At 38.7% G+C, this 42,949-nt stretch carries 39 protein-coding genes and 1 pseudogene; 28 read left to right on the top strand and 12 right to left on the bottom strand.

What is annotated here, in order from left to right; all coding sequences use genetic code 11:
* Nucleotides 1-533 (bottom strand): annotated as a pseudogene (locus BTO22_RS08535) (sodium-dependent transporter); the annotation flags it as partial.
* A 356-nt stretch (nucleotides 534-889) separates the two neighbouring features.
* A complete protein-coding gene (locus tag BTO22_RS08530; RefSeq protein ID WP_105055119.1) occupies nucleotides 890-1,471 on the bottom strand; it encodes an outer membrane beta-barrel protein in 582 nt (193 codons plus the stop codon).
* Between the two features lie 160 nt (nucleotides 1,472-1,631).
* Here BTO22_RS08530 and cydH point away from each other — a divergent pair, with 160 nt between their 5' ends.
* The gene (gene cydH / locus BTO22_RS08525) at nucleotides 1,632-1,721 is read left to right on the top strand and encodes a cytochrome bd-I oxidase subunit CydH (protein ID WP_105055118.1); all 90 of its coding nucleotides are present in this window, start codon (nucleotides 1,632-1,634) and stop codon (nucleotides 1,719-1,721) included.
* A 61-nt stretch (nucleotides 1,722-1,782) separates the two neighbouring features.
* Here the strand turns inward: cydH and BTO22_RS08520 are convergent, their stop codons facing one another.
* The gene (locus BTO22_RS08520; protein WP_105055117.1) at nucleotides 1,783-2,553 is read right to left on the bottom strand and encodes a phosphoribosylglycinamide formyltransferase; all 771 of its coding nucleotides are present in this window, start codon (nucleotides 2,551-2,553) and stop codon (nucleotides 1,783-1,785) included.
* 357 nt (nucleotides 2,554-2,910) lie between these two features.
* Between BTO22_RS08520 and tyrS the strand changes: the two genes are divergently transcribed.
* On the top strand, nucleotides 2,911-4,191 hold the full coding sequence (gene tyrS / locus BTO22_RS08515) for a tyrosine--tRNA ligase (protein WP_061002902.1): 1,281 nt from the start codon (nucleotides 2,911-2,913) through the stop codon (nucleotides 4,189-4,191).
* A 104-nt stretch (nucleotides 4,192-4,295) separates the two neighbouring features.
* Here the strand turns inward: tyrS and BTO22_RS08510 are convergent, their stop codons facing one another.
* Nucleotides 4,296-6,695, bottom strand: coding sequence for a YgiQ family radical SAM protein (locus BTO22_RS08510; RefSeq protein ID WP_105055116.1), 2,400 nt, complete (start codon nucleotides 6,693-6,695; stop codon nucleotides 4,296-4,298).
* A gap of 395 nt (nucleotides 6,696-7,090) precedes the next feature.
* Nucleotides 7,091-8,458 (bottom strand): anaerobic C4-dicarboxylate transporter DcuC, encoded by a 1,368-nt coding sequence (gene dcuC / locus BTO22_RS08505; RefSeq protein ID WP_105055115.1) that lies wholly within the window; start codon nucleotides 8,456-8,458, stop codon nucleotides 7,091-7,093.
* Nucleotides 8,459-8,782: 324 nt separating this feature from the next.
* Here dcuC and BTO22_RS08500 point away from each other — a divergent pair, with 324 nt between their 5' ends.
* Complete coding sequence (locus BTO22_RS08500) at nucleotides 8,783-9,490, top strand: hypothetical protein (protein ID WP_061002897.1); 708 nt, start codon at nucleotides 8,783-8,785, stop codon at nucleotides 9,488-9,490.
* Nucleotides 9,491-9,557: 67 nt separating this feature from the next.
* Entirely contained in the window at nucleotides 9,558-9,752 is a 195-nt protein-coding gene (locus tag BTO22_RS08495) for a DUF4250 domain-containing protein (protein ID WP_060991439.1), read from the top strand.
* 36 nt (nucleotides 9,753-9,788) lie between these two features.
* Here the strand turns inward: BTO22_RS08495 and BTO22_RS08490 are convergent, their stop codons facing one another.
* Nucleotides 9,789-10,700 carry a LysR substrate-binding domain-containing protein gene (locus tag BTO22_RS08490; RefSeq protein WP_105055114.1) on the bottom strand — a complete coding sequence of 304 codons (912 nt, stop codon included), beginning with the start codon at nucleotides 10,698-10,700 and terminating at the stop codon, nucleotides 9,789-9,791.
* A gap of 220 nt (nucleotides 10,701-10,920) precedes the next feature.
* Here BTO22_RS08490 and metE point away from each other — a divergent pair, with 220 nt between their 5' ends.
* Complete coding sequence (gene metE, locus BTO22_RS08485) at nucleotides 10,921-13,245, top strand: 5-methyltetrahydropteroyltriglutamate--homocysteine S-methyltransferase (RefSeq protein ID WP_105055113.1); 2,325 nt, start codon at nucleotides 10,921-10,923, stop codon at nucleotides 13,243-13,245.
* A gap of 94 nt (nucleotides 13,246-13,339) precedes the next feature.
* Here metE and BTO22_RS08480 read toward each other — a convergent pair whose 3' ends face one another.
* Nucleotides 13,340-13,498, bottom strand: a complete 159-nt coding sequence (locus tag BTO22_RS08480; protein WP_105055112.1) for a YqaE/Pmp3 family membrane protein — start codon at nucleotides 13,496-13,498, stop codon at nucleotides 13,340-13,342.
* Nucleotides 13,499-13,765: 267 nt separating this feature from the next.
* Between BTO22_RS08480 and BTO22_RS08475 the strand changes: the two genes are divergently transcribed.
* From BTO22_RS08475 to BTO22_RS08430, 10 genes are all read left to right on the top strand, one after another.
* Complete coding sequence (locus tag BTO22_RS08475) at nucleotides 13,766-14,680, top strand: hypothetical protein (RefSeq protein WP_105055111.1); 915 nt, start codon at nucleotides 13,766-13,768, stop codon at nucleotides 14,678-14,680.
* A gap of 1 nt (nucleotide 14,681) precedes the next feature.
* Nucleotides 14,682-15,830 carry a beta-ketoacyl-ACP synthase III gene (locus tag BTO22_RS08470; protein WP_105055110.1) on the top strand — a complete coding sequence of 383 codons (1,149 nt, stop codon included), beginning with the start codon at nucleotides 14,682-14,684 and terminating at the stop codon, nucleotides 15,828-15,830.
* Complete coding sequence (locus BTO22_RS08465) at nucleotides 15,830-16,246, top strand: hypothetical protein (RefSeq protein ID WP_105055109.1); 417 nt, start codon at nucleotides 15,830-15,832, stop codon at nucleotides 16,244-16,246. Before BTO22_RS08470 ends, BTO22_RS08465 begins: the two co-directional genes overlap by 1 nt.
* Before the next feature lie 9 nt (nucleotides 16,247-16,255).
* Complete coding sequence (locus tag BTO22_RS08460) at nucleotides 16,256-17,272, top strand: BtrH N-terminal domain-containing protein (RefSeq protein WP_105055108.1); 1,017 nt, start codon at nucleotides 16,256-16,258, stop codon at nucleotides 17,270-17,272.
* The gene (locus BTO22_RS08455; RefSeq protein WP_105055107.1) at nucleotides 17,272-18,195 is read left to right on the top strand and encodes an ABC transporter ATP-binding protein; all 924 of its coding nucleotides are present in this window, start codon (nucleotides 17,272-17,274) and stop codon (nucleotides 18,193-18,195) included. Before BTO22_RS08460 ends, BTO22_RS08455 begins: the two co-directional genes overlap by 1 nt.
* Nucleotides 18,188-19,351, top strand: a complete 1,164-nt coding sequence (locus tag BTO22_RS08450; protein ID WP_105055106.1) for an ABC transporter permease — start codon at nucleotides 18,188-18,190, stop codon at nucleotides 19,349-19,351. Before BTO22_RS08455 ends, BTO22_RS08450 begins: the two co-directional genes overlap by 8 nt.
* Nucleotides 19,351-19,620: an acyl carrier protein gene (locus BTO22_RS08445; RefSeq protein WP_045102501.1), complete on the top strand. Its 270-nt coding sequence runs from the start codon at nucleotides 19,351-19,353 to the stop codon at nucleotides 19,618-19,620. Before BTO22_RS08450 ends, BTO22_RS08445 begins: the two co-directional genes overlap by 1 nt.
* 5 nt (nucleotides 19,621-19,625) lie before the next feature.
* Complete coding sequence (locus BTO22_RS08440) at nucleotides 19,626-20,768, top strand: beta-ketoacyl synthase N-terminal-like domain-containing protein (protein ID WP_105055105.1); 1,143 nt, start codon at nucleotides 19,626-19,628, stop codon at nucleotides 20,766-20,768.
* Nucleotides 20,765-21,619, top strand: coding sequence for a hypothetical protein (locus BTO22_RS08435; protein ID WP_105055104.1), 855 nt, complete (start codon nucleotides 20,765-20,767; stop codon nucleotides 21,617-21,619). The genes BTO22_RS08440 and BTO22_RS08435 overlap by 4 nt, the downstream gene beginning before the upstream one ends.
* 132 nt (nucleotides 21,620-21,751) lie before the next feature.
* Nucleotides 21,752-22,549 carry an alpha/beta fold hydrolase gene (locus tag BTO22_RS08430; RefSeq protein WP_105055103.1) on the top strand — a complete coding sequence of 266 codons (798 nt, stop codon included), beginning with the start codon at nucleotides 21,752-21,754 and terminating at the stop codon, nucleotides 22,547-22,549.
* 61 nt (nucleotides 22,550-22,610) lie between these two features.
* Here BTO22_RS08430 and purU read toward each other — a convergent pair whose 3' ends face one another.
* Entirely contained in the window at nucleotides 22,611-23,444 is an 834-nt protein-coding gene (purU, locus tag BTO22_RS08425) for a formyltetrahydrofolate deformylase (protein WP_105055102.1), read from the bottom strand.
* 247 nt (nucleotides 23,445-23,691) lie between these two features.
* On the opposite strand from purU, the gene BTO22_RS08420 reads away from it, so the two are divergent.
* From BTO22_RS08420 to rnd, 7 genes are all read left to right on the top strand, one after another.
* Nucleotides 23,692-25,653, top strand: coding sequence for an ATP-dependent DNA helicase (locus tag BTO22_RS08420; protein ID WP_105055101.1), 1,962 nt, complete (start codon nucleotides 23,692-23,694; stop codon nucleotides 25,651-25,653).
* A gap of 7 nt (nucleotides 25,654-25,660) precedes the next feature.
* The gene (gene tsaB, locus BTO22_RS08415) at nucleotides 25,661-26,362 is read left to right on the top strand and encodes a tRNA (adenosine(37)-N6)-threonylcarbamoyltransferase complex dimerization subunit type 1 TsaB (RefSeq protein ID WP_105055100.1); all 702 of its coding nucleotides are present in this window, start codon (nucleotides 25,661-25,663) and stop codon (nucleotides 26,360-26,362) included.
* Between the two features lie 57 nt (nucleotides 26,363-26,419).
* Nucleotides 26,420-26,734: a chromosome partitioning protein ParA gene (locus tag BTO22_RS08410; RefSeq protein WP_105055099.1), complete on the top strand. Its 315-nt coding sequence runs from the start codon at nucleotides 26,420-26,422 to the stop codon at nucleotides 26,732-26,734.
* Nucleotides 26,735-26,754: 20 nt separating this feature from the next.
* Nucleotides 26,755-27,303, top strand: a complete 549-nt coding sequence (locus BTO22_RS08405; RefSeq protein ID WP_105055098.1) for a Slp family lipoprotein — start codon at nucleotides 26,755-26,757, stop codon at nucleotides 27,301-27,303.
* 5 nt (nucleotides 27,304-27,308) lie between these two features.
* Nucleotides 27,309-28,178: an alpha/beta fold hydrolase gene (locus BTO22_RS08400; RefSeq protein ID WP_105055097.1), complete on the top strand. Its 870-nt coding sequence runs from the start codon at nucleotides 27,309-27,311 to the stop codon at nucleotides 28,176-28,178.
* Nucleotides 28,179-28,360: 182 nt separating this feature from the next.
* A complete protein-coding gene (fadD, locus tag BTO22_RS08395; protein WP_105055096.1) occupies nucleotides 28,361-30,043 on the top strand; it encodes a long-chain-fatty-acid--CoA ligase FadD in 1,683 nt (560 codons plus the stop codon).
* A gap of 141 nt (nucleotides 30,044-30,184) precedes the next feature.
* Nucleotides 30,185-31,306, top strand: a complete 1,122-nt coding sequence (rnd, locus tag BTO22_RS08390) for a ribonuclease D (RefSeq protein ID WP_105055095.1) — start codon at nucleotides 30,185-30,187, stop codon at nucleotides 31,304-31,306.
* 76 nt (nucleotides 31,307-31,382) lie between these two features.
* Here the strand turns inward: rnd and minE are convergent, their stop codons facing one another.
* The 3 genes from minE to minC are packed head-to-tail and all read right to left on the bottom strand — an operon-like array spanning nucleotide 31,383 to nucleotide 33,148.
* Nucleotides 31,383-31,643 carry a cell division topological specificity factor MinE gene (gene minE, locus BTO22_RS08385; RefSeq protein ID WP_060991419.1) on the bottom strand — a complete coding sequence of 87 codons (261 nt, stop codon included), beginning with the start codon at nucleotides 31,641-31,643 and terminating at the stop codon, nucleotides 31,383-31,385.
* Nucleotides 31,644-31,645: 2 nt separating this feature from the next.
* Complete coding sequence (gene minD / locus BTO22_RS08380; RefSeq protein ID WP_060991418.1) at nucleotides 31,646-32,458, bottom strand: septum site-determining protein MinD; 813 nt, start codon at nucleotides 32,456-32,458, stop codon at nucleotides 31,646-31,648.
* A gap of 24 nt (nucleotides 32,459-32,482) precedes the next feature.
* On the bottom strand, nucleotides 32,483-33,148 hold the full coding sequence (gene minC / locus BTO22_RS08375) for a septum site-determining protein MinC (protein WP_105055094.1): 666 nt from the start codon (nucleotides 33,146-33,148) through the stop codon (nucleotides 32,483-32,485).
* A 183-nt stretch (nucleotides 33,149-33,331) separates the two neighbouring features.
* Here minC and BTO22_RS08370 point away from each other — a divergent pair, with 183 nt between their 5' ends.
* Together BTO22_RS08370 and BTO22_RS08365 are read left to right on the top strand one after the other, a co-directional pair.
* The gene (locus tag BTO22_RS08370) at nucleotides 33,332-33,613 is read left to right on the top strand and encodes a YcgL domain-containing protein (protein ID WP_105055093.1); all 282 of its coding nucleotides are present in this window, start codon (nucleotides 33,332-33,334) and stop codon (nucleotides 33,611-33,613) included.
* A gap of 2 nt (nucleotides 33,614-33,615) precedes the next feature.
* On the top strand, nucleotides 33,616-34,590 hold the full coding sequence (locus BTO22_RS08365; protein ID WP_105055092.1) for a lytic murein transglycosylase: 975 nt from the start codon (nucleotides 33,616-33,618) through the stop codon (nucleotides 34,588-34,590).
* A gap of 138 nt (nucleotides 34,591-34,728) precedes the next feature.
* Here BTO22_RS08365 and mnmC read toward each other — a convergent pair whose 3' ends face one another.
* Nucleotides 34,729-36,771, bottom strand: coding sequence for a bifunctional tRNA (5-methylaminomethyl-2-thiouridine)(34)-methyltransferase MnmD/FAD-dependent 5-carboxymethylaminomethyl-2-thiouridine(34) oxidoreductase MnmC (mnmC, locus tag BTO22_RS08360; protein WP_105055091.1), 2,043 nt, complete (start codon nucleotides 36,769-36,771; stop codon nucleotides 34,729-34,731).
* A gap of 120 nt (nucleotides 36,772-36,891) precedes the next feature.
* Between mnmC and fabB the strand changes: the two genes are divergently transcribed.
* The 4 genes from fabB to BTO22_RS08340 all read left to right on the top strand — a co-directional run.
* Nucleotides 36,892-38,103: a beta-ketoacyl-ACP synthase I gene (fabB, locus tag BTO22_RS08355; protein ID WP_105055090.1), complete on the top strand. Its 1,212-nt coding sequence runs from the start codon at nucleotides 36,892-36,894 to the stop codon at nucleotides 38,101-38,103.
* A 147-nt stretch (nucleotides 38,104-38,250) separates the two neighbouring features.
* Nucleotides 38,251-39,381: a 4-phosphoerythronate dehydrogenase gene (locus tag BTO22_RS08350; RefSeq protein WP_105055089.1), complete on the top strand. Its 1,131-nt coding sequence runs from the start codon at nucleotides 38,251-38,253 to the stop codon at nucleotides 39,379-39,381.
* Entirely contained in the window at nucleotides 39,381-40,394 is a 1,014-nt protein-coding gene (locus tag BTO22_RS08345) for an aspartate-semialdehyde dehydrogenase (RefSeq protein ID WP_105055088.1), read from the top strand. Before BTO22_RS08350 ends, BTO22_RS08345 begins: the two co-directional genes overlap by 1 nt.
* 206 nt (nucleotides 40,395-40,600) lie before the next feature.
* The coding region (locus BTO22_RS08340) for a FimV/HubP family polar landmark protein (protein ID WP_308727213.1) at nucleotides 40,601-42,949 on the top strand (2,349 nt) is incomplete at its 3' end.

Below are 42,949 nucleotides of genomic sequence, written 5' to 3'. Positions count from 1 at the left end.
CTTTTACTTGCTCGCTCGATACCGCGTTTTACACCACCAAAGATAGCTGTAAAAGTGATAGCCCAAGCAATCACCATTGGGATAGCGATATGCCATTGGATACTGCCAAGTTTTGTTGGTGAATTATCGCCTAATTTCAGGTATTCGCTGAAGAAATAAGCGTTAGTATCTTGTCCCCAACTTTGAGAGAAAGACATACTAAAATAAGAAATTGCCCAGCCAATAACGGCAACATAATACACAGCAATAACTGCAGCAATGAGAACTTGAAACCAACCAAGCCATTCGTATTTTTGATTTAGTTTTGCAAATGTTCGTGGTGCTGAGCCTCTGAATTTATGGCCCATACCAAATTCCATTATCATAAATGGAATACCAGCAGTTAACATTGCAAATAGATAAGGGATGAAGAAAGCACCACCGCCATTTTCATATGCCATGTATGGAAAGCGCCATATATTACCTAGACCGATAGCAGATCCTACTGCGGCAAGAATAAATCCTGCACGAGATCCCCATTGCTCACGCTTCATAAAATACTCCTTTAAGAAACTTTTCCCTGAGAATTGAAACCTATTTAGTATCATTCTCTATTTAAATTAAAATTAATTTGCTCAAACTAGAGGTATTAGCTAAGCATTACAGCCAGATTACCTATTTATAATTGTTAAGGCAATGCTACATAAAGGTAGTTAAATATAGTGTTATTAGGGTTTTGTTCTGATTTATTCGTTTTTTCTAGGGGGAGGTATTGACGGGGTATTCTTATGTGGATAGTGATATTGTTAAAATAAGGTTAATTAAATGATTGTGTTTTTTATAAATAATTCCAATTGATGAGAAAATAAGCACCTCAATCGGAATTATTAAAAAGAAATGCCTATCTAAGCTAAAAACTAAAACGCAATCCAAGGTTTCCTTGAACTTGATTTATCCAACTACTTTCGTAGCGAATAACACAGCGAGTTTGCGCAGGTTCTGAAATACAAGTGCTGTCGATATCGTTATCGACTGCTGTACCTAACCAACGAGCTTCAAGCTGTAAGGCTAAATTATTAGTAAAATGGTACTGCAAACCAGTGAAAGCACCTGCTGAGAAGTTAATATTTTCTTCACTCCAATCAACATCGGTATAGGTTGCACCAATACTTAAACCGAAAAAAGAACTGAGGCGTTTCGTTAATGGATAATCTAGTGCACTTTGAAAGTGTAAATAATCAAAGCGAGACTTATTACCTAATGTTTTTACTTCACTACTTTGAGTGCTGTAAAATAAACCAATACGGCCAGCATCCATATCCGTTTCTAAAGCGAATGATAAAGTCTCATTGTTCTTTATTTTAAAAGTATCACCGTTTTGATTTTCAACTTCCCCGCCTGCTGCGATCCCTATTGCTGGTGTGATATAAAATTGAGCAAAAGTAGGGAAAGGGGCTGTTGCTATTAGGGCTAGTAGTGCTATCCGTTTCATCTGAACTCCTAAATTTTGTGATGATATTTTGTACTCATATTTAACGTATTATGTAGACATTGTGATGTTAATACCAACTTGATGGCTTAGTTAACCTGATTCCTTGAAGACACTTCAAATTACTGTTAATTTTTTGTTACTGATAAAACAAGGAGTCGTTATGGATAGTGATTTTAAGTTTGCTTTAATTACAACTATAGTTGTGTTTTCGGGATTAGCTTTCTTTGGAAGTTTAGTTTTGATGGCATGAATAAATAGCAGATATATATATGAAAAGAGCAATCAAAGAATATTGATTGCTCTTTTTTTGTTTAGGCAGAGGCTTTAGTTGGAAGGTAGCCTTGCCAAGCATCTGAATACAGAGATTGAGATAAACTTCTAAGTTTGCTAATTCGAGCTTGTTCAAACTGAGTTGATTTTCGTCGGTTTACAAAAGCGATACGTTCAATACTTTGAATTTCTTCGTAAAGCTTATGCTCTGCTCCATTTTTTACTGTAGCAATGTCTTTTAAATGAAGTTGTATTTCTGCAACCAGTTTTGTCTTTGGTAATTCTACTAATAATTTGATATCTCGATAGCCTGACTTTGCTGGTTGAGCGAAACGGTTCGTGACACTGAGTACCGTTGTTTCTCTGTTTATTGACTCGTAAGCAGTAATTAAATCAGGGATAGAGTCAGCAACAACGGTTGCTCTTGCGATATCCGTTAGTTTATTTACTTGACCATTGAGCTCTTGTTCAATTTTCAATAGTGCGCGTTCTGAGCTTTTTACACCAGCAAATTGAGATTGAGCATTAGACATTAATGCGGTCTCTTTGCAGATGTTTTCTAATTCTCTCTGAGCTTGATGAGCTTTAGAGTTCAAAATATCAAAATCATCATAAGGTTGGGATGAGAAATGGTTCCAACTTTGAATTGAAAGTAGACCGTTTAGGCTGTGAAGGACATGTTGGTGATCGATTTCTGATTGATTTGCTTCTTGATAATCAGGTTCAATAAACTCAATTAATGATGAAGCTTGTGCTTGAGGTCGTCCAAAGACAAGGACCATTAAGACGGCGGCACGGGCAAACTTTTTCATTCTTTTTCCTTAGCAAGATAGAAAGAAATAGCAACTAAGTAAATGTATATTAGCAACACCTATAAAAGAAATATGGGCGTAGATAGCAGATTCAAGCTTTCAAAAATAACATTGTTTTTGTTTGAGTTAAGCATCACAAAATGACACTTCTTTACGATAAATATAGGTCAGATTTTGAACTTTTCGAGTGTAAAAATGAAAGTAATTGTAACGGGAATTATTGAGTTCAAAGAGGGATAAAAAATAGAAGGCTGTGCACATGGTCTTTTTACTCACAAAGTCTGTTATTTAGCGGGTAAATGTGTAAAATCGAATCTTCTTTTTTATACCGAAATTTAGAGTACAAGTAGGTTATCTATGACAGCAACAAATGAATTATTGCAGGATTTAAAAGCTCGTGGGCTTATTGCACAGTGCACAGCAGACGAAGAATTAGCTGAGCACCTTTCAACTGACTGTCGTACTCTCTATTGTGGTTTCGATCCGACAGCAGACAGCCTACACATTGGTAGCCTAGTACCTTTGTTAGTTCTTAAGCGTTTTCAACAAGCGGGCCATAAGCCATTAGCTCTTGTTGGTGGCGCTACTGGTTTAATTGGTGATCCAAGTTTTAAAGCGGCAGAGCGTCAATTGAATACCTCTGATGTTGTTGGTGATTGGGTTAATAAAATCCGTGCTCAAGTTTCTGCTTTTGTTGAATTTACAGAAGAGAAAAATGGCGCAGAAGTAGTGAATAACCTAGATTGGATTGGTGAAATCAATGTAATCGAATTCATGCGTGATATCGGTAAGCATTTCAGCGTAAATGCAATGATTCAAAAAGAGTCAGTAAAACAGCGTATCGACCGTGAAGGTTCTGGTATCTCATTTACTGAGTTCAGCTACATGCTGCTTCAATCGTATGACTTTGCTGCGTTAAACAAAGCAAAAGAATGTACGCTTCAAATAGGTGGTTCTGATCAGTGGGGTAACATCACTGGTGGTATCGATCTAACTCGTCGTATGAACCGTAATAAAGTATTTGGCTTAACTTTACCGCTGGTAACTAAATCAGATGGTACTAAATTTGGTAAGACTGAATCAGGCACAATTTGGTTAGACCCAAGCAAAACATCACCATACGCTTTCTACCAATTCTGGTTGGGTACTGCGGATGCTGACGTATATAACTTCCTACGTTTCTTCACTTTCCTATCTGTAGATGAAATTGCTGCAATTGAAGAAAGTGATAAGAGTGTTCAAGGTCGTCCTGCTGGTCAAGGTGTACTTGCTAAAGAAGTGACTCGTTTAGTTCACGGTGAGGAAGGTTTAGCTTCTTCTATCCGTATTACTGACGCATTGTTCTCTGGTGATTTAGCATCACTAACTGAAACTGATTTAGCGCAACTAGCACAAGATGGTCTACCAATGACTGAACTTGAAGCTTCAGAGCAAACTATCGTTGAAGTATTGACTCAATCTGAACTAGCAAAATCAAATAAGATGGCGCGTGAATTTATTGGTAATGGTGCGGTTTCAGTAAACGGCGAAAAAGTTGCTGATTCTGAAGTTGTTCTTAAGAAAGAAGACGCATTATTCGGTAAATACAGCGTAATCAAGCGTGGTAAAAAGCTGTTTAACTTATACGTTTGGAAGTAAGAATAAATTAATAGTGGAGTAGGGAGTCCTACTTCATTACTTTATATTCAGATAATAAAAAAGCGAACCGCATTGGTTCGCTTTTTTTATGCTTGTTAATTTAATTAACGGTGCTTTGGTTTACGTTTAGCACCAGTACCGCTTGGTTTATTACCCGTAGGTTTGTTACCACCAGTCGCTTTAGGTTTACCATTGCCACTTGGCTTATTGTTTGAATAACCATTACGAACGCCATTTTTCTGTCCGCTTGATGCTGGTTTATCTGAACTAGCGTGTCCTGCCTGTTTTCCACCATTACCAGAACGGTTTTGGCCTTGACCTTGTGAGTTAGGTTTGCCGTTACGATTATTCTTATTTTGAGCACCACGATTGTTACTGTTTCGTGGGTCGCCATCAAACTGTGCTTGAGTATGCTTAGTCGCAAAACGTTTCGCACCGTGACGTCCCGTTTGACGACGTTCTGCAGGTGTTTGTGTATCGATATCGTCTTCAGGTACTAAACAATGTGGCTTGTCACCAATAAGATGCTTTTTGCCCATTTCTGTTAGTGCTTCACGGATCATTTTCCAGTTTTTAGGATCGTGATAACGTAATAAACCTTTATGCAGTCGACGTTGACGCTCACCTTTAGCTACGGTCACATCTTCACGTTTTTTATATTTCACGCGCTTCAGTGGGTTTGTTTCTGAGTAATACATGGAGGTAGCATTACACATTGGCGATGGGTAGAAGTTCTGAACCTGATCACATTCAAGATTATTTTTCTTGAGCCACATAGCTAGGTTCAGCATGTCTTCATCTTCTGTACCTGGGTGAGCAGAGATAAAGTAAGGGATAAGATATTGTTTCTTACCGGCTTCTTGGCTGTATTTTTCAAACATAGACTTGAAGCGATCATACGTTCCCATTCCTGGCTTCATCATTAAATCTAATGGGCCTTTTTCGGTATGTTCAGGAGCAATCTTTAAATAACCGCCAACGTGGTGGGTGACTAGCTCACGTACGTATTCTGGAGATTCAATCGCCAAATCGTAACGAACACCAGAGGCAATTAATACTTTCTTCACGCCTTTTACTTTGCGCGCTTCACGGTACAAATCAATCGTATGTACGTGATCGGTATTTAATTTGTCACAGATCTTAGGGAAGACACAAGAAGGTCGACGACACGTTGCCTCCGCCTTAGGTATTGAACAACCTAAACGGTACATATTTGCTGTTGGACCACCAAGATCTGAGATCGTACCGGTAAATCCAGGAACTTTGTCGCGAATTTCTTCTAATTCACTAATAATCGATTCTTTAGAACGGTTCTGAATTATACGACCTTCGTGCTCTGTAATACTACAGAACGAACACCCACCAAAACACCCACGCATAATGTTGACTGATGTTTTGATCATGTCATACGCAGGGATCTTCGCTTTGCCATACATAGGGTGTGGAACACGCGCGTAAGGCAGATCAAATACAAAATCCATCTCTTCTGTTGTTAGAGGGATAGGCGCTTGGTTTACCCATAATTCACGGTCACCATGGCGCTGGATCAATGCTCGGCCAGAGTATGGGTTGGTTTCTAAATGCATAATACGGCTAGCGTGAGCATAAAGAATACGGTCGCCATTTAATTTTTCAAATGGTGGAATTCGAATTGCTGTCGTTTTTGAATCATGACGAGAAGCCGTTACTGTAATTACTTGCGGCTGTTCTTCTTTTACTTCTGCTTTGTTGGTTTCACATTGCTCTTCTGTTGCGTATGGATTGATAGGAACAAAAGCAACTTTACCCGGCTTTTCAATACGAGAAGAGTCAATGATTCTAAAGCCTTCAGGTTCTGCTGGTAAATTTACAGCAGTACCGCGGATATTAGTCATTGTTTTTACATCTTCGCCATTGGCAAGGCGATGAGCAACTTCAACCAATGCACGTTCAGCATTACCAAACAGAAGAATGTCACCTTTTGCATCAAATAATACAGAGCGACGAACTTTATCTGACCAGTAGTCATAATGCGCTAAACGACGGAGGCTTGCCTCAATACCACCTAATACGATAGGAGTATCTTTAAAGGCTTCACGACAGCGTTGAGAATAAACTAATACTGCACGGTCAGGGCGCTTACCACCTTCGTTGTTTGGAGTATATGCATCATCGTGACGAAGTTTTTTATCTGAGGTATAACGGTTGATCATTGAATCCATGTTACCCGCGGTGATACCAAAGAATAAATTTGGTTGACCAAGAGCCATGAATTCGTCTTTATTATCCCATTTTGGTTGAGCAATAATACCAACGCGGAAGCCTTGTGCTTCTAGCAAACGTCCGATGATTGCCATACCAAAGCTTGGGTGATCCACATACGCATCCCCAGTTACAATGATAATGTCACAGCTATCCCAACCAAGTTGGTCCATTTCTTTACGAGAAGTCGGAAAGAAAGGGGCTGTTCCATAGCATTCTGCCCAGAATTTCGGGTATTCGTTTATTGGAGTTACGTTGTGCATTAGTTCACCTCAGAATTTGGAGGCCGAATTATACCGATTTGAGAGTGATTTAACCAGAAAATAAAGCCCTCAATATAAGTAAGGGCGTCTAATAGCAAGATAGAACTAGATGTATAAACGGCATAAATAGGCAATAGATATGGCTAAAAAAGAGAGGGTAAAAATGATAGCCGTGTCTTTAATCATGGTAAATGTACTCGTCTTGTTTTAAATATTGATGCGCTAAATGTATCTTTATTTAATAAGAGTTACGTGAGCATTAGGTAAATTGTTTTAAGGAAAGTGCCTATTTGATATCGAATCACAGAATTAAATGGGAACATCATACATAAATTAAAAAAAACGCCAGTAGCATTAAACCACTGGCGTAAATAAGCGTTTATCTGTCTAGCAGATTAAGCGTACATTGGAACCAATACCATAGTACCCGCGATAACTGTGATTAAGCCACAGATAACAGGAACAGAGGTACGTTTTACTACTTCAAATGGGCTGATTTTAGCCATACCTGACGTCGCAACGATAACGCCAGATACTGGAGAAATGGTACGACCAAGATTAGAAGCTTGAAGCATTGGAATAATTAGGAAGGCAGGGCTAAGACCCATTTTACCAGCCAGTTGTGGTGCTAATTCTACGAATGCATAGAAAGGTGCATTACCAGAACCTGTTGCGATAGCTGCTGCTACTGTTAGACCAGTAAGAAGAAGCATCAGTGCCATACCACCAGCACCAGCAGAATCTGCAAGGTGAAGTAGGTTATCAATCGCGCCAACAGACATTAAGCCTTGTGCAAATACACCGGCTGCAACTAATAGCATTACCACACCCTTAAACGCGTCAGCCATACCTGCGTAGCAAGATTCTAAATCTTCTAGCGTAGCTCTGCCGTCTAGTTTATTAGTAATAAAGTTAATGACTGCACCAATGAAGATTGAGCCAACAACAATAGTATAAATATCTAGAGATAAACCTGGGATAGTTTCGCCATTGAAGACAAAAACACCTACGATTGGTAAGAAAGGTAAAATCGCGTAATAAGATGGTGCATTTACTTCCATTGCAGAAATATCAACTTTCTCCATTGGTGTATTTTCTTTCTTATCTAGGTATTTGTTCCAGAAGAAAGCCGCTGCTGCCATTACGATGATTGCACAAATAGAAACAGGCAATACCGTTTCAACTGCGAACGTATGTAAAGGAAGACCAGATTTTTCTGCAGCAACAATAACGTCACCAGATGTAGGAGAAAGAATAATCGCTGCTGGAGAGGCACAAACGGCTACTGCTGCTGGGCGAGAAATCCCCATCGCTGTCATCATAGGGAAAAGTGTTGCCATTAGTAGTACACCAAGACCTGTTGCAGAACTTACTGCAAGAGACATTAAACACGCTACGATATAAGCTGCAACAAGTAAAACGTAAGGTGACTTAATAAATGCTAATGGTTTAGAAAACTGTTTAACAACGACATTGTTTGCGCCAATGTGAGTCATGTAAGAAGCAAAACCACAAAGTAGCATGATTTGCATACCTAGGCCGCCCCCACGATATTGCAGCATGTATTTCACGTACTCTAGCGCATCCGTTAATAAGTTACCTGTCGCGGTAACTTTTGCAGGTAAAACAGTATGACCTAATAAACCTGCAATAATAAGTAGTGCTAAACCAGCAGTTAGTAGTACACCTGCCGCCTTATATCCTTTTACGATAAAGTAACCAACCAAAATGGTGATCACCAAACCAATCATTAACTCCAACATGGAATTTTCCCCTATAAGATTTCAAAATATAAAAATTGCGTAACTTACATACATATTCTTACACATTTCGTAATAGAAACTTACCTAACTTTTACCTGTAGCACATCTGCTACTTAACCTCATCATGATCTAAAACAAATAAAAAATAATTCTGTTAATAAGATGATGCGCAACTGTTGTTCTTGTTGCGACAAAAGGATAATAAGTTGGAAAGTGTTACGTGTGTTTTTGAGATATTGATAGAAATAGATTGTTTTTTAACCGTCACTAGACGAAGTGAAAATTGAGTTTATACTAGCGTCATTCTAATTAGGTGGCGTAGCTATGTTTTTTCAAACCTTACAATATATTCTTATTCCTGCACTCTTAGGTGCGCAAATACTGTTAACGATCATTTTGCATAAAGGGGATATTTGTCCCGGTCAACGTGGTCGCATCCATAAATGGTTACCCGTATTGATCCTTGGCTGGTGTGTTATTGCTGGTGTTGGTATGACTTACGCTTCTATTTTTGCGATTAATTTTGTTCCTGCAATTGCCATTGCTGGTTTTTATTTGAGTGTAAAAACAGGCAAAACTCGTGACAAGGGGCCATTAATTGTTATGGCATTAGCTAATGGTTTTGCAGCGGCAAGTTTTGTTAATTTAGCTTTGGGTTCTGGTTCATTCACGCAGTTATTTTTTGCGGTTACTGGCCCATTCTTATTTGGTGCGCTATTAACACACCTCCTTTTGACTTTAGCTCGAACTCGCTTACAGGCATTTCATAAATTACTCCCGATCAGTGGCATTGTTAGTGGGATTGTAATGTCAGTTATCTTATTGTGTCAGACTCTCAGTGTCCATGAGATATTTTTGGATAAGATGGCTGTTAAGTTAGGTATAGCATTAGGGCTTATGCTACTAAGTATTGGTTTGTGGAGTTTTCACTTATTCAAACAACAAGCTGTTAAATGGCAAATGTTAGCTATAGCAAGCGTAATTATGGCCATTTCTGGTTATTATCAATTTCAGTTGTTTTTTGTGATGTAGGCCACGCATTACTTTTAAAAACTGATTTACTCTAAGTATGTCTCTTAAGCAACATGGAGGATGAAGATTGGATTTAAGTAATGCTCACGGACTAGAAAGTGGAATTCTACTCGGCATCATTAATGAAAAATTGCGATTGGAATGTCACAGTCTAGAAGAATTATCCAGCGTGTATGAGCTTGATACACAAGGAGTTCAAGACAAGCTCAGTGGCTTGGGTTATCAATATGACCCATTAACGAATCAATTTAAGAATACGTAATTTTTAACCAATATTTAAATAGCTACATACCTCGATTTAAGTCATTTTAATTCCATCCAAATGACTCTGGCTCTGCTGTTTCGCAGTAGAGAAAAATGCTTGTAAATATTTTTTATCATGTTCGCTGTCTCTAACGGCAGCGAACAACCTTCGCCACAATCCTTTCCCTAATGGTTTACTCTCAATTAATCCTTGTCGTGAAAATTCACTGATTGCCCAATTAGGCAGTGCGGCAACCCCTAAACCTGCCGACACCATTTGTATTAGCATTAATGTATTCTCTGCTTGTTTCCATTTAGCAGGCTCAACATTGTTTGGGGTTAAGAAATGTTTTACGACATCCAGACGTTGTTTTTGCACAGGGTAAGTCAGCATCGTTTGATCGAGTAAATCTTTGGGCTCTATATATTCTTTATTAGCAAGAGGGTGGCTAGTTGCCATTACAAGACGCATCTCGAAATCAAATAACGGTTCATAATGAACCTCTCCACGGGGTTGAATATCTGATGTGATCACTAAATCTAGATCACCATTCACTAATGCGGGTAGAGGCTCAAAACCGAAACCAGATGAAAAATCCAGTTCAACTTCTGGCCAACCAACTTGATATTCTTTAATCGCAGGCATTAACCACTGAAAGCAAGAGTGACATTCAATCGCCATGTGTAATCGGCCGTGTAAATCTTCTTTCAAACTCGCAATATCATATTCTGCTCTAGTCATTTTAGGTAAAACATCATCAGCCAGTTTTAATAAGATCTCACCTTCTGAGGTGAATTTCACTGGACGAGTTTTACGTAAAAAAACATGACTTCCAAGACGGGTTTCAAAATCTTTTAACTGATGAGAGAGTGCTGATTGAGTAAGATGTAGAGCATTGGCTGTTGCGGTTAATGAGCCAGTGTCACGCAGTGTAGTTAATGTTTTTAGATGTTTTAATTCAATCATTATTATTCCTCAAGTTCCGTTTGAGTAGGTTTAATCATCTTCACAGTAAAGTGATTAACGCATAAAGTAAACATCTAGACGGCTAAATAATGTTAATTATTTGATTGTAAATTTAACCTTATTGAAAAAAATTCATAATCAAAGTGAATTTTTATCCGTTGTAGCATAAAAGAAAATGCGTCATTGTTTAGCCATCTAAACGGCTAAGGGGATTAAAGCGATGACAATAGAATTGAATAAAAAAACAGTAACTCATATTTTAGGCTACCCACGAGTAGGTGCTCAAAGAGAACTTAAATTTGCACAAGAAAAATACTGGCGTGGCGAGATTGAACAAAAAGAATTATTAGTAGTAGGCAGTGAGCTTCGTCAGCGTCATTGGAAAGATCAATCAGCATCAGGGTTAGATTTTGTAACCGCTGGAGATTTTGCTTGGTACGATCATGTGTTAACAACCAGCCTTCTTCTAGGTCACGTACCTGCTCGTCACAATAACGGTTTTCCTGATTTAGATACCTTATTTAAAGTGGGTCGTGGTCAATCTCAAAATCGCTGTGGTTGTGGTGAAGCGGCATCAGACATGACTAAGTGGTTTAATACTAACTACCATTATATCGTTCCTGAATTTTCTAAAGACGATAAATTTAACGTTAGTTGGTCACAATTGTTTGATGAAATTGCAGAATCGCAAAAGCAAGGTCACAAGGTTAAACCAGTACTTCTTGGTCCATTAAGCTATTTGTGGTTAGGCAAAGAAGTGAATGATGAAGAAGTAGAGCAAGGGTTTGATCGTTTAGCGCTTCTTCCTCGCTTACTTACCGCTTATCAGGCAATTTTTTCGAAGTTATCTGCGCTTGGTGTTGAATGGGTACAAATTGATGAACCAATTTTAGCGCTTGAATTACCAAAAGCTTGGGCTAACTCATTCAAACTGGCTTATCAAGTGGTTCAAAGTGACGTGAAATTACTACTAACAACGTACTTTGATGGTGTAGAGCATCATTTAGATAAGATCACCGAATTAGCGGTAAATGGCTTACATATTGATATATCAGCAGACCCTAAACAATTAGACACGATTGTAGATGGATTACCAAAAGAGTGGGTATTGTCTGTTGGTGCGATTAATGGTCGTAATGTATGGCGAGCAGACTTAGAACGCCTACATGAGAAGCTACAACCAGTGAAAGAAAAGCTAGGTGATAAGTTATGGATTGCAAGCTCATGTTCGTTGCTGCATAGCCCTGTAGATTTAGAGCAAGAAATAGAATTATCACAAGAAACTACTCAATGGTTTGCGTTTGCAAAACAAAAACTGAAAGAGGTGACTTTGTTAGCGGGCGCTTTAGATGGTAATCAAAATGCAATCTTAGCCTGTCATCAATACTGTCAGCCATTGCGTGAACGTGAGACGGCAGAGCACATTAATAAGCCTGCGGTAAAGCAACGTTTAGCGGCAATTACTCCTGCATTAGCAGAGCGAGCAGATGCGTATTCAGTTCGAGCGCAACACCAAGCGGAAAAATTGGGTTTACCATTATTACCAACGACAACGATAGGTTCATTCCCACAAACCTCTGATATTCGTCAACAGCGCAGCGCGTATCGTGCAGGTAAATTAAATGAACAAGATTATGTTGCAGCAATGAAAGGTCATATTTCTGATGCAGTTGAGCGTCAAGAGCGTTTAGATCTGGATGTATTAGTGCATGGTGAAGCAGAACGTAATGACATGGTGGAATATTTTGCCGAGAACTTAAACGGCTTTCAAGCAACGCGATTTGGCTGGGTGCAAAGTTATGGATCTCGTTGTGTAAAACCAGCAATCGTGGTGGCAGATATTGAACGTGAAGCACCAATCACGGTTGATTGGACGCAATATGCTCAATCGTTAACGACTAAACAAATGAAAGGGATGCTCACCGGACCAGTAACGATTCTTGGTTGGACGTTCCCACGTGAAGACATTACTCGTAAAGAAATTGCACAGCAGTTAGCATTAGTATTGCGTGATGAAGTTTCTGATCTTCAACAAGCGGGCATTAATATTATTCAAATTGATGAACCTGCGATTCGTGAAGGATTACCAATTAAAAAGAGCGATCAAAAAGCGTACTTAGATTGGGCTGTTGAAGCGTTTAAGATCTCAGCGGCCAGTGCTAAATCTGAAACACAAATTCATACTCACATGTGTTACAGCGAGTTTAATGAGATTATCGAATCAGTGGCGGCGTTAGATGCAGATGTGATCACGATTGAAACCTCTCGTTCAAACATGGAATTATTGAAAGCGTTTGAAGACTTTAATTATCCAAATGAGATTGGACCGGGTGTTTATGATATTCATTCACCAAATATTCCAAGTGAAGAGTGGATCATTGATTTAATTGAAACGGCAGCAGCGAAAGTTCCTGTAGAGCGTTTATGGGTGAACCCAGATTGTGGTTTGAAAACACGTAACTGGAAAGAAACAGAAGCGGCGCTAGAGAATATGGTGAAAGCTGCGAAAGCATTACGTAAAAAATTACAGGTAAATGCTGCTTAACTTGACATAATCTACTTATAGTTAGTGTTTATTTACACTAAACGAATAAAGCGAAACCTTTTCATTTAAGGGTTTCGCTTTTTATTTATGTAAACTAACGAGTTGTAATCCAAAGTGCATGGATCATACCTGGGAACCAGAAAAGAATGGTAAGAACGATATTAATTAAGAAATCTTTTCCTGCTCCCTTTGCAAAAAAAACACCGACAGGAGGGAGTAAAACACAAAGAATGATTAAAACGAGTTTGTTCATAAATAGATCCTTTTTTGTTAACTAAATGTATTCCATTTATTTATTATGAGTGGCTATTGTTATATATCAACAAGTCATTCGTTTTTTTTAGGGAAAGTTTTACAAGTAAGGCGTTATTGTTATTTATGAATAAAAAATTAACAGCACAGAGGATGAATAGAATAGTTAATTGTTAAAAAGAATGATTATCTATTTATATTAAAAATAGATGCTATAAAATACCTCGCAACTAATTAAGCTATTTTAAAGTTGTTTTAGGTCTCTTTTATGAAAAAAGTTCTCGTTATTTCTCACTCTCAAAGTGGACAATTAGCAAAATTTGTAGACTTAGCAACGGCTCCTCTACGCCAAGCTGATTCAATTCAAGTCGATTATCATTGTGTTGAACCCGTTAAAAAATATCCATATCCTTGGTCGTTTTACCCCTTTTTTGATGCTTTTCCTGAAGCGATCTATATGAACGGTTGTGAAGTTAAACCTGCTGAGAATCTAGAAGAAGAGTATGACTTAATTATTTTGGGTTATACAGTATGGTTTTTGTCCCCTTCAATTCCAATTACTGGTTTTTTACAAACCTCACAAGCCAAGACTCTGATTAAAGGTAAACCTGTTGTTACTTTTATTGCCTGTCGTGATATGTGGGTAATGGCGCAAGAAAAAATGAAAACAGTTATTGCCGATCTAGGTGGAACACTAATTGATAATGCAGTATTAACCGATCAGGGCGGTTCAATTTATGCCTTCATTACTACTCCTCGTTGGTTGCTTACCGGTAAAAAAGATCCATTTTTGATATTTCCAGCGGCGGGCGTTTCTGAACAAGACTTACAAGAGAGTGAGCGTTTTGGACATCGCCTTGTTAATGCATTAGAAAATGATCTAGAAAAGAAAAAAGAACCATTACTTAAAAATCTGAATGCAGTGACAGTAAATGGGAAGCTGATTGGTTCTGAAAAAATAGCAACACGTTCATTTATGGTATGGGGGAAACTGATTCAAAAGTCAGGAAAACCAGGCTCTTTTCCACGTAAAATTGTTATTACTATTTATGCTACTTTTCTTGCGCTCATGGTCTTGACATTAGTGCCGATAAACTTATTAGTGAAGAAATTAATTTCTCCTTTTAGAAAAAAAGCAGTAGAAGAAAGTATTACCTATTACGAAAAACCGTCAGGACGTTAGAATGAATAACAAAGTATACATTAACGATATTCAGGCTTTTTTGCCTAATGATGCCGTTGGTAATAAAGAAATCGAAAACGTCCTTGGGCAAGTGGGCTTGCGTCCTTCTCGTGCAAAAAATCTCATTTTGCGATCCAACAAAATTAAGCAGCGCTATTATGCAATTAATCCTACAACAGGTGAAACGACGCATACGAATACTGAGCTTACAGCAGAAGCGATTAGAAAATTATCGTCATCTTCCTTTGATATTAATTCCACTGAGTTGTTAGCTTGTGGTACGACGATTGCGGATCAAATTCTACCAAATCATGCCTTAATGGTGCATGGTGAACTTGGTATTCCTAGCTGTGAAGTGATAGCGACATCAGGCATCTGTTTGTCCGGTACCATGTCATTAAAATATGGTTATATGTCGATCTTGAGTGGTCAAAGTAGTAACGCGATAGTTACTGGTTCGGAAAATGCGTCAGCTATGATGCGTGCTAACAAGTTTGAAGCGGAAATTGAAACCGTTGTTGATGAGCTAGAACGCCAACCTGAAATTGCGTTTGAGAAAGACTTCTTACGTTGGATGTTAAGTGATGGTGCGGGTGCCGCTTTACTGACTTCTCAGCCAAATCCCGATTCAATCTCACTTGAAATTGAATGGATGATGCAAAAATCGTATGCCAATGAGCTTGATGCTTGTATGTATGCCGGTTGTGATAAACAAGCGAATGGTCGTTTAAAAGGCTGGCGTGAGTATGAATCTCAAGAGTGGTTAGCTCAATCTATTTTCTCTGTTAAGCAAGACGTAAAACAACTTAACGGAAACATTGTTGAATATACGGTGACTAAACCACTAAAAGAGCTAGTTGAGCAAGGTAAAGTGAAGGCTGATGAAATCACCTATTTTGTACCTCATTACTCGTCTGGTTATTTCCGTGATCGTTTATACCAAGGAATGCTTGATGCCGGCTGTGATATTCCACAAGAGTGTTGGTTTACTAACTTACCAAGTAAGGGTAACACGGGATCTGCATCAATTTATATTATGTTAGAAGAGCTGTTCCATTCTGGTGAGTTAAAAGTGGGTGACACATTATTGTGTTACGTACCTGAGAGTGGACGATTCTCTACTGCATTTATGCAATTAAAGGTCGTGTAATGGAAGCTAAAAAAGTACCGCAAGACAACATCTCAACGTATGCAAATAATGCGAAAGCCGTGTATGCCACTGATGAGAACGGTGAATATTCTGTTGTTGCGTCTACCGGTTGGGAAGTCGAAGAAGAAGTCACAAAGCAAGCCTTAAATGAATCTGAACGACAAGCACAAGTAGCGTATGACTTGGTAAGAACAGGAGAAAAGTCCTCTTTGTATTATCATATGTTTGCTCAGCGTATGGATTTAATGGTGTTAGCGCAATCCGTTGGTTGGTTTCAATGGCGAGTTAAACGTCATTTTTCACCATCGGTGTTTGCTAAGTTATCGCCAGCTAAGCTTTCGGCCTATAGTGATGCATTAGGTATTTCAGTTAAGCAATTAACGAAATTACCTAACCTTTCGAATAAAAATAAATAAAGCGAGATCATGACCTCTATCTTGAAAAACACTAACACTCAATTTAAACATCAACATTATGCGCATTGTGAAAGTGGCGTAATGTCTTCAATGTTAATTCATCATGGTTTGCCATTATCAGAACCAATGGTGTTTGGTTTATCTAGTGCGTTAGTCTTTGCATACCTTCCGTTTGTGAAACTCAGCGGCATGCCATTGATTGCCTATCGTTCGATGCCTAAATCCATTATGAAAGGATTGCAAAAAAGCATCGGTTTGAAAATGAAGTTAGAGAAATTTTCAAAACCAGAGCAAGGCACCAAGCGATTAGATGAGTTACTGGAACAAGGTAAAATCGTTGGAGCACAAACGTCAGTATTTTGGTTACCGTACTTTCCTGAAGAGATGCGTTTCCATTTCAATGCGCATAATTTGATCATAGTAGGCAAAAAACATGGTAGCTATAAGATCAGCGACCCTGTTTTTGAGCACTTGGTTGAAGCTGAAGAGAAAGCACTGCAAAAAGCACGCTTTGTGAAAGGGGTAATGGCACCAAAAGGGTCATTGTATTATCCGACTCATATTCCAAGCTTGATTGATTATCCAAAAGTGATTGAAAAAAGCATCAAAAAAACCGCGAAAACCATGTTAAAAACACCCGTACCTATTGCAGGCTTAAAAGGGATGCATTTTTTAGCTAAGCATATTCGTCAATTAGAAAATAAAGACGAGCATTATGCCAAATTATTTTTAGGTCATATCATTCGTATGCAAGAAGAGATTGGTACCGGTGGTGCAGGTTTTCGTTATATCTACGCATCTTTTTTACAAGAAGCGTCAGAGCTAATTAATAACGAAAAACTAAAAACCGCTTCTATTGAGATGACGGCGATTGGTGATGAATGGCGTGAGTTTGCATTGTTAATAGCCAAAGCGATCCGTCCTCGAAATAAAAAAGCCATTGAATTTGATATTATTGCAGCAAAATTAGAATCAGTTGCCGAGCAAGAAAAGCAGCTGTACTTATCATTAATGCGAGCGTTTTAATGATCAAAATTAGTGGCTTAAATAAATCCTATGGTAACAAGAAAGCGTTAGATAACTTAACGCTCTCCATTCCCTCAAATAGTATTTATGGTTTGCTCGGTCCTAACGGAGCAGGAAAAACCACGTTGATCTCCATTTTAAATGGCTTAGTATCGTTTGATTCTGGGGAGGTCTCTTTTTTTGATTTACCGTTAAAAAAGAATCTAAATGCTATTCGTCAGCGCTGCTCTTTGATCCCTCAAAGCTTGGCTTTTTATGAGAATTTAAGTGTAAAAGAGAACTTAAACTTCTTTGCTGGTGTGCAAAAAATAAAAGGCAAAACCTTAAAAGATAATTTAGCGTATGCGGTAGAAACGAATCGCCTTGCAGCCATGATGGATCAAAAATCATCAACCTTATCTGGCGGTCAAAAACGCCGTTTAAATATAGCGATTGGTTTGTTAAATAACCCTGATGTTCTGTTTTTTGATGAGCCGACAGTGGGGATTGATCCTGAGTCTCGTAATGAAATTTTAGATACAATTAAGGCCTATAAGTCAGATAATAAAACCGTTATTTACACTTCACATTACATGCCTGAAATTGAAAAAATTTGTGATGAAGTGGCAATTATGAATGCAGGGCAAGTGGTGAAACAAGGTTCAATTTCATCAATGGTAAATAACGAAGAAAGCCAACAAGTCATTATCGAGCTCTATCCTAATTCTTCGACTCAATGGCATTTACTCCTTGCTCAATGCTGTGAGGTGAGCTTGATTGATGAAACAACATTATTGTTATCAAGTTCAAATAGTGTCTTGGTTGCTCAAGTATTAACGTGGCTTGAAAACGCCCATATTAAAGTAAAGCAGCTTCGTTATGGTGCAACGACGCTTGAGTCTCTATTTATTAACTTAACATCAAAAGGAAGAACTGATGTTTAAAGCAATGTTAATGAAAGAATTCTTGCTAGTTAGCCGAGATAAACATGCCTTAGCTGCTTTATTTATTATGCCTGTAGTGTTCATTTTGATTATGTCCTTAGCGCTTAAAGATGTGATGAATGAAGATAAATCACTAATGACATATGCATTAGTGGATAACGATCAAAGTAGCGGCAGTGAAGCATTAATCAATAAATTATCCAATATACCAACACTAACCAAATACGCATTGGATTCTAGTGAATATCGCTCGCCAGAAGAGGAAGGGGTTCAATTTATTATCGATATTCCTCAGGGGTTTTATCAAGATGAATTACCACTAGAGATCAGTGTTGCTGCGGATACTTCTCCCTCACTATTAACTATTTTTAAGAACCAAATAGCACTGAGTTGGATGTGGAATAAGCTCGATGAGGTCAACTCTGCCAATCAAGACAGCTTTGGTTTCTTAGATGAGGCAACGGCAGATACATCTTTTGATGAAGCTGCCTTGATGGAAATTCAATACGCCAAATTAGCACAAGATGAAAAGCCAACCTCAACTCAACAAAGTGTGCCTTCTTGGATCGTGTTTGGTCTGTTTTTTGTCATTATTCCAATGTCGACCATCTTTATCAGTGAGCGTAAACAAAATACTTTACTGCGCTTAAGCACCATGAATTTAAGCTTGCCTGTGTTATTTGGCGGGAAAATTTTGCCTTATATGCTAATAAACCAAGTTCAGGTTTGGCTGATGATTGGGGTCGGTATGTATATAGTCCCTCTATTTGGAGCGGCACCATTAACTATTGGCGGCTCAGTCTTAGGCTTAGTTTTAGTCTCACTGTCATTAAGTTTATCTGCTATCGGATTATCTATTCTTGTTGCTACCGCCGTTGACAGCATTGAACAAGCCACCACGATTGGTGGCATTATTAATATTTTATTGGGTGCGATTGGTGGCGTCATGGTGCCTAAGTTTGTGATGCCAGAAGCAATGCAAACTTTCTCCAATATTTCTCCAATGTCGTGGGGCTTAGAAGGTTTTTTAGATATTTTCTTACGTCGAGGAAGCGTGATGGACGTGCTTAATGAAGCCATGGCATTGACGTTATTTGGCGTGGTTTCACTATTGATTGCCAGTATTGTATTTACTTATAAACAAAGGAAAAGTTAATGAAAGGGTCGTTAGATACAGAATTCAAAATAAAGCTTAAAAACATGATCCTTGAAGAGTGCGACAGAGAAGAAATTGCAGCAGATGAATTAGCAGATGACGTGGAGCTGTTTTCTGATGAGAGTGGTTTAGAGTTAGATTCAGTAGATGGATTGCAAATTTCAATGTTATTGCAGCGTCACTTTAATCTACGTTTGGTAGACCCAAAAGAGTTTCGTCGTATTGTAACGACGATTAACCACCTTGCTGATCACCTACAACCAGAATAATAACGATGATTACGATACTTGGTGGTGAAGTACTCAGCGCGCTTGGAAATAAAACGCTGCAATTGCAGTTAATGAAAGAAGGTAAATACCAAACCGTAGATAAATCGGTTAATGTATTTGAGCAAATTAAAACACTGCCTTACTATGCGATTCAAGATGAAGGCAGCTTTGAACCTTTATTTGATCCTATTCCTTATTTAATTCAATTGGTCACTTCCCTGTTTGAACAACATGATTTTTCTGAGAGTGACCGTCAACGTTGTGGCTTGTTTTTGGGTTGCGCTGCTAATGATATTTCTCTGATGATCCCTCTCGGGACGAGTATTCAAGAAAATCAACGTCCTCAATTTTCAGGGGGTAGAGTAGGGAATGGGGTTTACGCAGATAAGCTGGCGTCTGAATTTGGTTTGAACCCGCTAAGTCTGACTTATAACACTGCTTGTACCTCTAGTTCTAATGCTATTTTAGACGCGGCTACTATGCTAGAAGCCGGTGTTGTTGATTATGCACTTGTTATTGGTATGGAGATGTTTGCGTCTCACTCTTTTGAGGGGTTTGTTTCGATGCAATTGCTTGCTCAACAGCAAACCAAGCCTTTTGATGCGAACAGAGATGGGTTGCTATTGGGAGAAGCGCTTGGTGTACTACTAATGAGTCGTGATGATGTCAAACCATCACCTTGGCAGTTTTGTGGTGGCAGTAGCCAGTGTGAAACACACAGTGTGACAGGCGTAAACTCTGATGGTTCTGGAGTGGCTCAAGTGATTAAAAGTGCACTACAGGCCAGTGGTGTTAGTGCAGAAGGTATAACCGCAGTAAAATCACACGGAACAGCCAGTAATCTCAGCGACTTAGCTGAGGTAAATGGTATGAAGCAAATCTTTAATCAATCGCCTTCATTCTTTTCCTTAAAGCCATACATAGGCCATACATTAGGCAGTTGTGGGGTGAGTGAATTAGTCATTATGATCAATGCCATCAATAATGGTTTTATACCCAAAACCCCAAATTTCGAACAGCAAGATGATGAAATTAACTGGACCCCGACACAAGTAATGATCCCGTGTGATTCTGGGGTGTTCTTACTTAACTGTTTTGGTTTTGGTGGTAACAATAATGCACTTGTTATAAAGAAGGACGTCGCATGATGTATGTGCATTGCGTTTCTAGTGTAAATATAAAACAAGACCAAGATGTTGATGTAAAAGCAGAGTGTAAAAAAGTAGCCCCTAGCTTTGTTCGTCGTACTGACCGTTTTATCCAGCTTGGTTTATTAGGGGTATCCGGCATTAAAAATCAGCAAGAACTAGATAAAAATACCGCGCTGTTTATGGTGTCGGGACAAGGGGATTTATCCGTTTTTAATCGTTTATGTCAGCAGCGCTATGTTGAAAAAATGCCACCAAAACCTGTTGATTTTATTAATTCATTAAGTAATACCGCGGGCTTTTATATTGCAAAATATTTAGAGCTTGAAAGTAAAAACCTTAATTTAGCACAACAAGGCTTTGCAATAGAAAATGGATTCTTATTGGCTGATGCGAGCCTAAAAACGAAGCAAGAAGAAACAATATTACTGGGTGGTGTAGATGAGGGCGTAGAGCAATCTAATAACCCATATGGATATTTAGGTCTTTCGGCGAATACGCCTATCGGTGAGGGCTCTAATTGGATGCTACTGAGTGCAAATAAGCAAGATGCATTAGCAACCGTTGATGTGTTGACGTTAGCATTTGATAGTGTCGGTGTTATTGAATATCTCAACAACCAAGAAGAAGTCACTCATGTTGCATTTGGGCATAGGATGCCTAAGTTCTGTTCTGACTTATTATTATCCAGAATTAATATTCCGGAGTTTGGATGGAATGAAGTTGCTGATTTTTATGAAACTAATGGATTGTTTGTATTAAATAGTTACTTAAATTCAAAGCAAGGTTGCTTGGTGTATATTGATTATTTTAATCATATTTATAGAGTAATAACTCTTAATGTCATCTAATAAATCAATAGTTTAGATACATTTTGTTACTAGATGTCAGGTTTTTGTTCGACTACTTCTTTGTGAGTATTCATTGGCGATGTAGGATGGTATAGTCTGCGTTATATGTCTTTTCTAATTAAAGTAGAGTGAATGTCTAATTCTTTGTTATTTCATAGAACCTATAAACATGAATCAAGCGCCAAATGGGTTGTGTTTGTTCATGGTGCAGGGGGAAGTTCAACAACCTGGTTTAAGCAGATCGCCGCTTTTAGAAAGAACTTTAATGTCTTATTAATTGATTTAAGAGGGCATGGTCGTTCAAACCATTTCTCTCAAATTAAAGAGTTTATGAATAAGCAGTACTCTTTTAAAGTCGTAAGCCAAGATATTATTGATGTTCTTGACCACTTAAATATTAAATCAGCTCATTTTGTTGGAATGTCTCTTGGTACCATTATCATTCGTAATTTAGCTGAATTGGCACAAGATAGAGTTAGCTCTATGGTGCTTGCAGGTGCGATCACTCGTTTTAATTTCCGCTCCCAGTTTTTAATTAAAATGGGAGAATTGACGAAAAATATCATGCCTTATATGTGGTTATATAAGTTATTTTCTTATGTTGTTATGCCACAGAAAAGCCAAAAAGAATCGCGTCATATTTTTACGAGAGAAGCAAAAAAGCTGTGTCAAAAAGAGTTTAAACGTTGGTTTAAATTGGCGGCTGATGTCAATCCATTGATGCGTTACTTCAGAGATAAAGAACTAGCTATTCCAACGCTGTATGTGATGGGTGCAAACGATTATTTATTTATGAAGCCAGTAGAAGAAATGGTGGCCGTTCATAAATACAGTCAATTATTACAGATCCCTGAGTGTGGGCACGTATGTAATATTGACAGGCCAAAAGAATTTAATAAGCATGCGATTGATTTTATCGCAGCTCAATAAGATTTTGTAGAATAGAAAACGGCGATCATTATGATCGCCGTTTTTGTATTTGAGCTATTAATTAAAGAATAACGGTCTTGTTACCATAAACAAAGACATGGTCGTTTAGTACTTTTGTTAAGGCTTTACTTAGTACTGATTTCTCAACGTCACGTCCAGCCATTGCCATGTCCTCAGCACTGAAGTTATGATCAATAGGTATGACATCTTGTTTTATGATCGGTCCTTCGTCTAAATTATTAGTCACAAAGTGTGCTGTTGCACCGATGATTTTCACACCGCGGTCATACGCTTGTTGGTATGGTTTTGCGCCAATAAAGGCAGGTAAGAAGCTGTGATGAATGTTAATGATTTTTCTTGGGAATTGAGCGACAAAATTTGGTGTTAGTACACGCATGTATTTTGCTAATACGACATATTCTGGGTCGTATGAATTAATCACATCCAACATTTTTTCTTCATGCTCTTCACGAGATAAGCCTTGATGACAAACATGATGGAAAGGAATATCGAATTTTTCGATTAATCCACCTAGTGTATCGTGATTCCCAATGACCGCAGCAATTTCGATATTCATCGCACCGGAATAAGCTTTAATTAAAATATCACCAATACAGTGTGCTTCTTTTGTAACTAGAATGACGACTTTCTTACAAGGCTCAGTAACTAATTTACGATGGCTACCTTCGGGTAAAGCTTGGTCAATATCAAGTAAGAAGGTCTCATCATTGAAAATCCCTTCTAGCTCAGTTCTCATAAAAAACTGACCCGTAACGTTATCTACATATTCATTATTGTGAACAATATTAAGTTGATGCTTATAACAAATATTCGTTATTTTGGCGATTAGCCCACGAGAATCAGGGCAATCCGTTAATAATATTTTCTTTTCCATTTTATCTCTTGTGCTCACGAAGTGTTGTCTATTAATTTGATATACCTATGGTTGTACCGATAAAAGAAGGATAGGTAAAGCGTTTTTCATCGAGTAAAATTTAAAATATAAATATGAAAACTCATCAAAGCTTATGGTTATATGGAGATATTAATAAATATCCTTCAGGAAACTTAACGTTTAGTTTCTGTGAAAATCTTGGCATAATCCCAGTCTTATTTTAAATTCACGATGAATGTAGGTTGATATGATTGCCAAGATTTTTTCTTCTTCAGGCGCGTTAGGTAAAGCCATTCCTGGTTTCCAACCTCGTCAACCTCAGCTTGATATGGCTCATGCGGTTCATGATGCGATTAAAAATAGTACTCAACTTGTTGTTGAGGCTGGTACAGGTACAGGTAAAACTTTTGCGTATCTTGTTCCTGCTTTAGTTAGTGGTAAAAAAACCATCATCAGTACCGGTTCGAAAAACTTACAGGAACAACTTTTTCATCGTGATTTGCCTTTAATGACGTCATCTCTTGGATTTTATGGTCAAGTTGCTTTATTAAAAGGGCGCTCAAATTATCTTTGTCCTGAGCGTTTAAATCAGCAGTTAGTTGAGAGTCATACCCCACAAGCGAATCCCGAGTTATTAACACAATTAGTGAAAGTACGATCTTGGTCATCTGAAACGAAAACAGGTGATTTAGGTGATTGCACTGCGATTGCAGAAGATAGCCCCATTATTCCTTCAATAACTTCTACCAATGACAACTGCTTAGGTAAAGATTGCCCAAGTTTTGAAGATTGCTTTGTGGTGAAAGCGCGTAAAAAAGCAATGGATGCCGATGTTGTGGTCGTAAATCATCATCTATTTCTGGCTGATTTAGCGATTAAAGAAACTGGTTTTGGTGAGTTAATTCCTGAAGCTGATATCTTTATTTTTGATGAGGCGCATCAACTACCAGATATAGCGAGTCAGTATTTTGGTCAAAACCTTTCTAGTCGCCAATTAACTGAATTAGCGAAAGATATTGAGATCGGTTACCGCACTGAAGCCAAAGACATGCGTCAGTTACAAAAAGTAGCGGAACGTTTGGCTGGTGCCGCAATGGATCTTCGTATTATTTTAGGCGATACCAGTTTTCGTGGTAATTGGCGTGAAGCGATAAAATCACAAGCAGTACAACGTGAAATTGTACGAATTAATGATGCCTTTGAATTGGCTCATGATGTCTTGAAGTTAGCACTAGGTCGTAGTCAGTTATTAGATGCGGCTTTTGATCGCTGTGCATTATTAAAAAATCGTTTAGAGCGAGTATGTGATACGACGATTAGTGGTTATTCGTATTGGTATGAATGTACTCCTCGTCATTTTAGTTTGAACATTACGCCATTGTCTGTGGCCGATAAATTTAAAGAACATTTAGCTGATAAAGAAGGCGCTTGGATATTTACCTCAGCGACCTTAGCTGTAAATGATGATTTCTCGCATTTTACTCAACGTTTAGGGTTATCACCTAAAAAACAGTTTACGTTACCGAGTCCATTTGACTATCAAACTCAAGCATTATTGTGTGTACCTAGATTTTTGCCAGAGCCAAATAGTTATGGCATTGTGGATAAGTTAGTTGAATTACTGCAGCCAGTAATAAAACAGAATAATGGACGTTGTTTTTTCTTGTGTACCTCACATCAAATGATGCGTGATTTAGCTGAGCAATTTAGACAAACACTTGATCTTCCTGTGTTGGTACAAGGGGAGACCACTAAGCAACAACTGCTTTCCGAGTTTATGGAATTAGGTAATGCATTATTGGTGGCTACAGGTGCTTTTTGGGAAGGTATCGATGTTAGAGGTGATGCCCTAAGCTGTGTTATCATTGATAAACTTCCTTTTACCGCACCAGATGATCCTCTCTTAAAAGCGCGCATTGAAGATTGTCAGCTAAGTGGAGGTGATGCCTTTGCACAAGTTCAAATTCCAGACGCGGTGATTACCTTGAAACAAGGTGTCGGTCGACTTATCCGAGATACAAAAGACAAAGGGGTATTGATTATTTGTGATAACCGTTTGGTGACAAGACCTTATGGTTCAATATTTTTACAAAGCTTACCGCCAATACCGCGAACACGAGATTTACGTAATGTGTCTGAGTTTTTAGCGAAAGCCAATCAGACCGATGAAAATGAATCAGAAAAACAAGAAGCCATTTTAGAAGATTGAGGCATTAATGAGCGCAAAAATTTTAGCGGTAGATACCGCCACTGAAAACTGTTCTGTTACATTGATTGTTGATGGAAAAGTCTATTCTCGACGTGCAGTGGCACCGCGTGAGCACACTATTAAAGTACTTCCTTTTGTTGATGAAGTATTAAAAGAAGCGGGTGTGCGCTTACAAGATTTAGATGCGTTAGCATTTGGTCAAGGTCCAGGTAGCTTTACTGGTGTTCGTATCGGTATCGGTATCGCTCAAGGTTTAGCGTTTGGTGCCGATTTACCTATGATTGGTATTTCAACATTAGAAGCAATGGCGCAAGCGGGTTACCGAATCAATGGTGCTACGCAAGTGGCTGCAGCAATTGACGCTCGTATGGGTGAAGTCTACTTTGGTATGTATCAACGTAATGATGATGCAACATGGACTTATAACGTTGCAGAAACTGTGTTTAAACCTGAAGCGTTATCAACGTATTTACCACAGCAATCAGGTGAGTGGTTAACGGTAGGTACTGGTTGGGATGCATATACAGAAGCATTAACTGAATTACCATTAGAGCGTAAAGCTTCAGAGATACTTTATCCTGATGCGGAAGATATGGCGTTTTTAGCACAACAAAAATTTGAGCAAGGTTTAGCATTACCAGCTGAAGAATCTGCACCTGTTTATGTTCGTGATACCGTGACATGGAAAAAACTTCCAGGTCGTGAATAATAGATAAATGAATGGGGACGCTGTTCCCCGTTTTTTGATAAATAAAGAAAGGTCACTATGGTATCAATTCATGGGCTACCGCCAACATTAGTACCGAATCAAAAGGTACAAAAGCAGCAAGCCGTTGAAAAGAAAAGTCAGGTTAAGAAAACGGGTGGCAGTAAGGCCATGGTTGCTCAACCTTCTAAAGTGGCTACTGCGATAACCAATCAAGTAAAGCAACTTAACGCATCCGAATATGCTAATTCCCGTATTCATTATGATTTACCAGAAGGTGGAAATCGTAAAGCGATGGAAGAGTATATGGATATTATGTTGCAAAAGCGCAGAGAGGAACTTGCACAGCTCGTCGGTGTCGACCTGTATATCTAAACATTTAATTAAGGATATTTATGAAATCTTCATTACTGTTTCTTTGTATTTTATTTCTTGCGGGTTGCAGCTCCCTTCCTAAAGAATTAACCTCGTCTCAGACCAATACACTTATTGAGTATAACGCTTTTGTTACTGCTGCTCAAAATGATGAAAATGTCGAAGTTCGCTTAGGTGGTGTTATTGCTCGTATTGATAACCTAAAAGACACGACTCGCATTGAAATTGTGAATCTCCCTATCTCCTCATCAGGTAAGCCCGACCTCTCTCAAGAACCAACTGGACGCTTTGTTGTTTATCTTGATGGTTTTATTGATCCTGTTACTTATTCTGTTGGACGATTAGTGACTGTTTTAGGCCAGTCGACGGGTATTGAAGAAGCGAATGTTGGGGAGTTTTTGTATCCTTTTCCTGTGATAAACGGCTCTGCTTTGCATTTATGGCAAATTCAAGAGTACGTGATGAGTAATGATATAGATATGAGTTATATGCCTTGTACTGGTGCTCGTTGCTTTCATCAGCGTAGTATTGAAAGCCGACGGGGTAAAGTCGTACAAGAAGTGAAATAGTTAGAATGATTTCATTTCAGGAATCTACATTTTCATTGCACCATGGTTTACTGGCTGTCATGGAAATTAAACCGGAAGAAATTCATCAAACGTTGGTGTTTTTACATGGCTGGCAAGATAATGCTGCGACGTTCAAAACAACGATGGAAGCGTATGCAAAACACAATCCTCACCACCATTTAATTGCTGTAGATTGGTTTGGGCATGGATTGTCATCCCATAAAGGGCATGATAATTTTTATCATTTCTTTGATTATATTGATGATCTTCACCAAATCATTTTGCACATCAAATTAGAGCAGGTGGTTTTAATTGGGCATTCTTTAGGAGCGTTAATTGCAAGTGCCTATTGTGCCGTATTTCCTGAGAAAGTATCCGCATTAATGATGATTGAAGCGTTAGGTCCATTGAGTGAAGAAGAAACTGAGATTTCCGATAGAATACGTCAAGGGATCTTAAGTCGTCAGCGTTATCGTAATAAGCCTCAGCGCACATTAAAAGATCACCAGTCCGCAATTGAATTACGATCTAAAGTTAATCAGCTTCCTGAACACCTGGTAGAGCCTATGGTACTTCGTTCATTGGCATCAAAAGGTGGTGATGTGAAATGGAGAACGGATGCAAAAGTAAAATGCGATTCTTTATATCGAATGAGTGAAGCGCATGCTTTATCATTACTCTCAAAAATAGAGTGCCCCGTAATTGCTGTTATTGGTAATGACGGCTATGGTCATTTAAAGCAAAAGTCTCATCGTTATCGTTATATTTTAGATTTTCAATGTTACCAAATAGAGGGGGGGCATCATTGTCATTTAGAATACCCTGAGCAAATTAGTACCCATATTGGTGCCCTTGTTAACAAAATAACCACATAGTTGCTTCACATATTGAAAAAAAGACTCCATTCATGGTTAAATAACAACCGAATTGAGAATTGATAATAAAATTAGTTGACTATACTTGTAGAGTAAATAGTCTACTCGTAAAAGTGATAATGATCACTGTTTTGAACTATTGCTAAAAGAGCAATAAGTCGCATATAGAATAGGAGAAAAGCGTGGATAAAGTTTGGCTTTCACGTTACCCAGAAGACGTACCAGCAGAAATTAACCCAGACCAATATAGCTCATTGGTTGATATGTTTGAGCTGTCGGTTCATAAGTATGCCGATCAACCAGCATTTATTAATATGGGTTCAGTAATGACATTTCGTAAGTTAGAAGAGCGAAGTCGTGCTTTTGCTGCTTATTTACAAAATGAACTTAAACTGAAAAAAGGCGACAGAGTTGCTTTAATGATGCCAAACTTATTGCAATACCCAATTGCATTATTTGGTGTGCTGCGTGCAGGTATGGTCGCGGTAAATGTGAATCCACTTTATACGCCACGTGAGTTAGAGCACCAATTAACAGACTCAGGTGCTGCGGCAATTGTTATTGTGTCAAACTTTGCTAGTACGCTAGAAGAGATTGTAGATAATACGCCAGTAAAACACGTAATTTTAACTAACTTAGGTGAACAGCTGCCTCGAGCAAAAGGCACAATTGTTAACTTCGTGGTTAAGTACGTGAAAAAAATGGTGCCAAAATACGACTTGCCAGACGCGACATCAATGCGTAATGCATTACGTAAAGGGCGTAGAATGCAGTACATCAAGCCATTTATTGATAGTGAAGACTTAGCCTTCCTACAATACACAGGTGGTACTACAGGCGTAGCAAAAGGTGCAATGCTGACTCATCGCAATATGATTGCTAACGTAATGCAAGCAAAAGGGGCTTATGGTCCGGTTTTAACCGAAGGCCGCGAGCTTATTGTGACAGCTCTACCTCTATATCATGTATTTGCATTAACCGTAAACTGTTTATTGTTTATTGAAATGGGCGGTCGTAACCTACTAATTACGAATCCACGTGATATTCCAGGTTTTATTAAAGAACTGCAAAAATACCCATTCACTGCAATTACAGGCGTAAATACGTTATTTAATGCATTAGTGAACAATGAAGATTTCCACGAATTAGATTTCAGTAACCTTCGTTTATCTGTTGGTGGTGGTATGGCAGTGCAGCGTGCCGTTGCTGAAAAATGGCAGCAGCATACAGGTTGTTACTTATTAGAAGGTTATGGTTTAACAGAGTGTTCTCCATTGGTTGCCGCATACCCTCATAACCTAACATCATATAATGGTTCGATTGGCTTACCGGTTCCGTCAACTGAAGTGCGAATGGTTGATGAAGAAGGCAATGTTGTTGCGAATGATCAAATAGGTGAGCTTCAAGTTCGTGGTCCTCAAGTAATGAAAGGCTACTGGAACCGTGCTGAAGCGACTAAAGATATGATCACTGATGATGGTTGGGTAAGCACGGGTGACATCGTTAAATTTGATGAAGAAGGCTTCTTACACATTGTTGACCGTAAAAAAGACATGATCTTAGTATCAGGTTTTAATGTATACCCAAATGAGATTGAAGATGTTGTTGCGCTTCATGGGAAAGTACTAGAAGTCGCAGCTGTAGGTAAACCACACCCAACATCAGGTGAAGTGGTTCGAATTTGTGTTGTTAAACGCGATCCAAGCCTAACGAAAGATGAACTAATTGCTCATTGTCGTAAGCATCTAACGGGTTATAAAATTCCACGTATTGTTGAGTTTAGAGACGATCTTCCAAAAACAAACGTAGGTAAAATTCTGCGTCGTGAACTGCGTGATGAATATAAAGCAGAAGAAAACGCATAATTTGGTTACAATGTAAAAACACGATAATGCCAGCTTACGCGCTGGCATTATTTTTATTTGTTATGAAATTTTAGAGACAAGATAGCTTAGTTTTTATTGAGGTTAAGCTATCTTGCCTTATCGATCTTTTAAGGAAGAATAGTGAAATTTGAAATCGTCACTCAGAGTCAGCGTTTGGCTGAGATCTGTCAGCAAGCAAGTAGTAAACCATTTTTAATGTTAGATACTGAGTTTGTAAGAACACGAACGTTATATGCTCGCTTAGGTTTAATTCAAATGTTTGATGGCGAGACATTAGCACTTGTTGACCCAGTTGAAATTGATGATTTAACACCGCTTTGGGATTTATTAAAAAATGAATCGGTAACTAAAGTGCTTCATGCGTGTGGTGAAGATTTAGAAGTGTTTCAACATTATGCGGGTTGTATGCCAACGCCAATGATTGACACTCAAATCATGGCTGCATTTTTAGGTTATGGATTGTCGACAGGTTTTGCAAAACTTGTTTCTGATTACTTAGGTGTAGATCTTGATAAAGGTGAATCTCGTACAGATTGGATGGCGCGTCCTTTATCTGATAAGCAATTAAACTATGCAGCAGCAGATGTACATTATTTATTACCATTATTTGAAAAGCTACAAGCGGAATTAGCACAAACAGAATGGACTGATGCAGCATACCAAGAATCGACTCTTGCAGTAAGAAAACGTGAAAAGCAACCAGATGCAGAGCAAGCGTATCGAGATATTAAGAATGCGTGGCAACTGAATCCTAAGCAATTAGCGATTCTAAAAATGGCCGCAAAATGGCGTTTAGAAGAAGCAAGAAAACGTGATTTAGCGGTTAATTTTATTGTGCATGAACTAAGCTTATGGAAATTAGCGCGTTTTAGCCTGCGTAGTAAAGAACAGATGTTAAAAGAAGCATTTGATCCAAGAGAAGTACAACGCCATGGCGGGAAGTTATTGCGTTTTACTTACTTAGCTGATGATCTTTCTGCCGATGAGTATCCTGAAGTGATTGCACGTTTAATGGATTACCCTGGCTACAAGCAAATATTTAAGTTATTAAAGGATGAAGTAAAAGAAGCTTCAGAAGAGTCAGGTTTAATGCCTGAATTCTTAGCGTCGAAAAAGCAATTAAACCAGTTGTTATCTTGGAAATGGAAAAAAGGGTGTGCGCCTGAATGTAAACCGGATGTTGTTCAAGGCTGGCGTGGTAAATTATTAGAAGCTCGTTTTATGTCAGTACTTGAGAGATAATAGTCATTATCTGTTTGATCAAAAAAGGGTGACTGTGATAGCCACCCTTTTTAATATCCGATATTAATTATGGGGATTAATGGTCATCTTCTGGCAGAGTCACATTCAGCTCTAATACTGATAGGTCTTCTTCTTTTTGTTCAAGAGACACTGTTACCATATCAGGGCTTACGTTTACGTATTTACTGATCACTTTAAGAATATCTTCTTTTAATTGTGGTAAATACGAAGGAGCAGGGCCGCCATTACGACGTTCTGCAACGATGATCTGTAGCCTTTCCTTAGCTATGTTAGCAGTGGCTTTTTTTTGTGGTCTGAAAAACTCAAGTAATGCCATGCTTAACCTCCAAATAGTCGTTTAAAGATACCTTTCTTCTCTTCTTCTAAGAAGCGGAATGAAACTTCCTTGCCTAACAGACGGTCTACAGCATCTTGGTATGCAGAGCCTGCATTTGATTCTTCGTCAAAAATAACTGGAACACCTTTATTTGATGCGTTCAGTACAGATTGGCTTTCAGGAATAACCCCTAGTAGTGGAATGTTTAGAATTTCTTCTACATCACCAACACTTAGCATTTCACCTTGGTTTACACGAGCAGGGCAGTAACGAGTTAGCAATAAATGCTGTTTTACTGGCTCAAGCGCATCTTCTGCACGGCGAGACTTCGAATCTAGGATACCAAGAATACGGTCAGAATCTCGAACAGAAGAAACCTCAGGGTTCGTTGTGATGATTGCTTCATCAGCAAAATATAGCGCCATTAATGCGCCAGCTTCAATACCCGCAGGAGAATCACAAATAATGAAGTCAAAATTCATAGCGATAAGTTCATCAAGAACTCGACGTACACCATCTTTAGTTAGTGCGTCTTTATCACGAGTTTGAGAAGCCGGAAGGATAAATAAATTACCTACACGCTTATCTTTAATTAATGCTTGGTTTAGTGTTGCTTCACCATTGATTACGTTTACAAAATCATAAACAACACGACGCTCACAACCCATGATCAAATCAAGGTTACGTAAACCTATATCAAAATCGATTACTGCAGTTTTCTTGCCAGCCAGCGCAAGACCGGATGCAATAGCAGAACTAGAAGTAGTTTTACCTACGCCGCCCTTGCCTGAAGTCACAACGACAATACGTGCCATTTTTATTATTCCTTTTATGTTGTGCTATAACGTGAGGGTATCGATCTGAATACGGTCTTCGACCATAGTGATCATGACATTTTGATGCCAATACTCTTTGTCAATTTGGTCGCTTAACCAATAATTACCCGCAATGGAAATCAGTTCAGCTTGTAATTTTTTACAGAAGACTTTTGCTTCTGCTTGTCCACTTGCTCCAGCAATTGCTCTGCCACGCAAGGTTCCATGTATATGTATACTACCATCAGCAATAACTTCAGCCCCAGGACTTACATGATTTAAAATCACAAGGTCAGCATCTTTTGCGTACACTTGTTGTCCTGAACGAATTGGTGTTTTTACTACCATCGTTGGCCGCATATTGGCTTTTTGTGTTACTTGTTGAGGTGTAAAAGAGGTCATCACTGCAAAACCAGCTGCGGTTGCCTGAGCCTGTTTATTTTTATCTTTGCAGCCCGTAATCCCTACAGGGATCATACCAGTGCGTTCGACACCAGATTTTAGATCAACAAAGTTAATTTCATTCGATACATTTTCAATATTGACCACAACAGGAGCAGAAGCAAAAAAAGAAGGTGCTTGAGCCACTTTTTCTTCAAGCATATTTAGAGCTTTTGCGATGTCATCATTAGGTAAATGTAATACTGAAAGGGTGAAATTACTGCCCTTTAAATCGGCTGTTTTTGTCATGCTATTCTGTATCTTGATAAATTTAATACCACAAATCTGATACCATGTTATAGTCAGTTTGACCGCACAGCAAGTTATCTTATTGTCTTAAGTGTACTTTTTAGTAGGGCTCTCATCAAATAGACATTGATTGAATGCGTTAAGTTGAGAGTAGGCTCAATCCTTTCAAAAATAGGTTATAAAATGTTCTGTTCAGTTTACAAAAGTACCAAAAAACAGGGGGCTTATCTTTATATTGAAAAAAAAGATGATTTTACTCCTGTTCCTAAAGAATTAATGACCATGTTTGGTACTCCAACCATGGTTATGGTGGTAAATTTAGCGGGTAAAACATTAGCTTCAGTTGATGTTGAGAAGGTGAAAACAGCAATAAAAGAAGAAGGTTTCTTTTTACAACTTCCACCACCACCAGAAAATTTGCTTGAAAAATATAAAAAAGATAAAGCTGCACGAAAAGAGAGATAATAATGAAGAAAAAATTACTGCTAGGGATAGTCAGTTTGCTCATGGCAACATCGGTAACAGCAAATACTCCAGAAGGGGAATTTCAGGATTATATTGTCGAATTAAAAAATGAAGCGAGAGGCATTGGTATTTCAGAGCCTATTCTTGAGCGTGCATTTAAAGATATTGCATTCAAAGAAAAAGCGGTCAAATCAGATCGTAGCCAACCAGAAAAAAAATTAACGTTAGATGAGTATATTCCACGTGCTGTGCCGAAGTGGAAAATCAAACAAGCGAACGATTTATATCAAAAACACTATAAAGAATTAAACCGAATTGGAAATGAATATGGTGTTCAGCCTCGTTTTATTGTTGCGTTATGGGGCGTTGAAAGTAATTTTGGTAAATTAACTGGCGGTTACAATGTTATTGAGGCATTGACGACATTAGCTTATGACGGTCGCCGCGAAGAATTTTTCAAAAAACAAACGATGGCTGCATTAACCATTTTACAACAAGGTCACATTACACCTGAAAACATGAAAGGTTCATGGGCAGGAGCTATGGGGCAGTGTCAATTTATGCCGACTTCATTCTTAGCTTACGCTGTTGATGGTAATGATGATGGGCGTAAAGATATTTGGACTACCGAAGCCGATGTATTTGCTTCAGCTGCAAATTATTTAAAACAAGTGGGCTGGGATGATACTTATACTTGGGGTCGTCAAGTTCAGTTACCTGAATCGTTGGATGCCGAAAGTTTAAAAGGTTTATCTGAAGAAAAAGGTAAGACATTAGCTCAATGGCAAGAATTGGGTGTTCGTCGTTTAACGGGCAAAGCGTTACCTGATGTAGATATCGAAGCATGGTTAGTGCAACCAGATGACAAAGATGGCCGTGCTTACCTTGTTTACAATAATTACCAAGTATTAATGGATTGGAACCGTTCGCATTACTTTGCGCTGGCGGTGAGTCACTTGGCAGATTCTATTAAGTAAAAGCGAGACGCAGCGAGCTGCTTGAGGGCGCAAACTGCGTTTACTTAAGACGCTTCGCTAGAGAATTTCTCCAGCGAAGCGTCTCAAGGAATTTATTCCGGCTTCAAGGGAGCTTGCGACCGCTCTGCTCTTGAGGATTTAAATATCCAACGGCTTTCCTTTTAGCAATCTTCTCACCCACAATCTTCCTGGGTGCAATCCTTCAAGTACTGAATTTGGTAATGGAATTGGGTCACCCATGATCTGCGATGCTAAGGTCTCTGCCAATAATGGTGCAGAACTTAATCCTCTTGAACCTAAAGTCAGCATACAGAATAAACCTTCATAAACAGGAATATCTTTCGCTTCACGTAACCAGTGGCGTTTTTTATAGATATATTTATATTCTTCTTGCATATCTTCAAAGCGAACCACATTACCAAGAAATGGCAGATGATCACGACTGGCACAGCGAATACCTACACGGGCTTGATTACTTGATGTATCAGCTTCTTTTACCCAAGCTTCATTAGGGATGCATTTATGTAAGCGTTCGCCATTTTCAATTTGGTCAGACTCTTTAAACGCTAAGTCTAAATCACGACGATCATAACTCGCGCCAATACAGTGAGTTTGATGCTTAGTATTTTCAGGCGTTAAGTACCCGTCATAACACAGCACGGTTTTTAATTGTTTTAATGATTCTGTTGTAGGGATATGACTTACCTGTCCACGAACGGGTGTTGCAGGGATGTCTTTAGTTTGTTCAAAATCAGTGAAGCGGTGTCCGTTTGCAACAACCACGGCCTGATGTTTATTTATTTTCTCACCAAGAATAAGGTTCCATTGCTTATCATCCATTTGAGTTAATTGAGTAACTTCAGCGTTATTATTCAGAGTGAATAATGGATTTTTCGATAAGTGAGTAAAAAGACCACGAGTCAATTGTTTTGGGCATAACCAACCACCAAGAGGGTAATGTACGCTTTCCATATTGATTGGTAAGCCAACATATTGAGCGGTTTCTTCTTTATTAAATGCAGTAACTAACTCATTAGGAAAATTCGCTGTTAGCATTTTATTGAGTTTATTTTCTGATTTATCATCCCATTTTAGCTGTGTTACACCACACCAATCATGATCAAACTGGAACTGTTGTGCTGCTTGGTCGATAAATTGGCGAGCGAAGATAAAACCGGGAGCAAAGAAGCGAGACAGTGAATTATATTTCTCATTTAATAAAGGATATACCGCTCCTTGTTGGTTTCCTGAAGCACCTTGTGCCGCTTTTTCATCTTTGCAATATACGGTCACGCTAACACCACGACGAAGTAATGTTGTTGCTAGTGTCGCACTGGCAACACCACCACCAATGATAGCGACATCAGTAATATTTTCAGGAGTTGAACGGGCATACCAAACGGCGTGATTTGCTTTTGTTTTACGTTCAGTTAATGTGCCTGCGATCATTTCACGCTTATGGGCGAAACCTTTGACTTTTTTCATCTCAAAGCCAGCTTCAATAAGGCCTCGTCGAACAAAACCTGCTGCCGTAAAGGTGGCACAAGTACAGCCTTCTTTAGCAAGGCGTGCCATATTATTGAACAAGTCTTGATTCCACATTTCAGGGTTTTTACTTGGTGCAAAGCCATCTAAGAACCATGCATCAATAATACCGTTATCGTCCATCCAAATTTGTGGTATGCAATCTTTTATGTCACCAAACCAGAGATCGAGTGTTATCATGCCATCTTCTAGTACTAAACGATGACAGTCAGGCACAGCGGCAGGATAATGTTCTTGTAACTGTTCAGCCAATTCAGCCAATTCAGGCCACGCTTGATGGGCTTTAATTAAATCTGTTTTGGTTACTGGGAATTTTTCAAAGCTAACGAAATGAAGCTCTTTAAGAGGGGCGTCAGGATTTTGTTCTCTAAAGGTTTTAAACCATTGCCACACGGCAAGAAAGTTTAATCCCGTACCAAATCCAGTTTCACCAATAACAAAACGACGTTGGTCATATTCCTGCCATCTTTGTGGTAGATGATTTTGTTGCAAGAAAACATATCGTGTTTCTTCTAACCCATTATCGTTAGAAAAATAGACATCACCAAAATCATTTGAGACCGGCGTGCCAGACTCATTCCAATCAAGGACTGCATTTGTGATGCTGTTTTGTGGTAAAGTGTGGTTACGTGACATAAATTTGTACCATTAAAGATAATCTACGTCGGATTTTAACGACTTATAGGAAAGCTGACCACTTTGTTGTGCTATCTTCGCTATTATCTACCAAGATTTATGACTTATTAGGAAAGAATCATGAAAAGAGCCGTAATTACAGGCATGGGCATTGTTTCAAGTATCGGTAACAATGCAGAAGAAGTATTAGAGTCTCTGAAAGCTGGTAAATCAGGCATTAACTTCTCTGAGCAGTTCGCTGAAAAGGGTCTGCGCAGTAATGTTTGGGGCGATTTGAAAATGAACCCTGCTGATCACATTGATCGTAAAAAAATGCGTTTCATGGGTGATGCGGCTGCGTTTGCTTACATCTCAATGGAGCAAGCAGTAGCAGATTCTGGCTTAACAGAAGATCAAGTTTCAAATGACCGTACAGGTATCGTTGCAGGTTCTGGTGGTGCATCATCACTAAACCAAGTAAATGCGGTTGATATCTTGCGTGAAAAAGGCGTTAAACGTGTTGGTCCATATATGGTTCCACGTACAATGGCGTCTACGGTTTCTGCATGTCTTGCAACGCCGTTTAAAATCCGCGGTGTTAACTACTCGATGAGTTCTGCATGTGCAACTTCAGCACACTGTATTGGTCACGCAGTAGAGCTTATCCAACTAGGTAAACAAGACGTAATGTTTGCTGGTGGTGGTGAAGAGCTAGATTGGTCTCTAACGATGATGTTTGATGCGATGGGCGCACTATCATCGAAATACAATGACACACCAGAAAAAGCATCTCGTACTTACGATGCCGATCGTGACGGTTTCGTTATCTCTGGCGGCGGCGGTATGGTTGTTATCGAAGAACTTGAACACGCACTTGCTCGTGGCGCTAAAATCTACGGTGAAATCGTAGGTTACGGTGCAACATCAGATGGCTACGACATGGTAGCACCGTCAGGTGAAGGCGCAGTTCGTTGTATGAAGATGGCAATGCAAAATGTAGACAGCGTTGATTACGTGAATACTCACGGTACATCAACACCTGTTGGTGATGCAAAAGAGCTAGGTGCTATCCAAGAAGTATTTGGTGCGAACAGTCCAGCAATCTCTGCAACTAAAGCAATGACAGGCCACGCACTAGGTGCCGCTGGTGTTCATGAAGCTATTTACTCAACGCTAATGCTAGAGCACGGTTTTATCGCGCCAAGCATCAACGTTGAAACATTAGATCCTGCAGCTGAAGGTCTTGATATCGTTACTGAAAAACGTGATCAAAAACTAACAACTGTTATGTCTAACAGCTTTGGCTTTGGTGGGACAAACGCAACGCTAGTAATTAAGAAATACGAAGCGTAATATTTGCGTAAAGCATAAGTAATAAAAACCCAGTTAATTCAATTGACTGGGTTTTTTTATATCTATTTTTTATGACGATACTGATGTTGCTTAATAGAGCGCAGTGATACACTGAATTTATAAACCTAAAGGACAGATATTGAAAATATGAAAATATTGATTGATGAAAATATGCCTTATGCGGCCGATCTCTTTAGTGAATTAGGTGAGGTTATCGCTAAGTCTGGGCGAACGTTAACTGCTGATGATTTAATTGATGTTGATGCGTTAATGATCCGCTCTGTGACTAAAGTGAATGCGGAGTTATTAAGTAAAGCCAATAAACTGAAATTTGTTGGTACAGCAACCGCAGGTATGGATCATGTTGATCAGGTTTTATTAAAAGATAAAGGCATTTATTTTACAGCCGCGCCTGGTTGTAACAAAGTAGGTGTTGCTGAATACGTACTAAGTTGCATTATGGTATTGGCTCAGCAGCATGGTTTTTCTATCTTTGATAAAACATTTGGGATTATTGGTGCGGGGCAGGTTGGTTCTTATCTTGCACAATGCCTAGATGCATTAGACATTTCTTATTTATTGAATGATCCGATTAAAGAGCAAGAAGGAGATACACGTACCTTTGTTTCTTTAAATGAATTATTAGAAAAATCAGACGTTATTAGTTTTCATACGCCAATTACACGCGATGGTGAATTCCCTACTCATCATCTAATGGATGAAAAGAGGCTAACTGCATTGCGTAGTGATCAGGTATTGATCAATGCGGCACGTGGACCTGTTGTTGATAATCAGGCATTAAAACAGCGCTTATTGAAACAAGACGGTTTTAAAGCGGTATTAGATGTTTTCGAGTTTGAGCCGCAAGTAGATATGGATTTATTGCCATTACTCTCTTTTGCAACGCCACATATTGCAGGCTATGGTTTAGAGGGAAAAGCTCGTGGTACGACGATGATCTTTAACTCTTATTGTGAGTTTTTAAATCGCGAAGAACGAGCAGATCCACAGAGTTTATTGCCAGTAGCCCCAATCCCTAATGTGACACTAAATCAGCAATGGGGTCATTCAACACTGCACAATTTGATTCAGTTAGTCTATGATGTGCGAAAAGATGATGCCGTATTTAGAAAAGAGATCTCAACTGTCGGCGCATTTGATAAAATGCGTAAGGATTATTGGGATAGAAGAGAATACAGTGCTATCACGATCACAGGCGATAAAAACTGTGGTCTTACCCCGTTACAACAACTTGGATTTACAATCGAGGAAGTCTAATGACTCAAGAATTTGATGTTGCCATTCTTGGCGCAACTGGTGCCGTTGGCGAAGCAATTATTAGTGTATTACAAGAGCGTAAGTTTCCTGTACGTAATTTATATCTTTTAGCGTCTGAACGTAGCGAAGGCAAAACAGTTCGTTTTAATGGTAAAACATTAACCGTTGAAAATGTAGAAGAGTTCGATTGGAGTCAAGTACAAATTGGTCTATTTTCTGCAGGTAGTGAACTTTCTGAAAAATGGGCCCCAATTGCAGCGGAATCAGGTGTTGTTGTTATCGATAATACATCACACTTCCGTTACGATCACGATATTCCATTAGTGATCCCTGAAGTAAACCCAGAAGCACTTGTTGATTTCCGTAACCGTAACATTATCGCGAACCCTAACTGTTCAACGATTCAAATGTTAGTTGCATTAAAACCAATTCACGATGCTGTGGGTATTGACCGAATTAACGTATCAACATACCAATCAGTGTCTGGTTCAGGCAAAGCTGGTATTGATGAGCTTGCAGGTCAAACGGCTAAGTTATTAAATGGCCTACCAGCAGAGAATAAAGCATACGATAAACAAATTGCATTTAACTGCTTACCACACATTGATGAGTTTATGGATAACGGCTACACCAAAGAAGAAATGAAAATGGTGTGGGAAACGCAGAAAATTTTTGCTGACGATACTATTACAGTAAACCCAACGTGTGTACGTGTTCCTGTATTCTATGGCCATGCTGAAGCGGTTCATGTTGAAACTCGTGCACCTATTGATGCAGCAGAAGCTACGCGCTTACTTGAAGAAACGGATGGAATTGAAGTATTTCATGGAAATGATTACCCAACACAAGTAAGTGATGCGACAGGTAAAGACCATGTAATGGTTGCTCGTATTCGTGAAGATATTAGCCATTCTATGGGACTAAATATGTGGGTTGTTGCAGATAACGTACGTAAAGGTGCAGCAACAAACGCAGTACAAATTGCTGAAGTATTAATTCGTGATTATTACTAATCATTGTAATTAATTTATGATTTAAGAGATTATTATTCGTTGATAAATGAGCAGTATAATCTCTTAAATTGAAAGCCTTAGTGAAAGCTAAGGCTTTTTTCTTCCATAAACCACACAGTTTTTACTTAAAAGCTACAGTTTTCTTATTATTATCCGATATAGTTATACAGATATTAATTTTTCATTTTATTTAAGAGGCATCTCTAGTGTCTGACGCATCCAAAAAATTGTTAAAAACGCTAACTCCTTTAGCCTTATTCGTTGCATCACAGTGTTCTGTTGCCAATGCCGCAGGTACAATTCAAATTGTAGGCCCAGAAGGAAAGGATAAAACTGTCAGTTCACAGGTAGTGACACAATCACAGCCAGCGAGAGCCACAACAACTCCTGCTACGGTAATAAAAGAAAGAAAATCGGTTCCGACAAAAGTTTATGGCCCAACAAGGGAAGATGAAACCTTATGGTCAATTGCAAGCCGTGTTAACCCATCGAATACCACATCGGTTCAACAAACGTTAATTGCTATTTATCGCTTAAATCCACAAGCCTTTGAAAATAATAATATTCATGGATTAGAGCCAAATAGTCGTTTGCGATTACCGACACTAGAACAAGTTCGTCGTGAAAATACAGATGATGCAAAACAGCTACTTATCGCTCATAAAAAGAAGCAAGCACCTCAACATGCATCAGCTCAAAAAACAGCAAGGTCTACGACAACAGAGAAAGCGCCTGTTTCAGTTAAAAAAGAAGTAGCACCGACGGTAAATAAAGTAAAACCATCGGCAGTAGAAGCAAAACCAACTAAAGATATCATTAAAGTGGCGACGCCTTCTGCCTCTGCTGTGAAATTGAAATCTGAATTAGAAACAACAGAGCAAGAGTTTTCAGCATTACAAGAAAACAACCACCAATTGCGTGTTCGATTGGCTGAAGTTCAAAATGAAGTCGACAATCTAAAAAATTCATTAGGGGATGAAGATCGAATTCGAAGTGAAGTCGAAAAATTCATTAATGAACAAAAGCAACTTGCAGCAGCTGAGAAAAAAGCAGAACCAAGTGCAATGGATAATCTCGCCTCAAGCCCTGGTTTAATTGCCTTGCTTGCTTTAATCCCTGGTGTTTTAATTGCTGGCCTTATTGCTTTCTTCTTATTCCGTCGTAAGAAAGAAGAAGACGAAGAGAGTTCAGAAAGTGCAGGAACAGAGCAACCTTCAGCGTTAATTATGCCTGATGATAACTTCAATATGGATGATGATATCCCTGAAATTAGCTTAGATGACGATGATGATCTTTTAGGCGATCTAAATGACGATAAATTCTTATTTGGGGATGATGATTCTGATTCAAGTGACGATTTGTTTGCTGAATTTGAAACCGAAAATAACAACTCAGATAATGATGATCCGTTTGCCTCACTAGATGGCGAAGAAAATGATGATTTAGATTCAATGTTATCTGATGAAGAACTTGATCTTGATTTAGACCTTGATGGTTTAGATGATGATATAGATATGTCTTCAAGTGCATTAACTGTTGATGCAGAAGAAAAAGCATTAGGTCTTGAGGAGATGGAGAAAGCGTTGAATGATTTTGACAGTGACTTATTCTCAGCAAGCGATTTAGAAGAAGAAGATGACGATTTTGATTTATCGCTTATAGATGACTCAGACTTATCTGCGCTAGATAAATCAACGCCAGAACTCGAAGATAACGAAGATCTTGAAGGTGGAGAGCTTGATCAATCAATGCTAGATGATCTGTTCTCATCCATGGATATGGAAGATGATTCAGAAGAGTCAGAATTAGACCAAGGTTGGGATCTAGACGAAAAAGAAGAGACTAAACTTGCTCCAGAAGTGACGTCAACTCCAGTAGAAGATGAGTTAGATTTTGATACTTTATTATCAGGAATAGAAGACACTAATAAACTTGATGAAGAACCAAATAAAGGAGAAAGCATCGAGTTAGATAATGATGATATTGATGCTGCTTTGTTTGGTGAGCAAAACGAAGACAGCGTCAATTTAGAGTCTGAAGAAGATGCCACTACATTGTTAGATGAATTACTTGAGGAATCTGATGATGAAGAGAGTATTGAGCTCGATATTGAAGATGATAGTACAGCGTTACTTGATGAGCTATTAGATGAATCTGATAACGAAGAAGATAGCATTGATTTAGATATTGAAGATGACAGTACCGCATTACTTGACGAATTGCTTGGTGATGATGAAGAGCTGAGTGAAGGCGATGATGATATTGAACTAGATGAAGACAGCACAGTGCTTCTTGATGAGCTTTTAGCTGATGAGGACGAAGAAGAAACAATTGAATTAGGTGAAGATAGCACAGTACTTTTAGATGAATTGCTTGGCGATGATGTTGAAGAGGAAGAAACCACCTCGGGAAAGAGTGGCGATGATACTGAAGTTGAAGGTGTAGCAGTATCAGAGACAATTTCAGAAGACGCACCTCGTGATGAAGATTGGTTAATTGAAGCAGACGAAGATGAAGATGATGACATTCCATTATTTGAATCTGATACAAAACAA

The sequence above is a fragment of the Aliivibrio sifiae genome, assembly GCF_002954705.1.
Lineage (GTDB): Bacteria > Pseudomonadota > Gammaproteobacteria > Enterobacterales > Vibrionaceae > Aliivibrio > Aliivibrio sifiae_A.
This window is presented reverse-complemented; position numbering and strand designations above follow the sequence as displayed.

What these genes read in the sequence shown, in the direction of transcription:
- BTO22_RS08520 (WP_105055117.1), bottom strand. Translation starts at nt 2,553, where the DNA reads ATGAAAAAGTTTGCCCGTGCCGCCGTCTTAATGGTCCTTGTCTTTGGA.
- minE (WP_060991419.1), bottom strand. Translation starts at nt 31,643, where the DNA reads ATGGCATTACTTGAGTTTTTCAGACCACAAAAAAAAGCCACTGCTAAC.
- BTO22_RS08470 (WP_105055110.1), top strand. Translation starts at nt 14,682, where the DNA reads ATGAATAACAAAGTATACATTAACGATATTCAGGCTTTTTTGCCTAAT.
- BTO22_RS08365 (WP_105055092.1), top strand. Translation starts at nt 33,616, where the DNA reads ATGAAGAAAAAATTACTGCTAGGGATAGTCAGTTTGCTCATGGCAACA.
- mnmC (WP_105055091.1), bottom strand. Translation starts at nt 36,771, where the DNA reads ATGTCACGTAACCACACTTTACCACAAAACAGCATCACAAATGCAGTC.
- fabB (WP_105055090.1), top strand. Translation starts at nt 36,892, where the DNA reads ATGAAAAGAGCCGTAATTACAGGCATGGGCATTGTTTCAAGTATCGGT.
- BTO22_RS08480 (WP_105055112.1), bottom strand. Translation starts at nt 13,498, where the DNA reads ATGAACAAACTCGTTTTAATCATTCTTTGTGTTTTACTCCCTCCTGTC.
- BTO22_RS08460 (WP_105055108.1), top strand. Translation starts at nt 16,256, where the DNA reads ATGACCTCTATCTTGAAAAACACTAACACTCAATTTAAACATCAACAT.
- BTO22_RS08400 (WP_105055097.1), top strand. Translation starts at nt 27,309, where the DNA reads ATGATTTCATTTCAGGAATCTACATTTTCATTGCACCATGGTTTACTG.
- BTO22_RS08435 (WP_105055104.1), top strand. Translation starts at nt 20,765, where the DNA reads ATGATGTATGTGCATTGCGTTTCTAGTGTAAATATAAAACAAGACCAA.
- purU (WP_105055102.1), bottom strand. Translation starts at nt 23,444, where the DNA reads ATGGAAAAGAAAATATTATTAACGGATTGCCCTGATTCTCGTGGGCTA.
- BTO22_RS08490 (WP_105055114.1), bottom strand. Translation starts at nt 10,700, where the DNA reads ATGATTGAATTAAAACATCTAAAAACATTAACTACACTGCGTGACACT.
- BTO22_RS08405 (WP_105055098.1), top strand. Translation starts at nt 26,755, where the DNA reads ATGAAATCTTCATTACTGTTTCTTTGTATTTTATTTCTTGCGGGTTGC.
- metE (WP_105055113.1), top strand. Translation starts at nt 10,921, where the DNA reads ATGACAATAGAATTGAATAAAAAAACAGTAACTCATATTTTAGGCTAC.
- BTO22_RS08500 (WP_061002897.1), top strand. Translation starts at nt 8,783, where the DNA reads ATGTTTTTTCAAACCTTACAATATATTCTTATTCCTGCACTCTTAGGT.
- BTO22_RS08530 (WP_105055119.1), bottom strand. Translation starts at nt 1,471, where the DNA reads ATGAAACGGATAGCACTACTAGCCCTAATAGCAACAGCCCCTTTCCCT.
- cydH (WP_105055118.1), top strand. Translation starts at nt 1,632, where the DNA reads ATGGATAGTGATTTTAAGTTTGCTTTAATTACAACTATAGTTGTGTTT.
- minC (WP_105055094.1), bottom strand. Translation starts at nt 33,148, where the DNA reads ATGACAAAAACAGCCGATTTAAAGGGCAGTAATTTCACCCTTTCAGTA.
- BTO22_RS08440 (WP_105055105.1), top strand. Translation starts at nt 19,626, where the DNA reads ATGATTACGATACTTGGTGGTGAAGTACTCAGCGCGCTTGGAAATAAA.
- BTO22_RS08420 (WP_105055101.1), top strand. Translation starts at nt 23,692, where the DNA reads ATGATTGCCAAGATTTTTTCTTCTTCAGGCGCGTTAGGTAAAGCCATT.
- BTO22_RS08410 (WP_105055099.1), top strand. Translation starts at nt 26,420, where the DNA reads ATGGTATCAATTCATGGGCTACCGCCAACATTAGTACCGAATCAAAAG.
- BTO22_RS08450 (WP_105055106.1), top strand. Translation starts at nt 18,188, where the DNA reads ATGTTTAAAGCAATGTTAATGAAAGAATTCTTGCTAGTTAGCCGAGAT.
- tsaB (WP_105055100.1), top strand. Translation starts at nt 25,661, where the DNA reads ATGAGCGCAAAAATTTTAGCGGTAGATACCGCCACTGAAAACTGTTCT.
- BTO22_RS08475 (WP_105055111.1), top strand. Translation starts at nt 13,766, where the DNA reads ATGAAAAAAGTTCTCGTTATTTCTCACTCTCAAAGTGGACAATTAGCA.
- BTO22_RS08430 (WP_105055103.1), top strand. Translation starts at nt 21,752, where the DNA reads ATGTCTAATTCTTTGTTATTTCATAGAACCTATAAACATGAATCAAGC.
- BTO22_RS08370 (WP_105055093.1), top strand. Translation starts at nt 33,332, where the DNA reads ATGTTCTGTTCAGTTTACAAAAGTACCAAAAAACAGGGGGCTTATCTT.
- BTO22_RS08350 (WP_105055089.1), top strand. Translation starts at nt 38,251, where the DNA reads ATGAAAATATTGATTGATGAAAATATGCCTTATGCGGCCGATCTCTTT.
- minD (WP_060991418.1), bottom strand. Translation starts at nt 32,458, where the DNA reads ATGGCACGTATTGTCGTTGTGACTTCAGGCAAGGGCGGCGTAGGTAAA.
- BTO22_RS08445 (WP_045102501.1), top strand. Translation starts at nt 19,351, where the DNA reads ATGAAAGGGTCGTTAGATACAGAATTCAAAATAAAGCTTAAAAACATG.
- BTO22_RS08465 (WP_105055109.1), top strand. Translation starts at nt 15,830, where the DNA reads ATGGAAGCTAAAAAAGTACCGCAAGACAACATCTCAACGTATGCAAAT.
- tyrS (WP_061002902.1), top strand. Translation starts at nt 2,911, where the DNA reads ATGACAGCAACAAATGAATTATTGCAGGATTTAAAAGCTCGTGGGCTT.
- BTO22_RS08455 (WP_105055107.1), top strand. Translation starts at nt 17,272, where the DNA reads ATGATCAAAATTAGTGGCTTAAATAAATCCTATGGTAACAAGAAAGCG.
- BTO22_RS08345 (WP_105055088.1), top strand. Translation starts at nt 39,381, where the DNA reads ATGACTCAAGAATTTGATGTTGCCATTCTTGGCGCAACTGGTGCCGTT.
- BTO22_RS08510 (WP_105055116.1), bottom strand. Translation starts at nt 6,695, where the DNA reads ATGCACAACGTAACTCCAATAAACGAATACCCGAAATTCTGGGCAGAA.
- dcuC (WP_105055115.1), bottom strand. Translation starts at nt 8,458, where the DNA reads ATGTTGGAGTTAATGATTGGTTTGGTGATCACCATTTTGGTTGGTTAC.